General features: G+C 71.9%; 51 protein-coding genes (1 of these 51 only partly in view). 23 read left to right on the forward strand and 28 right to left on the reverse strand.

Going from position 1 to position 56,350, the window contains the following annotated elements:
* Window positions 1–105: 105 nt before the first annotated feature.
* Complete coding sequence (locus ACZ61E_RS00465; RefSeq protein ID WP_469696277.1) at window positions 106–309, reverse strand: hypothetical protein; 204 nt, start codon at window positions 307–309, stop codon at window positions 106–108.
* A gap of 20 nt (window positions 310–329) precedes the next feature.
* The gene (locus tag ACZ61E_RS00470) at window positions 330–2,741 is read right to left on the reverse strand and encodes an AbfB domain-containing protein (RefSeq protein ID WP_469696279.1); all 2,412 of its coding nucleotides are present in this window, start codon (window positions 2,739–2,741) and stop codon (window positions 330–332) included.
* Window positions 2,742–3,003: 262 nt separating this feature from the next.
* Between ACZ61E_RS00470 and ACZ61E_RS00475 the strand changes: the two genes are divergently transcribed.
* The 5 genes from ACZ61E_RS00475 (at window position 3,004) to ACZ61E_RS00495 (ending at window position 6,223) form a co-directional block, all read left to right on the forward strand.
* Window positions 3,004–3,318, forward strand: coding sequence for a nuclear transport factor 2-like protein (locus ACZ61E_RS00475; RefSeq protein ID WP_469696281.1), 315 nt, complete (start codon window positions 3,004–3,006; stop codon window positions 3,316–3,318).
* 105 nt (window positions 3,319–3,423) lie between these two features.
* Window positions 3,424–3,840, forward strand: coding sequence for a PGPGW domain-containing protein (locus ACZ61E_RS00480; protein ID WP_469696282.1), 417 nt, complete (start codon window positions 3,424–3,426; stop codon window positions 3,838–3,840).
* Window positions 3,841–4,042: 202 nt separating this feature from the next.
* The gene (locus ACZ61E_RS00485; RefSeq protein ID WP_469696284.1) at window positions 4,043–4,747 is read left to right on the forward strand and encodes a thaumatin family protein; all 705 of its coding nucleotides are present in this window, start codon (window positions 4,043–4,045) and stop codon (window positions 4,745–4,747) included.
* Between the two features lie 53 nt (window positions 4,748–4,800).
* Entirely contained in the window at window positions 4,801–5,667 is an 867-nt protein-coding gene (locus tag ACZ61E_RS00490) for a glycoside hydrolase family protein (RefSeq protein ID WP_469696286.1), read from the forward strand.
* 82 nt (window positions 5,668–5,749) lie between these two features.
* Window positions 5,750–6,223: a hypothetical protein gene (locus ACZ61E_RS00495; RefSeq protein ID WP_469696288.1), complete on the forward strand. Its 474-nt coding sequence runs from the start codon at window positions 5,750–5,752 to the stop codon at window positions 6,221–6,223.
* 59 nt (window positions 6,224–6,282) lie between these two features.
* Here ACZ61E_RS00495 and ligA read toward each other — a convergent pair whose 3' ends face one another.
* The 3 genes from ligA to hemC all read right to left on the reverse strand — a co-directional run bounded on the left by ligA (window position 6,283) and on the right by hemC (window position 10,500).
* Entirely contained in the window at window positions 6,283–8,415 is a 2,133-nt protein-coding gene (gene ligA, locus ACZ61E_RS00500; protein WP_469696289.1) for an NAD-dependent DNA ligase LigA, read from the reverse strand.
* 92 nt (window positions 8,416–8,507) lie between these two features.
* Window positions 8,508–9,431 carry a TIGR03564 family F420-dependent LLM class oxidoreductase gene (locus ACZ61E_RS00505; RefSeq protein ID WP_469696291.1) on the reverse strand — a complete coding sequence of 308 codons (924 nt, stop codon included), beginning with the start codon at window positions 9,429–9,431 and terminating at the stop codon, window positions 8,508–8,510.
* 133 nt (window positions 9,432–9,564) lie between these two features.
* A complete protein-coding gene (gene hemC, locus ACZ61E_RS00510) occupies window positions 9,565–10,500 on the reverse strand; it encodes a hydroxymethylbilane synthase (protein WP_469696292.1) in 936 nt (311 codons plus the stop codon).
* A gap of 156 nt (window positions 10,501–10,656) precedes the next feature.
* Between hemC and ACZ61E_RS00515 the strand changes: the two genes are divergently transcribed.
* From ACZ61E_RS00515 to ACZ61E_RS00525, 3 genes are all read left to right on the forward strand, one after another.
* A complete protein-coding gene (locus tag ACZ61E_RS00515; protein ID WP_469696293.1) occupies window positions 10,657–11,439 on the forward strand; it encodes a calcium-binding protein in 783 nt (260 codons plus the stop codon).
* Window positions 11,440–11,886: 447 nt separating this feature from the next.
* Complete coding sequence (locus tag ACZ61E_RS00520) at window positions 11,887–13,095, forward strand: cytochrome P450 (RefSeq protein WP_469696294.1); 1,209 nt, start codon at window positions 11,887–11,889, stop codon at window positions 13,093–13,095.
* A 10-nt stretch (window positions 13,096–13,105) separates the two neighbouring features.
* Window positions 13,106–14,233 (forward strand): type III polyketide synthase, encoded by a 1,128-nt coding sequence (locus tag ACZ61E_RS00525; protein WP_469696295.1) that lies wholly within the window; start codon window positions 13,106–13,108, stop codon window positions 14,231–14,233.
* A 76-nt stretch (window positions 14,234–14,309) separates the two neighbouring features.
* Here ACZ61E_RS00525 and ACZ61E_RS00530 read toward each other — a convergent pair whose 3' ends face one another.
* Window positions 14,310–14,654 carry a trypco2 family protein gene (locus tag ACZ61E_RS00530; RefSeq protein ID WP_469696297.1) on the reverse strand — a complete coding sequence of 115 codons (345 nt, stop codon included), beginning with the start codon at window positions 14,652–14,654 and terminating at the stop codon, window positions 14,310–14,312.
* A gap of 62 nt (window positions 14,655–14,716) precedes the next feature.
* Between ACZ61E_RS00530 and ACZ61E_RS00535 the strand changes: the two genes are divergently transcribed.
* The 3 genes from ACZ61E_RS00535 to ACZ61E_RS00545 are packed head-to-tail and all read left to right on the forward strand — an operon-like array spanning window position 14,717 to window position 21,047.
* Window positions 14,717–18,625 (forward strand): tetratricopeptide repeat protein, encoded by a 3,909-nt coding sequence (locus ACZ61E_RS00535; RefSeq protein ID WP_469696299.1) that lies wholly within the window; start codon window positions 14,717–14,719, stop codon window positions 18,623–18,625.
* Window positions 18,625–19,758, forward strand: a complete 1,134-nt coding sequence (locus ACZ61E_RS00540; protein WP_469696302.1) for a hypothetical protein — start codon at window positions 18,625–18,627, stop codon at window positions 19,756–19,758. The genes ACZ61E_RS00535 and ACZ61E_RS00540 overlap by 1 nt, the downstream gene beginning before the upstream one ends.
* Entirely contained in the window at window positions 19,755–21,047 is a 1,293-nt protein-coding gene (locus tag ACZ61E_RS00545) for an extracellular solute-binding protein (RefSeq protein ID WP_469696304.1), read from the forward strand. The genes ACZ61E_RS00540 and ACZ61E_RS00545 overlap by 4 nt, the downstream gene beginning before the upstream one ends.
* A 117-nt stretch (window positions 21,048–21,164) precedes the next feature.
* Here the strand turns inward: ACZ61E_RS00545 and ACZ61E_RS00550 are convergent, their stop codons facing one another.
* Window positions 21,165–22,121 carry a right-handed parallel beta-helix repeat-containing protein gene (locus tag ACZ61E_RS00550; protein ID WP_469696306.1) on the reverse strand — a complete coding sequence of 319 codons (957 nt, stop codon included), beginning with the start codon at window positions 22,119–22,121 and terminating at the stop codon, window positions 21,165–21,167.
* Between the two features lie 229 nt (window positions 22,122–22,350).
* Here ACZ61E_RS00550 and ACZ61E_RS00555 point away from each other — a divergent pair, with 229 nt between their 5' ends.
* Window positions 22,351–23,046 (forward strand): SGNH/GDSL hydrolase family protein, encoded by a 696-nt coding sequence (locus tag ACZ61E_RS00555; RefSeq protein ID WP_469696308.1) that lies wholly within the window; start codon window positions 22,351–22,353, stop codon window positions 23,044–23,046.
* 109 nt (window positions 23,047–23,155) lie between these two features.
* Here the strand turns inward: ACZ61E_RS00555 and clpB are convergent, their stop codons facing one another.
* The 8 genes from clpB to ACZ61E_RS00595 all read right to left on the reverse strand — a co-directional run bounded on the left by clpB (window position 23,156) and on the right by ACZ61E_RS00595 (window position 34,476).
* Complete coding sequence (clpB, locus tag ACZ61E_RS00560) at window positions 23,156–25,795, reverse strand: ATP-dependent chaperone ClpB (RefSeq protein ID WP_469696309.1); 2,640 nt, start codon at window positions 25,793–25,795, stop codon at window positions 23,156–23,158.
* A complete protein-coding gene (locus ACZ61E_RS00565) occupies window positions 25,786–26,115 on the reverse strand; it encodes a chaperone modulator CbpM (RefSeq protein ID WP_469696310.1) in 330 nt (109 codons plus the stop codon). The genes clpB and ACZ61E_RS00565 overlap by 10 nt, the downstream gene beginning before the upstream one ends.
* A complete protein-coding gene (locus tag ACZ61E_RS00570; RefSeq protein WP_469696312.1) occupies window positions 26,112–27,074 on the reverse strand; it encodes a DnaJ C-terminal domain-containing protein in 963 nt (320 codons plus the stop codon). Before ACZ61E_RS00570 ends, ACZ61E_RS00565 begins: the two co-directional genes overlap by 4 nt.
* A gap of 7 nt (window positions 27,075–27,081) precedes the next feature.
* Window positions 27,082–27,672, reverse strand: a complete 591-nt coding sequence (locus tag ACZ61E_RS00575; protein WP_469696314.1) for a nucleotide exchange factor GrpE — start codon at window positions 27,670–27,672, stop codon at window positions 27,082–27,084.
* Between the two features lie 7 nt (window positions 27,673–27,679).
* Window positions 27,680–29,584: a molecular chaperone DnaK gene (dnaK, locus tag ACZ61E_RS00580; protein WP_469696315.1), complete on the reverse strand. Its 1,905-nt coding sequence runs from the start codon at window positions 29,582–29,584 to the stop codon at window positions 27,680–27,682.
* 244 nt (window positions 29,585–29,828) lie between these two features.
* Entirely contained in the window at window positions 29,829–32,183 is a 2,355-nt protein-coding gene (locus ACZ61E_RS00585; RefSeq protein ID WP_469696317.1) for a glycoside hydrolase family 65 protein, read from the reverse strand.
* A complete protein-coding gene (locus tag ACZ61E_RS00590; protein ID WP_469696318.1) occupies window positions 32,180–32,929 on the reverse strand; it encodes an HAD family hydrolase in 750 nt (249 codons plus the stop codon). The genes ACZ61E_RS00585 and ACZ61E_RS00590 overlap by 4 nt, the downstream gene beginning before the upstream one ends.
* Window positions 32,930–33,135: 206 nt before the next feature.
* Window positions 33,136–34,476 (reverse strand): PP2C family protein-serine/threonine phosphatase, encoded by a 1,341-nt coding sequence (locus ACZ61E_RS00595; protein ID WP_469696320.1) that lies wholly within the window; start codon window positions 34,474–34,476, stop codon window positions 33,136–33,138.
* 297 nt (window positions 34,477–34,773) lie between these two features.
* Here ACZ61E_RS00595 and ACZ61E_RS00600 point away from each other — a divergent pair, with 297 nt between their 5' ends.
* Both ACZ61E_RS00600 and pgm read left to right on the forward strand, forming a co-directional pair.
* Window positions 34,774–35,385: a TetR/AcrR family transcriptional regulator gene (locus ACZ61E_RS00600; RefSeq protein WP_469696322.1), complete on the forward strand. Its 612-nt coding sequence runs from the start codon at window positions 34,774–34,776 to the stop codon at window positions 35,383–35,385.
* Between the two features lie 34 nt (window positions 35,386–35,419).
* Window positions 35,420–37,066 (forward strand): phosphoglucomutase (alpha-D-glucose-1,6-bisphosphate-dependent), encoded by a 1,647-nt coding sequence (pgm, locus tag ACZ61E_RS00605; protein WP_469696323.1) that lies wholly within the window; start codon window positions 35,420–35,422, stop codon window positions 37,064–37,066.
* A gap of 58 nt (window positions 37,067–37,124) precedes the next feature.
* On the opposite strand, the gene ACZ61E_RS00610 is transcribed toward pgm, so the two are convergent.
* Window positions 37,125–38,012, reverse strand: coding sequence for a hypothetical protein (locus ACZ61E_RS00610; protein ID WP_469696325.1), 888 nt, complete (start codon window positions 38,010–38,012; stop codon window positions 37,125–37,127).
* Window positions 38,009–39,265 (reverse strand): glycosyltransferase family 4 protein, encoded by a 1,257-nt coding sequence (locus ACZ61E_RS00615; protein ID WP_469696326.1) that lies wholly within the window; start codon window positions 39,263–39,265, stop codon window positions 38,009–38,011. The genes ACZ61E_RS00610 and ACZ61E_RS00615 overlap by 4 nt, the downstream gene beginning before the upstream one ends.
* 263 nt (window positions 39,266–39,528) lie before the next feature.
* Here ACZ61E_RS00615 and ACZ61E_RS00620 point away from each other — a divergent pair, with 263 nt between their 5' ends.
* The 4 genes from ACZ61E_RS00620 (at window position 39,529) to ACZ61E_RS00635 (ending at window position 42,972) form a co-directional block, all read left to right on the forward strand.
* Complete coding sequence (locus ACZ61E_RS00620; protein ID WP_469696327.1) at window positions 39,529–40,356, forward strand: aldo/keto reductase; 828 nt, start codon at window positions 39,529–39,531, stop codon at window positions 40,354–40,356.
* A gap of 88 nt (window positions 40,357–40,444) precedes the next feature.
* Complete coding sequence (locus tag ACZ61E_RS00625) at window positions 40,445–41,515, forward strand: hypothetical protein (protein ID WP_469696328.1); 1,071 nt, start codon at window positions 40,445–40,447, stop codon at window positions 41,513–41,515.
* 150 nt (window positions 41,516–41,665) lie between these two features.
* Window positions 41,666–42,466 (forward strand): PrsW family intramembrane metalloprotease, encoded by an 801-nt coding sequence (locus ACZ61E_RS00630; RefSeq protein ID WP_469696330.1) that lies wholly within the window; start codon window positions 41,666–41,668, stop codon window positions 42,464–42,466.
* Between the two features lie 32 nt (window positions 42,467–42,498).
* Window positions 42,499–42,972 (forward strand): SRPBCC domain-containing protein, encoded by a 474-nt coding sequence (locus ACZ61E_RS00635; protein WP_469696332.1) that lies wholly within the window; start codon window positions 42,499–42,501, stop codon window positions 42,970–42,972.
* A gap of 54 nt (window positions 42,973–43,026) precedes the next feature.
* Here ACZ61E_RS00635 and ACZ61E_RS00640 read toward each other — a convergent pair whose 3' ends face one another.
* Window positions 43,027–43,836, reverse strand: coding sequence for a LysR family substrate-binding domain-containing protein (locus ACZ61E_RS00640; RefSeq protein ID WP_469696333.1), 810 nt, complete (start codon window positions 43,834–43,836; stop codon window positions 43,027–43,029).
* A 58-nt stretch (window positions 43,837–43,894) separates the two neighbouring features.
* Between ACZ61E_RS00640 and ACZ61E_RS00645 the strand changes: the two genes are divergently transcribed.
* Window positions 43,895–44,299: a DUF5997 family protein gene (locus ACZ61E_RS00645; RefSeq protein WP_469696335.1), complete on the forward strand. Its 405-nt coding sequence runs from the start codon at window positions 43,895–43,897 to the stop codon at window positions 44,297–44,299.
* 69 nt (window positions 44,300–44,368) lie between these two features.
* Here the strand turns inward: ACZ61E_RS00645 and ACZ61E_RS00650 are convergent, their stop codons facing one another.
* The 5 genes from ACZ61E_RS00650 to ACZ61E_RS00670 form a co-directional block, all read right to left on the reverse strand.
* Window positions 44,369–44,812, reverse strand: coding sequence for a DUF7144 family membrane protein (locus ACZ61E_RS00650; protein ID WP_469696336.1), 444 nt, complete (start codon window positions 44,810–44,812; stop codon window positions 44,369–44,371).
* Between the two features lie 182 nt (window positions 44,813–44,994).
* Entirely contained in the window at window positions 44,995–45,189 is a 195-nt protein-coding gene (locus tag ACZ61E_RS00655) for a ferredoxin (protein ID WP_469696337.1), read from the reverse strand.
* A 36-nt stretch (window positions 45,190–45,225) separates the two neighbouring features.
* On the reverse strand, window positions 45,226–46,455 hold the full coding sequence (locus ACZ61E_RS00660) for a cytochrome P450 (RefSeq protein WP_469696339.1): 1,230 nt from the start codon (window positions 46,453–46,455) through the stop codon (window positions 45,226–45,228).
* A 49-nt stretch (window positions 46,456–46,504) separates the two neighbouring features.
* On the reverse strand, window positions 46,505–47,746 hold the full coding sequence (locus tag ACZ61E_RS00665) for an NAD(P)/FAD-dependent oxidoreductase (protein ID WP_469696341.1): 1,242 nt from the start codon (window positions 47,744–47,746) through the stop codon (window positions 46,505–46,507).
* Between the two features lie 204 nt (window positions 47,747–47,950).
* Entirely contained in the window at window positions 47,951–48,598 is a 648-nt protein-coding gene (locus tag ACZ61E_RS00670; RefSeq protein WP_469696343.1) for a TetR/AcrR family transcriptional regulator, read from the reverse strand.
* Window positions 48,599–48,852: 254 nt separating this feature from the next.
* Here ACZ61E_RS00670 and ACZ61E_RS00675 point away from each other — a divergent pair, with 254 nt between their 5' ends.
* On the forward strand, window positions 48,853–49,041 hold the full coding sequence (locus ACZ61E_RS00675) for a hypothetical protein (RefSeq protein WP_469696345.1): 189 nt from the start codon (window positions 48,853–48,855) through the stop codon (window positions 49,039–49,041).
* A gap of 330 nt (window positions 49,042–49,371) precedes the next feature.
* Here the strand turns inward: ACZ61E_RS00675 and ACZ61E_RS00680 are convergent, their stop codons facing one another.
* Both ACZ61E_RS00680 and ACZ61E_RS00685 read right to left on the reverse strand, forming a co-directional pair.
* A complete protein-coding gene (locus ACZ61E_RS00680) occupies window positions 49,372–49,608 on the reverse strand; it encodes a hypothetical protein (RefSeq protein WP_469696347.1) in 237 nt (78 codons plus the stop codon).
* Window positions 49,609–49,699: 91 nt separating this feature from the next.
* Window positions 49,700–50,266 (reverse strand): TetR/AcrR family transcriptional regulator, encoded by a 567-nt coding sequence (locus ACZ61E_RS00685; RefSeq protein WP_469696349.1) that lies wholly within the window; start codon window positions 50,264–50,266, stop codon window positions 49,700–49,702.
* A 108-nt stretch (window positions 50,267–50,374) separates the two neighbouring features.
* Here ACZ61E_RS00685 and ACZ61E_RS00690 point away from each other — a divergent pair, with 108 nt between their 5' ends.
* A complete protein-coding gene (locus tag ACZ61E_RS00690; protein ID WP_469696351.1) occupies window positions 50,375–51,298 on the forward strand; it encodes an NmrA family NAD(P)-binding protein in 924 nt (307 codons plus the stop codon).
* A 25-nt stretch (window positions 51,299–51,323) separates the two neighbouring features.
* On the opposite strand, the gene ACZ61E_RS00695 is transcribed toward ACZ61E_RS00690, so the two are convergent.
* The 3 genes from ACZ61E_RS00695 to htpX form a co-directional block, all read right to left on the reverse strand.
* Window positions 51,324–53,342 (reverse strand): CASTOR/POLLUX-related putative ion channel, encoded by a 2,019-nt coding sequence (locus ACZ61E_RS00695; RefSeq protein WP_469696353.1) that lies wholly within the window; start codon window positions 53,340–53,342, stop codon window positions 51,324–51,326.
* A gap of 170 nt (window positions 53,343–53,512) precedes the next feature.
* Window positions 53,513–54,097, reverse strand: coding sequence for a PspA-associated protein PspAB (gene pspAB / locus ACZ61E_RS00700; RefSeq protein ID WP_469696355.1), 585 nt, complete (start codon window positions 54,095–54,097; stop codon window positions 53,513–53,515).
* Window positions 54,098–54,148: 51 nt separating this feature from the next.
* The gene (gene htpX, locus ACZ61E_RS00705) at window positions 54,149–55,054 is read right to left on the reverse strand and encodes a zinc metalloprotease HtpX (RefSeq protein ID WP_469696356.1); all 906 of its coding nucleotides are present in this window, start codon (window positions 55,052–55,054) and stop codon (window positions 54,149–54,151) included.
* Between the two features lie 297 nt (window positions 55,055–55,351).
* Between htpX and ACZ61E_RS00710 the strand changes: the two genes are divergently transcribed.
* Together ACZ61E_RS00710 and ACZ61E_RS00715 are read left to right on the forward strand one after the other, a co-directional pair.
* Entirely contained in the window at window positions 55,352–55,909 is a 558-nt protein-coding gene (locus ACZ61E_RS00710) for an EF-hand domain-containing protein (RefSeq protein ID WP_469696358.1), read from the forward strand.
* A 136-nt stretch (window positions 55,910–56,045) separates the two neighbouring features.
* Window positions 56,046–56,350, forward strand: partial view of a CE1758 family FMN-dependent luciferase-like monooxygenase gene (locus tag ACZ61E_RS00715; protein ID WP_469696636.1) — the 5' end (the start) only. Its footprint extends 793 nt past the window's final position; only the first 305 of its 1,098 coding nucleotides appear in the window; its start codon is at window positions 56,046–56,048; its stop codon lies off the right edge, out of view.

Consider the following 56,350-nt stretch of genomic DNA (forward strand, 5'->3'; position numbering starts at 1 on the left):
CTCCTCCTTTTTTTTTTCTCCCTCCCCCCCCCCCGCCCGGGGGGGGGGGGGGGGTGTCGTTCCCCCCCCCCCCCCCCCCCCCCCCCCCCCCCGGCGGTCAGGCGGTCAGGCCGGACTCGGGTCCGCCGTCTTCTCCAGTCTCATCAGGTCGTGCGGTGTGATTCCCGAGGTCGACGAGACGTCTTCGACTCTCTCGCCCCGGCGCACGGCGAGCACCGCCTCGATCTCCACGTCGGCGCGGGCGGCGTCCAGGGCCTCCTCGGCGTCACGCAGTCGCCGCACGGCCAGTTCGAGTTTGGGCAGATCCATACCGGAATGCTCGCACACGCTCACCCTGCCCACGGGTTGTCGACGGACCAGGTCGTGTCCTGCGTGAACGACGCCGCGTTGTCCCAGGCGCGCGGGCCGCCTCGGGTCGCCATCCACACCTCCGAGTTGATGTGCCGCAGATAGCCGCCGGGCATGTTGTAGGCGGCCAGCCGCACTCCCCCGTCGGCGGGAAGGGCGCAGAACGTGGCGTCGGCCCGGAAGAGCGCCGAGCCGTCACCCGCCTCCTTGTAGACCCGGAAGTCGCGGTGGCGCAGGTACTGGCCGGGGTAGTTGCGGGACTCGAAGGAGTAGCACCCGCTGCCCGCGAGGCCGGGGACGATCTTCCAGGTGGCGTCGTTCTTCAGCAGACTGTCACTGTTGGCGTCGACGGGCGCGGTGAACGCGAGCCCCTCCTGATGGCGCAGGTACTTGCCCGTGTGGCCGGGTGTGGTGACCCGAAGCGACTTGTTCTGGCCGGTGGGCAGCGTGACCGGCGGCGGTGGGTTGCGCGAGGCGTCGATGAGCGCGAGGTTCGCGGCCCTGACACGGGCCGCGTCGACCTTGACCACCTGCCGGTCGTACGTCAGCAGACCGTTGGCCTCGTTCTCGACGTCGGTGATCTCGGTGTAGACGGAGGCGGAGAGACCGCTGGGCATCTGGTTCTCGCGGATGGTGTCGATCAGCCCGACGAAGCGGTTGTTCAGCGCGGCGACGCTCGCCTGGTCCTCGTAGCTGAATCCGCCGCCCGGGTACCACTCGTGACCCGGCACCTTCCAGCCGAGCCCGCCGAACTCACCGAGGACGGCCGCGCGGGTGGCCGTCGGTGTCGTGGTGCCGGGACCGACGTAGATGTGGTTGTCGATGACGTCACCGTTGCCGCCGTCGACGGAACCGCAGCAGTTGACGCCGCTCATGTTGTTGACGAGGCGTGAGGGGTCGTACGCCTTGACCTCGTCGGCGATCCGGGCCTGGTCGTACTGGCCCCAGCCCTCGTTCTGGTTGACCCACATGACCAGGGACGGTGAGCTGCGGTGCTGGTCGATGATCCGGTCGTACTCCGCCTCCCACTGCACGCGCGCCGCGCCGTCCGGTGTCCGGGTGTCCATCGACGGCATGTCCTGCCACACCAGGAGCCCGAGCCGGTCGGCCCAGTAGAACCAGCGCTGCGGCTCCACCTTGATGTGTTTGCGGACCATGTTGAAGCCGAGGTCCTTGTGCTTCTGGAGGTCGTGGCGCAGCGCCGCGTCGCTGGGGGCCGTGTAGATGCCGTCCGGCCAGTAGCCCTGGTCGAGGGTGCCGGTCTGGAAGACGAACTTGCCGTTGAGGAGGGGGCGCTGGACACCTCCCACCTTGCCGACGGAGACGGAGCGCATCCCGGTGTAGCTGCCGACCGAGTCGACGGTCGTGCCGCCGGGGCCCGACAGCAGGTCGGTCCGGATGTCGTAGAGGAACGGGTCCTCGGGGGTCCAGAGGCGCGGGTTCGGTACCGCCACCGAGAACTGGCTGTTCACGGGGCCGGTGGCGGTGGCCACGGTCGTACCGCCGGAGGAGACCGTCACCCTGGCGGTGTGGCCGGCGACACCGGCGGCCCGGACGGTGACCTTCAGCGAGTTGTCGGAGAGGCTGGGCACCATGTCGAGCCGGGTGATGTGGGCGGCGGCGGTGGGCTCCAGCCAGACGGTCTGCCAGATTCCGGAGGCGGCCGTGTAGAAGATGCCTCCGCCGGGGTGCGGGGTGACGTCGTTGATCCGCTGTTTGCCGACGGCCTGGCCGCCGGTCTGCGACGGGTCGAAGACGGAGACGACGACGGTGTTGGTGCCCGTGGTGAGCAGGGGCGTGATGTCGTACGAGAAGGCGTCGAAGCCGCCGCTGTGGGCGGCGCCCGCCTGCCGGCCGTTGACCCAGACCGTGGTCTGCCAGTCGCTCGCGCCGAAGTTGAGCTGGACGCGGCGGCCGTCCCAGTTCGCCGGCACGGTGAAGTTCCGCTTGTACCAGAGCTTGTCGTTCTGGGTGATTCTTCGCTGGATGCCGGAGAGGGCCGACTCCGCGACGAACGGGACCCTGATCTGCTCGGGGAAGGCGGCGGGCTGTCCGGCGCCCGCCCCGGTGACCGCGAAGTCCCAGATGCCGTTGAGGTTGAGCCAGTCGGGGCGGGTGAGCTGGGGGCGCGGGTACTCCGGCAGCGGATTGTCGACCGGGACCTGATCGGTCCACGGGGTGGTCATGGGTGACGGTTTGGGCTGCCAGGCCGCGGCCTTCGCCTCGGCGGGGCCGCCGGCCACCACCAGGCTCGCGCAGAGCAGCAGGAGCGCGCCGAGCCAGGCGGTCGGGCGGCCCGGTGCGCGGCGGGGGCCCGCCGGGTCCCGCCGGGCGGCTGTGGGGGTGGGGGTGGGGCGCGGCGCCGGGGCGTCCGGGACGTACGAGGCGTGCATGGTCGATTGCCCTCCTCGGTCATACGGGCGAGGACGGTGTTGGTGCGGCCCGTAGGCATCTTTTACATCGTTGGAAGTTGGCTGTACACCCTCCCCGCACGGGCCGGTTCCGCCGGGCTGCGCGGTGGCGCGGCAGGCGTGATGATGGCACTGCCCGTGGCGCCGGCCCGTCGCACCCGTCCGTCGTGTCCGCGCACGGACCGCGACCCGCCCGGCCGTCCGCCAACTCACCGGGCACCGGCCGACCACAAGGAGGACCACCATGAGCGCCATCCCCGAGGACCCGGCGGTCGCCGCGTTCATCTCGGCGATCAACGGGGGCGACCGGGACGCCTTCTTCGCCCTCCTGGCGCCGGACGCCACGATGTCCGACGACGGCAGCGAACGCGACCTCGCGGCCTGGGTGGACAAGGAGATCTTCTCCGCCGGCGGCCGGATGGAGGTCCAGTCGGCCTCCGACGGGGGGCGCGAGCTGACGGCGGCGTTCACCAACGCGACGTACGGCACGATGCGGACGCGCTGGGCCTTCACGGTTACGGACGGCCGTATCAGCCGCTTCGAGACGGGCCAGGCGTAGGGCGGCGCACCGGGACCGCACGGGGACCGCACCGGGACCGCGGTCCCGCAGGAGCGGGTCCGGGCCGCTCCTGTCCCGTCCGGTGAGACCAGAGAGGTGAGTGAGGTGCGCGGACGGACCCATCTGCGCCGGGGGTTCGCGCTCGTGGCGGGAGTGGCGCTGCTGCTCATCGGTATCGCACTGCTCGTCCTGCCCGGACCCGGCCTGCTGCTCGTACTCGCCGGGCTGCTGGTCATCTCCGATCAGTTCCCCGCCGTGGCCCGCTATGTCGACCCGGTGAGGGAGCGTGCGATGCGGGCGGCCAGGGAGAGCGTCTCCTCCGCGCTCCGGATCACCGGAGCCGCCCTCACCGCGGCGGCCCTGCTGACGGCCGGGCTGTTCTGGGGCCTGATGCCCGAACTGCCCTTCGGTGGCTGGCCCACGGGTGCGGGGCTGATTCTGTCGAGTCTGCTCCTTGTGGCCCTGTTGGTGTACAGCTATCGCACGACGCGCGGCGGCGAGCCCCCGGACGCGGGGCGATGACACGCCGTCACTCCGTGTCGTAGGCTGACCACCCGCACAACATGGCATGTTCATGATTGCCGCTCTCCGTGTCACTCCCCCACGAGAGGCGATCCACATGGGTGTCCGTTCGTCATCTTCCGGTACTCGGTCCGGGTCAGGCGCTCGCCCGGCGTCAGTCGTCCGTTCCGCACTGTCCGCTCTCCTCCTCGCTCTCGCCTGTGTGCTGGCCGGAGCCGCCGGCCCCGGGGCCCAGGCGGCCGCCGCCGCGGAGCGCACCGTCACCTTCGTCAACCAGTCCGGTCAGCGCGTGTGGATCGGCAGTACGGTCAACGCCGACGGATCGGCGGTACTCACCGGCCTGCCCGTCCTCGACGACGGGCAGTCGGCCACCATCACCGTTCCGGAGAACTCCGCGCCCGGTCACTGGCGCGGCAAGTTCTTCGCACGCCAGGGCTGCTCCGGCGAGCCGGGCAGCACGTTCCACTGCCGGGTCGCCGACTGCGGGCCGTACGCCGACCGGTGCAGCACGGGCGAACAGCCCGCGAGCCTCGCCGAGTTCAACTTCGACCCCTCGGACGGGCTGGCGCCCTGGTACAACGTCAGTTACGTCAACGCGGTCTCGCTGCCGGTGACCATCACCCCACTCGGTGTCGCGCCACCGCCGAACGGCGGCGAATGCGAGGAGATGGGCTGCTCGAACGAGCTCCTCTCCCACTGCCCGCCCGAGAACCTGACGTCCGACCCCGTCACGGGCGCGCCGATGCTCTGCGTCAATCCCAACCGTGACGCGCAGACCGACTACAGCAGAGCCGTCAACGCCCACTGCCCCAAGGCCTACGCCTGGTCGAAGCAGGACACGGTCCCGGGCAACCAGGTGATGCGCCAGTGCCGGGCGTGCAGCGGCTTCACGGTCACCTTCCACTGATGTCCGGGGCCCGCCGAGTCCCCACTCCCCCACACACCGTTGGAGCAAGCCCCGTGAGCGGATCCTCTGCTTCCTCTGTCCCCTCTCCCGCGCCGTCTCCCCTCCGCCGGCCCCTGCTGGTCCTCGCGCCGCTGCTGGCCCTGCTGTGCGCTTTCTTCTCCGGACCGGCGGCGCACGGCGAGGACGCCGCGTCCTCGCGCCAGGGCGTGAGCGTGAACTCCGTCGCGGGCGCCTCGGAGGCACTCGCCGACCTGGGCGCCTCCTGGTACTACAGCTGGGCGACCGGTCCGGGCAGCGTCGCCGAACCGGCGGGCACCGAGTTCGTACCGATGATCTGGGGTGCCGGTTCGGTCACCGACGCCGAACTGGCCCGCGCCAAGGAGCAGGGCACCCAGCTCCTCGGCTTCAACGAACCCGACATGGCCGCACAGGCCGACATGACGGTCGAACAGGCCCTTGACCTGTGGCCGCGCCTCCAGTCGACCGGCCTGCGGCTCGGCGCGCCCTCCGTCGCCTACGGCGGCGACACCCCGGGCGGCTGGCTGGACCGCTTCATGTCGGGGGCCGCGGCGCGCGGCTACCGCGTCGACTTCATCCCGCTGCACTGGTACGGCGGCGACTTCGGCCCGGCCGCCGCCGAGCAGCTGCGCGGCTATCTCCAGGCCGTCCACGACCGCTACGGCAAGCCGATCTGGCTGACCGAGTACGCCCTGATCGACTTCTCCGGCGGCACACCCCGCTACCCCAGCGAGCAGCAGCAGATCGATTTCATCCGCTCGTCGACGGCGATGCTGGAGAGCCAGTCGTACGTGGAGCGCTACTCCTGGTTCACCCTGTCCACCGAGACCAGCCGGACCGGGCTCTACAACGGCGCGACCCCCAACGCCTCCGGGCTCGCCTACCGTGAGGCGGGCCGATGAGTTCGGGATGACTCCGGGGTCTCCACTCCGTCACTACCGACAGGGGGAGAGCACTCCCCCGCACGGTGAAGAGGAGAATCCCTTGCGTCGACCGACACCCCACGCCGCGCTGCGCCGACTGGACGGGCTCGTGGGCGAGTGGGACATGTGGGCCGCCGGGCACCGCGCGGGCCCGGTCCGCGCCGAGTTCGTCTGGCTGGAGGGCGGGACCCTGCTCGCCCAGCGCGCGGACACCGGGCCCGGGACGGTGCTCCCGCCGGAGTGGGAGGGGCACGCGCCCTTCCCCACGACGACCGTGACCGGTTACGACGACACGGCCGACGAGTTCACGACGCTGTACACCGACGGGCGGGGGGTCGCGCGTGTCTACCGCACGAGCCTGACCGACGGCGTGTGGAGGCAGTGGCGGGCGGCACCCGGCTTCCACCAGCGGTTCACGGGCACGTTCGACACGGATGGCGCGACGATCAGGGGCGGCTGGGAACGCTCGGACGACGGCGAGGTCTGGCTGACCGACTTCGACGTGACGTACGTCCGTCCCGGCGCCCGACCCTAGGCCGTGTCTGGACGGCCTGCCCCCCGGTGCCGGGGGGGCAGGCGACGGGGCGCGGCCCGTCAATCGCCCGACGGGAGTGACACGCCGGCCGCGTCGGCGTCGTCGGTGAGCAGCGGGGCGATCAGCTCGGCGAACTCGTCGGGCGTCATCACACGCGTGCCGAGCTTCTCCGCCTTCTCCCGCTTGGATCCCGCGTTCTCCCCCGCGACCAGGAGCGAGGTGCGCCCGGAGACGCTGGAGGACGACTTGCCTCCCGCGCGCTCGATCAGTTCGTTCATCTGGTTGCGGGAGAGCTTCTCCAGCGGTCCCGTCATGGCGCCCGTGACCACCACGGTCATCCCTCCCAACGGACCGGCGTCCGCGCCAGGTTCGCCGTCCTCGGAGGATGCCGGGTCGTCGGACGGCGGCGTGGCTCCGGGCTCGGTCATGTTGACCCCGGCGGCGCGCAGCTTCGCTATGAGGTCGGCCAGTCCGGCCAGTTCCGCCACGATCGTCGGGGCCTTCTCGACGCCGATCCCGTCGACGCGCTGGATCGCCTCCGCGTCGGCGGCGCACAGCAGCTCCATGGTCGCGAAGTGGCGTGCGATCCGGCGGGACATGGAGCGTCCGGTGCCGCGCACGCCGAGGGCGGCGAGCACACGGGACAGCGGCTGCCCCTTGGCCCGTTCGATCGCGGCCAGGAGGTTGTCCGTGCTGGTCTCCCCCATCCGGTCGAGGCCGAGGACCTGCTCGCGGGTGAGGGTGAACAGGTCGCCGATGTCCGCGACGAGCCCCGAGTCGACGAGCTGGACGACGCGGGTCGCGCCCAGGCCCTCGATGTCGAACTGGTCGCGTCCCGCGGCGTACGAGATGGACGCCACGACACGGCAGTCGCGGCCGCGCACACAGCGCCAGCGCTGCTCCGAGGTGTCGATACCGGAACCGCACTGCGGGCACACCTCGGGGAAGACGATCGCCTTCTCGTCCCCGGTGCGCAGATGCGCCACGGGCGCCTCGACGCGGGGGATGATGTCGCCCGCCTTGTACACCATCACGTGGTCGCCGATCCGCAGGTCACGGCGGGTGATGTCGTTCGGGTTGTGGAGGGTGGCGTACGTGACGGTCGACCCGTCTATCTCGACCGGGTCCAGGACGGCGCGGGGCGCGATGGTGCCCGTACGGCCGACGTTCCACTCCACGTCCAGGAGCCGCGTCACCTTCTCGACGGCCGGAAGCTTCCAGGCGATGGCCCAGCGGGGCGCGCGGGAGCCCGATCCGGCCGCCAGTTGGTCGGCCGCCGCGTCGGCCTTGACGACGATGCCGTCGATGCCGAACGGCAGCTCCGCGCGGAGCGCCCCGATCTCCTCGACCCGCACGCGCACGGCGTCGGTGTCGGTCACCGTCCGGGGCGGAACCGTCGTACCCGCCGTCGTGAGGACACCGAGGCCCGCCACGAGCGCGAGCACCTCGCTGTGCGGGAGTCCGGTGAGGGAGACGGTCAGTTCGTCAGCGGATTCCCCGAGGGGCAGCGCCGCGTACGCGAAGAACGTCATCTCCACCTGGTACGGACGGTCCTTGGCCCGGACGCTGCCGGCGGCGGCGCTGCGCGGGTTGGCGAACGGGGTCCCGCCGTGGCTCGTACGGAGCGTGTTGGCCCGCTCGAACTGCTCGGTGGTCATGAGGACTTCGCCCCGCACTTCGAGCGTGACCGGCTCGGCGAGCCGGTCCGGCAGGCCCGCGATCATCCCGATCGCGTGGGAGACATCCTCGCCCGCCAGTCCGTCCCCGCGCGTGATCAGCCGGGCCAGCCGGCCGGTCTCGTACCGGGCGGCGACCGCCAGGCCGTCCAGCTTCGGCTCGACGCTCCAGTGCTCGACCGGCCGCCCGATCCGCCGCTCGACGGACGCGGCCCAGGTGGTGAACTCGTCCGCGCCGAAGACGTTGTCCAGGGACAGCATCGGGACCGTGTGCGGCACGTCCCCGACCACCGTGCCGCCCGCGACCTTCCCGACGGGCGAGTCGGCCGCGATCTCGTCCGGATGGGCTTCCTCGTAGGCGGCTATGCCCCGCACCATGCGGTCGTAGGCGTCGTCGTCGAGGGCGCTCTCGCCCGTCGCGTAGTAGGCGGCGGCGGCCTTCGTCGCGGTCTCCACCGCGGTGGCGTAGGCGGCTGCGTCGACAAGAACGGCTGCGGGTGTCGTCATGCGTCTCATCTTGCCGCCCACCACTGACAACGCCCCTGCCCGAGCCGCGGGAAGGGGCCTGACCAGGGGCGTTGTCACTACTGGGGAGGGTGGGGCCGCGGTCAGCCGGCGAGCGCGCCGAGGAGATCCCAGGTGCGGCGCCGGTCGGCGTCCCCGGCGATCTCCGTGCCGGCGAACACGACTTCCGTCGCCCCGGCGTCCCGGTAGCGCCGCACCTCGGCGGAGAGCGTCCGCTCGTCGCCGATCACGGCGACGTCGACGGCGCGGGTGCCGCCGGAGAGTTCGATGACCCGGGCGTAGGACGGGATCTGCTCGTAGAACGCGAGCGCGTCGGTGGCCCGCGCCCGGACCGCGTCGACGTCGTCGGTGACCACGCCGTGCACGAGTGCCACGATCCGGGGCGCGGGGCGGCCCGCCGCCTCCGCCGCCCTGGTGACGGCCGGGACGATGTGCTCGGCCAGGGCGCGGGGTCCGGCGAGATAGGGCAGGATCCCGTCGGCCAGCTCACCGCTGGCAGCGAGCGCCCGCGGTCCCATCGCGGCGACGAGCAGCGGCACGCCGGCGTCGGCTCCCGGCACGCGGGCGGGGACGGGGGTGTGCGCGGTGAGCAGTTCGCCGTCGAAGTCGGCGGTGCCGGTCTCGGTCAACTGCCGCAGGGCGGTGAGGAATTCACGCAGCCGGGCGACGGGCCGTTCGAACGGGATGCCGTAGCCGCCCTCGGTGAGGAGTCTGGTGCCGAGTGCGAGACCGAGGTGGTAGCGGCCGTGGGTGGCCGCCTGCGCGGTCAGGGCCTGGCTCGCCACGGTGAGCGGGTGCCGTCCGAAGACGGGGACGGCGGACGTGCCGACCTGGAGGTCAGGTACCTCCCGGCCCACGACGGCCGCGAGCTGCGGCGAGTCGGCGCCGAAGGTCTGTCCGAACCAGGCCGACCGCAGTCCCGCCGCCGCGGCCTCCCCCGCGAGCCGCACGGTGGCGTCGATCTGGTTGTCGGATTCCGTCGCGTTGAGTGCTACTCCCACTGTCATGTCGGCGGAAACGAGCGCCCGCAGGTCCCGCATTCCGCCGGTGTGTGACGGCTGTGTCAACTGTGCCGGACGCGGCCCGGGGCGGGGCCGGGGGCCGGCGGGCCGGGGCAGGACCCTGGGCCCGTCGCGGGCCTCAGTGCGCGATGGAGTCGATCAGCTCGCGCGCTCCCTGGCGCAGCAGGGCCACGGCGACCGACGTGCCCAGGGTGGCGGGGTCGAGCGGGCCGGCCCATTCGTGCGCGTTGAGGACCGTCTTGCCGTCCGGGGTGAAGACCCTCGCGCGCAGGGAGAGCCCACCGCTGCGCTCGGCGTGCGCGAATCCGGCGATCGGGCTGTTGCAGTGGCCCTGGAGAACGTGCAGGAACATCCGCTCGGCGGAGGCTTCCCTGTAGGTGTCCCGGTCGCCGAGCGCGGAGACCGCGTCGATGGTGTCGGTGTCGTCCTCGCGGCACTGGAGCGCGAGGATCCCGGCTCCGATGGGCGGGCACATGAGGTCCACCGGCAGGATCTCGCTGATGACGTCGCCGCGTCCGATGCGTTCGAGGCCGGCCGCGGCCAGCAGCAGCGCGTCGGCCTCGCCCGCGGCGAGCTTCTCCAGCCGGCGGTTGGCGTTCCCCCGCATCGGTACGCAGATGAGCTGCGGATGGGAGGCGGCGAGCTGGGCGACGCGCCGGACCGACGACGTGCCGACCCGGGTGCCCGCGGGCAGCTCGTCGAGGGTGCGTCCGCCGGGGTGGATGAGGGCGTCGCGGATGTCGTCGCGCTTGAGGAAGGCGGCGAAGACCGTCCCGGCGGGCAGCGGCCGGTCCGCGGGCACGTCCTTGACGCAGTGCACCGCGAGGTCGGCCCGCCCGGCGATGAGCGCGGCGTCGACCTCCTTGGTGAAGGCACCCTTCCCTTCCACCAGGGAGAGGTCGCCCATCCACTTGTCGCCGGTCGTCTTGACCGGGACGACCTCGGTCACGATGCCGGGGTGGAGCGCGGTGAGTTCGGTGCGCACACGCTCCACCTGGGCGAGCGCCATCGGCGAGTCGCGGGAGACGATGCGGATCAGTTCAGGGGTGGACATGGCGGACACGATAGAGCGTCCGGCGGGTGACACCGTCATCCGCCCCGGGGGCCCATCTCCCCCGGGGGACGGATACGTTGGCCGTCTCGGGCAGGTGTGCGAGCGAAGCGGCCGGGGCGTCCGCAACCTTTGCCGGTTTCGGTGGTCGTACCTGATATGACCAGAAAAGCCGTTGTCGCCCTGACCCTCGCCGCGGCGGTGGGCGGGCTCACCGCACCGAACGCACTCGCCGACAACATCCCTTCCCCCTCCTCCGCCTCCACCGTCTCCGCGGACCCCGTGGTCACGGGCGTCACCGTCAACGGCGGGAAGGACGTGGTCGTCGGCACGACCGAGCGCAACTCCTTCACCGTCACCGTCCACGGGAGCCCCGCCCCCGGGCTCCACTTCGCGGACGTCGACCTGCTGGGGCCGAGCGTCGGCTTCTACACGACCGACACCTTCTGCGAGAGCCCCACCGCCTGCACCACCGGCTTCACCGTGGATCCGCGCCGTGACCCGTACCAGGAGGGTTTCGATCTCGGCAACGCCAACGCGGGTGTCTGGTACGTGGACACGCTGGTGGAGACCACCACGGGCGACTCCCTCTACACGAGGCACGCCGGTACCTTCCGGCTCCAGCGCGCCGCCAGGCTCACCGTGAACGCCGCGCCCGAACCGGTCGCCAAGGGGCGGACCATCACGGTCACCGGCAAACTGACCCGCGCGAACTGGGACTCCTACCGCTACGCCGGTTACACCGGGCAGCCGGTGGCGCTCCAGTTCCGTCCGAAGAACAGCGACACCTACGCCACCGTCAAGACCCTCAGGACCGACGGGACCGGCGACCTCCGTACGACCGTCAAGGCCGCTACCGACGGTTACTGGCGGTGGAACTTCGCCGGCACGAACACCACCGCTCCGCAGAAGGCGACGGGCGACTTCGTCGACGTCCGCTGACGGATGCCCGACCGCGGCGCCGACGGCACGGTGGGCGGTACGCGTCATGCCGCGATCCTCACCTCCAGGGCGTCCGGCACGCCCCGCCACCAGGGTTCTCGCGCCGGCGGGCCCTGCCGAACCGTGATCGCCCGCCGCGCCACCGGAACGAGCGAGCGCGTGGGCAGGCCGGCGCCGGGGCACCGCGCTCCGGCGCGTTCGGCGGCACTTCCGCCGCGCCCGGCGAGACTTCGCGCGCCATAAAGGCGCCGTAAGCATATGGCCGAACGTGGGGGCGCCTCCCCCGCGAGGCGGCCCCACGGCGACGGCGACATGTGCCCCGGGCCACCAGTTACCCGTACAGGTGAGCTTGGCATTTTCCGCGCATGGCGGCTCCCGGGGTGCGGAATGAACTCAAGGTTGCCCAACGTCACCGTTAGTGACCATCTTCGCTGTGGGAGTGCTGTGATGACCGGCGTTGACTCAGTACAGACCTGCCCCTTCCGTCACGACGACGCCCTGGAACCCGACCCCTTCATGACCCGGATGCGGACCGAGGCACCCGTCACCCGCGTACGCATGCCGTACGGGGAGGGCGAGTGCTGGCTGGTCACCCGGTACGAGGACGTGAAGACCGTCACCTCGGACCGCCGCTTCAGCCGAGCCGCCCTGGTCGGGCGGGACTTCCCCCGGATCACCCCGGCGCCCATCGCCCAGTCCGAGTCGATCAACCTCATGGACCCGCCCGCGCTCAACCGGGTGCGCAGACTGATCAACAAGGCGTTCACCACCCCACAGGTGGAGGCCCTGCGCCCATGGACACAGCGGGCCGTGGACGAACTGCTGGACGCCATGGCCGAGAGCGGCCCGCCGGCCGACATCGCGGACCACCTCGCGGACCGGCTGCCGCTGCTGACCATCTGCGAGCTGCTGGACGTCCCGAAGGCGGACCGACCCCAACTGCGGCAGCGCGCCATGGAGATGATGTCCATGAACGCCGCGGACCGGAACTCGGCCGTCGAGGCGAAGGCGTGGCTGCGGGCCTACTTCTCCGAGCTGACCGCGGAGCGGCGGCGCGCCCCCGGCGAGGACCTGATCAGCGCCCTCGCGACGGCGCGCATCGGTGACGAGATGCTCGAGAAGGACGAGTTGACGGTGCTGGCCATGCTCCTGGTGATCACCGGCCACGACACCACGACGTACAACATCAGCAACATCGTCTACACGCTGCTCACCCGGCCCGAGTTGGCGTCCGAGCTGCGCGCCCGCCCCGAACTGCTGCCGCAGGCCCTTGAGGAACTGCTGCGCCACATCCCCTTCCGCCAGGGCGTCGGCATCCCCCGCGTGGCCCTGGAGGACGTCGAGTTCGACGGTGTCGTGATCAAGGCGGGCGACACGGTCCACGTGTCCTACCTGACCGCCAACCGCGACGAACTCGCCTACGCGCGGCCGGACGAGCTCGACTTCCACCGCGAGGATCCCGCCCCGCACATGACGTTCGGGTGGGGCAGCCACCACTGTCTGGGCGCCCATCTGGCACGCATGGTGCTCCAGGTCTCCATCGGCACACTGCTCACCCGCTTCCCCGACCTTCGTCTGGCCGTACCGGCGGAGGAGGTGCGGTGGAACACCGTCTCGATCTGGCGATACCCGCTCGCCCTGCCGGTCACCTGGTAAGGAGCTGATCATGGCAACTCTGTGCAGGCCCGCCATCGCCGTCCCCGACCACGTCATCACCATGGAACAGACCGTGGAGCTGGCGCGGACGCTCCATCCCGATCACCCTCAACTCGACCTCGCCGTGCGGCTGATCAGCAACACGGGCGTCCGCACCAGACGGCTGGTGCGGCCCATCGAGGAGACCCTCCGCCATCCCGGCTTCACCGCCCGGAACGACGCCTACGAGGCGGAGGCGAAGGCCAGGGTGCCCGAGGTCGCGGAGCGGGCACTGGCCCACGCCGAACTGACGCCGCGGGACATCGACATGATCGTCTACGTGTCGTGCACGGGCTTCATGATGCCCTCGATGACCGCGTGGCTCATCAACACCATGGGCTTCGGAACGAACACCCGCCAGCTGCCGATCGCCCAGCTGGGGTGCGCCGCGGGCGGCGCGGCCATCAATCGCGCGCACGACTTCTGCTCCGCGTACCCGGAGTCGAACGTGCTGATCGTCGCCTGTGAGTTCTGCTCACTGTGCTACCAGCCGACGGACCTCGCGGTGGGCAATCTGCTCTCCAACGGCCTCTTCGGGGACGCGGTGGCCGCCGCGGTGGTCCGGGGCCGGGGCGGCACCGGCGTACAGCTGGAGCGCAACGGGTCCCATCTGGTGCCCGACACGGAGGACTGGATCTCCTACGCGGTCCGTGACACCGGCTTCCACTTCATGCTCGACAAGCGCGTGCCGGGCACCATGTCCGTACTCGCGCCCGCCATGCGGGAGATGGCCGAGCCGCACGACTGGGACGTCTCCGGACTCGACTTCTACATCGTGCACGCCGGAGGGCCGAGGATCCTGGACGACCTCTGCCACTACCTCGACGTCCCGGCGGAGATGTTCCGCTACAGCAGGGCGACCCTCACCGAGCGCGGCAACATCGCCAGCGGCGTCATCTTCGACGCGCTGGACCGCTTCTTCGAGGACGGCGGCGCCGAGCACGGCGCCCGGGGGGTGATCGCGGGCTTCGGCCCCGGCATCACCGCCGAGATCAGCCTCGGGACCTGGACGGTGGGCGGTCAGGACGGCGAGCACATCGAACGGGAAGTGATCCTGCCGACGCCGGCCCTGATGTCGCAGCCGGACACGGTCGGCTGACCTCCCGGCCGGTGCCACCGGCGGGTGTCGTACGCGCTCCCGGCCCGTACGACACCCATCGGCGGGACACCGGGCGCTACCTCTGGCCGCCGATGCTGATCCCCGGGCCCTCCGGTCGCTCGTCCCGGTCGTGGGGCATCAGCTCGATCTCGATGCGGTGCAGGTTCTCACTCGCCGCCGTCCCGCCCGCCTCGGCCGTGACGACCCCGATGTTCAGCCCCGCCTTGCCGGTTCCCTCGCGCCGCACCTGCACGGCGAATTCGACGTGCACGCGCTCCACCCGGAACTGGAGCCTGCTCTCCCGGCCGTCGCGCTGCGCCTCTTCCAGCTCCTCGCGGATCCGGCCGATCACCTCGGCGAGACCGGCGGTCTCCGCACCGCCGTGCCCGCCCCGTCCGCGACGTCCGTCACCCGCGCCCATGCCGCCCCTCCCGTTACACAGCGGGGGCCCGTTGTCACCCCCCGTGGTTATTGTTGTGCAGTATGAGGGAGCCCGAAGCCACTTCCAACTCCGGCTCGCAGGAGGGCGCTTGGCGCGTCCGCCTGACCGAGGACGAGACCGGCGCGGCGCCGCCGCTCGGCGCGGGCGTGCTGCTGCCGGGCGGACTGGTGCTCACCTGCGCCCATGTGGTGCTGGCCAAACCGCGCCGCAGGACGGACGGCGCGTGGGAGTCCGGCGGCCGGAGCCGCGATCCGCTCCGGCCGGTCGAGACGCTGTACGCGGAGTTCCCCGGCGCGCCCTCCGACCCGCCCCTGCGCCTGCGCGCCGAGGTGCTGTCCGAGCGGCTCGCGCCGCCCACCTCACGGTTCAGCGGTGACATCGCGCTGCTGCGGCTGGCCGCCGAACCACCGGTGGCCACCGCCGTACTGCACCGCCGTATCCCCGCCCGCGGTACACCGGTGCACTCGGTCGGATACACGGACCGGCTGCCCGGCGGCGAGCACATCGACGCCCGCCTCATGGGGCTCGGCGGTCCGGCGCGCTATCCCGAGTGGGTCCAGCTCGACCCGGACGGCGGGTCGTACGCGGTGCGCCACGGGTACAGCGGCAGTGGTGTGGTCGCCGAATCGGGCGAGGTTCTGGGCATCCTGGTCCATCAGTTCGGGACCGAGCGCTATCCGGTCGCGGTCAGCCACGCGTACATGATCCCGACCGACACGATCCTGCGCCATCTGACGGAGTTGCGGGTGACGGGGCCTCCCGCCGTGTCGCCCACCATCCCGCGCGATCCGCCCGGAAGCGGTTCGACTCGGGCTCTCGGGCTGCGCCGCAAGGTGACCCACTGGCTCATCGACTCGGTCCCGGCGACGGGGGCGGGGGCGTCCAAGTCCGCCGCGGCCCCGGTCTCGGATCCGGTGTCCGGGGCCGACCCGGCGGCCGGCAGGCGCGCGGCCACGGAGCCCGTGGAGGTGATCTTCGCCCGCGACGACCGTCACGACGACATGTCGGCGATCCACGCCACCCTCAACCTCGCCGACCGTGAGCGCAATCCGCGGCCGGCGGGCACGAGGAGCGCCGCCGGACCGCCCGCGGGGTCGATCGACATCGCCGTGGACACGACGGGGCTGACGGCGGGGCAGCTCATCGCGCTCACCGCCGAACGCATGGGACTCGCGGGCCCCGTCGATCCGCCCGGTCCGGCCGGACCCGCCGGGTCGGAGAGCCCAGGCCCGCACCACGGACCCGAGGACCAGGACCTCGCGCTGGCCCGGATCGCCGGGGACGGCCCGCCGGTCGCCGCCGCGTTCCTCTCGGTCGACCGGACGGCCCCGACGGGCGAGGCGGCGATACCCCTCCTCAGGGCGTTACGGGCGAGCGGCCACACCCGGTTGCTGCTCGTCTTCCGTGACGCGTCGTCCCCGTCGCTCGGACAGGTCGTGGACACGCTGCTCGACGACGGCTGGGCCGAGCGCCGTACGACGGCCGTCACCGGGCGGCTCGACGTGCTCGCCGAGCTGGAGCGAAGATTCCGCAGGCTCAACGCACATCCCGGTGTCCGGCGCATCACCGGCGCGCCCCGGCCGGTCCATGCCCGGCTGGTCGCCCGGCTCGCCGGTCTGCGCACGGACGGCGGGGTCCCGCGCAAGACCGCCGCCCTCACCCACGCGCTGTTCCTGCTCGACATCGACGTCGAGGACGCCATCCAGCGGACCGGATCCGCCGTACGGCTCCTCGACCGCCCCTACGCGCCGGGCGAGTACGTGGTGAGTCCGCCCGGTGACGGCCTCACCGATCTGCCGCACATCACCGTCGAGGACCCCGACACGTTCGTCGAGCCCGAGGCGGAGCCGCCGAAGGAGTGGGAGTCCGGCCTCGTGAGCGGCCAGGAACTGCACCAGCAGTACAAGGTCGTCGGGCTGCTCGGCGAGGGCAGCTTCGGGCAGGTCTACCTCGCCCGCGACCTGATGCTGGAGAACCGCCCGGTGGCCCTGAAGGGCGCGCGGGACCCCGGCGACGCGACCGACCGGCAGACCTCCCGACTCGAACTGCTGCGGCTGGTCAGTCTCAACCACCCCTCCATCATCAAGGTGTTCAACCACGCCCGGCATCCCGGCCGGCCCGACCAGCCGGAACACCCCGCCAACAACGCCCGGTTCATCGTGATGGAGTTCGCCGACGGGGCGCCGCTCCAGTGGGTCGCCGAGCAGATCGCGCGGGACGAGGCACCCTTCGACGGCTACCGTGTGCACGAGTTCATCGCCGCCTACGGCCTGCGGATCCTGGACGCGCTCAGCTATCTGCACGACGAGGAGGGCTTCGTCTACGGCGACCTCTCCCTCACCAACGTGATGCACTGCGGCAACGGCATCAAGCTCATCGACGTCGCGGGCGTACGGAAGATCGGGCACCCGGGGCCGGTCACCTACCGGGCGCCGGAACTCGGTGCCTCCACCGAAGTGACGGTCGCGGCCGATCTGTTCGCGGTCGGAGCCGTCCTCCAGGAGCTTCTGGACCGGGTCCCGGCCCACCCCGTCGACCTCGGCACGACCTCACTCCAGCGCGTCCTCAACCGGGCGCAGGCCCCGCGCCCCGAGGACCGGTTCGCCGACGCGCGGGAGATGGCCGTGCAGCTCCACGGGGTGCTGCGGGAGCTGCGGTCGCTGCGCCTCGGTGAGGAGACGTTCGAGCCGTCGCCGCTGTTCTCGGCCGCGCCCACCGCTCTCGACGGCGAACTCGGCAAGGCCCCGCCGCTCGAACAGTGGCGGCGCGGAGGCAACCACAAGCGCCCGCTGACGATACGGCCACCGCTGCCCGCCGAGGTGGCCGTGGGGCTGCCCGTTCCGCGGCCGAGCCGCCAGGATCCCAACTGGAAGGAGTTGCAGCGCACGTCGTACGACGATCCGGCCGGTCTGCTCCAGCTCAGCGCGGACTGGCAGCTCTCCCCCGAGCTGGCCCTCCTGCGCTGCCGTCTCCATCTGGAGGCCGCCCGCTACCAGCCGGCCGGCGCGGACGCGGGATTGGCGTCCGCCGCCGCCGAGCTGAGACGGGCCGAGGCCGCCGTCGGCTCACTGGCGGAGTACGACTGGCGGCTGCGCTGGCACCGGGGACTGCTCCAGCTCACCGCGGGCGACGTGGAGTCGGCGCTCGTGTCCTTCGACGGGGTCTACGCGTCGATTCCCGGCGAGTACGCGCCCAAGCTCGCCCTCGGGTACTGCTACGAGATCCTCGACCGGCCTGAGGAGGCGATGGTCTTCTACGGAGCGGTGTGGAAACGCAACCACGCGCTCGGCAGCGCCGCGTTCGGACTGGCCCGTATCCATCTGGCCGACGGTGACAGCGGACCGGCGCTCGCCCGGCTCGAAGCCGTACCGCCCGACTCACGGCACCGCACCGCCGCCCGCACCGGCATGGTGCGTATTCACGCGGATCTGTCGGCCGAGGGGGGCCCGCCGAGTGTGGCCGCCGCGAAGCAGGCGTGCGTGGCGCTCCACCGGCTGGCCCGGTACGAGGGACTGACGGACCGTCACGCCCAGGAGCGTCTGCGCACCGACCTGTTGGAGCTGCTGCTCAGGCTGGTCACGACGGCCCCGGAGTCCGACCCGCTGCGGGCGCTGCGGGAGTCCCTGGACAAGGAGATCCCGATCCCCCTGACGGAACACGATCTGCGCGAACAGCTCGGCGTCGGTTACGAACGGCTCTCCGAGCAGGTGCCGCGCACCGCGCTGCGTGAACACACCGCCCTGGAGAGGGCCCTGCTGGACAACGCCTACCGGACCCGGCCGTTCGCGTTCAGCCACAGCAGGGGTGAGCGGCGCCAGGGCAGGCTGCGCGGCTGGCGGCCCGGCCGGCTGCGGGCCCTGCTGGGCGGCCGGACGACGGACGCGTCGCGGACTCCGGACGACGGGGGCCGCACGGACGACCGCTGGAACGCCTTCACCGGGGAGCGCTGATGGCCGGCCGCCCCTCCGCGGGTTCGCGGCTCCGGTCCACGCAGGCGGCGGCCGGATCGGCCGGGGCCGCCCTGTGGCGGTCGGTGTGGCTGCCGATGTGGCGCCGGTCATCGGGCCGTACGCCCACCGGCCGGCGGCGGCACACGGCTCCGTTCCTGTTCAGTCGCATGCTGCTGCTCCCGGCGCTCGCCCTGGCCGTCCTGGCACTCGCCGGGACGGCGTATCTGGATCTCGACGGCCGTACGGAGCGGCTGCGCGAGCGTTACGCCCCCGCCATGGTCGAACTGGCCCACGCGAGAACGTCGTTGGAACTGGCGCACCAGGAGGCGACGCTGCGGCTCGGCGGGGACGAGGGCGAACCCCTGCTCCAGACCGATCTCGTCGGGCTCGGGGAGACGTACCCGTCCCTGCTGACCGAGGGGTCGCAGAGCCTCAACAACACGGCCCAGACGAAGGCGCTGCGCGCCGAACAGGAGCAGGAGGTCCGTGTCGTGTCGGGGCTGGTGGTGGCCTACGACGACTGGATCGGCTGGGCCGACAGCCACCACGACAGCAAGGTGCTGCGCACGGCGGGACTGGACTACGCCGCGAGTCTGCTCGGCGCACCGTCCGAGTCGTCCGACCCCACGGCCGTCCTCAACCGTATCAGGGCCCTTGAAGGGGAGTTGAGAGCGGACGCCTCCGAGCTGTCGGGCTGGACCGCGCTCTCCGCCGTGACGGCGTGGGGCGCCCTGCTCGCCGTGCTGGTCTTCGTCTTCGCCGTCGTCGGCACCATCGACTTCGTCCTGGGGCAACTACGGGTGCGCAGCCCGCTGTTGACGCTGTACGCGCTGCCGGTGGTGCTGGCACTCGGCGTACTGGTGCTCGGGGCCGCCGGCCAGCAGCACGCGCAGCGGAAGGTGGCGTCGGCGGGCGTCGAGCTGGCCGCGGTGAGCGTGACGCCACGGGCCGCGACCCGGATCGAGGTACTGGACGAGGAGTTGGCCACCGGTCTGCGCGGTACACACCCCGGTGCGTGGACGCTGGCCGCCGAACTCGCCCTGGCCGTCGGGGCGGCGGGCGCGGTGGCGACGGGGTTCACCCTGTTCCACTACGGCCGCAGGCATCTGCGGATCCTTTGGAGGACGCCGTGAGGGCTCCGTACCGATTCGTGCGCCAGGTGCTGGCGGTCGCCCTGCTCGCCGGGGCCGCTGTCGTGCCGGCGGGCTGCGCGGCCGACGAGAGACCGACGCTGGTGGTCCTCGGTCCCTGGACGGGCCGCGAGGCGACGCCGTTCAAGAAGATGCTGGAGGAGATGGGCGACCGGAAGGGCCGGCGCTATGTGTACGAGGGCACCCGCTCGCTGAGGGAGACTCTCGTCGCGCAGCTGCGGACGGAGTCCCCGCCCGACGTGGCGATCCTCAACGGCCCCGGTGAGCTGGCCCAGTACGCGCGCGACGGGGACGCCCAGCCGCTGCCGCCGAAGGTGACGAGCCGGGCCATCGAGCCCTGGGCACCACGCATCAGCGTCCCGGACAGGCACGGGAACACCGAGGAGCAGGCTTACTGGGCGCCGGTGCGGGTGGATCTCAAGTCCGTCGTCTGGAGCAGACCGGGCGAGGAGAGGGCGGGGGCCGAGGACGCCAGATGGTGTCTGGGCATGGCGTCGGGCGCGACGTCGGGCTGGCCGGGCACGGACTGGATCGAGGACCTGCTGCTCCAGAGGCAGGGCCGCTACGTCTACGAACAGTGGGCCACCGGCGCCCTGGCATGGACCGACAAGCGGGTGAAGCGGGCGTGGCTGGACTGGGCCGCGGTGCTCTCCACCGATGTGGCGAGCGCCGAGAAAGCGATCACCAGGCCGTTCGAGAGCCTGGCCGACGGCGGGTTCGGGCTGCTGAACGCGGGCGACTGCACGCGCGAGCACCAGGGTGCCTTCGTCCGCCGCCACTACGGCCCCGATGTGATGCCGGCCCCGACCTCGGACTTCGTCGAGGGACTGCCCGCGGACCGGAACGTGTTCGAGGTCGCGGGGGACATGGCCGCGGTGTTCAAACCGAGTGACGCCGCGTGGGACCTGGTGCTCGAACTCACCTCGTCGGAGGCCCGCACCGAATGGGTCGAGGCGGCGAAGCCGCAGGAGCGGCCGTTCTTCCCGACCGGTGCGGCGGGGGCGCCGGGTGCGGCGGGGGCGACCCCGGCCTCGAAGGAGGTGCTGCGGATACTCGACGGCGCGGAGGCGATCTGCCTCGACGCCTCCGATGCCATGCCGTCGACGCTGCGGGGTGCTTTCCAGCGGGCGGTACTGGAGTTCCTGGAGAAGCCGCAGGACGAGGCGGTGCTCGACGGTCTGCTCACCCAGCTGGAGGCGGAGCGGCTGCTCCAGAAGAAGGCCAGGGCGTTCGTTCTGGAGGACCTGTGCGATCTGCCGCCCGGCAGGTAGGCGGGCGGGGCAGGGGCCGGTTCGTCCCCGGTCGCCGCACGCGACCGCCGAGTCCGTGCGACGGCCGTGCGACGGCCGGGGACGGAGCCGGTCGTCAGGGTGTGACGGCGGTGTCCGTCAGGGTGTGACGGCGATGTTCGTGAGGCCGCGCCCGCCGGTGACCGTGTTGTTCGAGTGGACGGTGGTCCGGCAACCGGCCGTGTCGGCGGTGACGTTGATGGCGAGCTGCCGGTCACCGGTGGCGCCGGTGAGGTCCGACCTGTTGCCCCGGAAGACGGTGCCGCAGCCCCAGCCCGGCTGCTGGGTGTGGGTCTCGAAGCCGTTGTTGGTGGTGTTCTTCCCGGTGTTGTTCTCGACGAGCGTGTTGTTGCCCTTCACGTCGACCCAGGAGTCGTCGAAGTTCGCGCCGGTCAGCCCACGACCGTCGAAGGTGTTCCCGATGATCTTCGCTCCGGTGGTGCCCTCCTTGATGTCGATGGCCTCGCCGCCGACGTCGGGGCCGATCGTGTTGCCGATGATCTGCGTGTTGTCGCTCTTGTCGGAGGTGGAGCCGGCCGAGCCGACGTAGACGCCTTCGCCCATGCCCCGGCCGTCGTTGCCGGTGTCGTATATCCGGGAGTTCCTGATGATTCCGTCGCGGCTGGTGTCGCGGAAGTGGACGCCTTCCATGTCCAGGTCGTGCACGACGACCGAGTCGATGACGACGCCGTCGGCGGCGTCCGTCATGATCCCCTTCTGGGCGCCGGTGAGGGTGATGCCCTTGACGGTCCAGTACGAGGCGCCGTTGAGGTGCAGCACGTATCCGCCGCCCGCGTTGAGCACGGCCTTCTCCGAACCGGCGAGCGTGATGCGGGAGTCGGCGGTACCGGCGACCAGCGCCTTGAAGTTTCCGGTGTAGTTGCCGTCCGCGAGCTGGATCGTGTCGCCGGGGCGCGCGGCGGTGAGCGCCGCCTTCAGTTCGGCGGCGGTCTTCACGTTGATGACCGCCGCGTGCGCCGGGGCGGCGGCCACGGAGAGCAGGCCGGCCGTCGTGACGACCGCGAGGAGAGTGGGGAGCAGCCTTCGGGTACGCATCGCAAGCGCCTTCCTGCGAAGAGTCTGTGGGGTTCTCATATACGAACAGGGAGCGAGCTTGTGAATTCAGGAGCCGACTCGTCACCGTAGGGACACGAGCGAACCCCGTCAAGGTCCGTACCAATAGCGGGATTCCCCTGCCCCGACGACCGTCCCGGCCGGCGACACGCCGACATTCCGGGAATCGCGACTCCTTGAATGTGCGCACGATCGATCGTACTTTTACGTCATGACGACAACGGCCCCTATCCTCACCGAAGAGACCGATCCCCTCTGCCTCTCCCCCGCGCGCGCCGCGGGGCTTCTCACCGGGGCCCCCTGGCGGCGGTTCGCGGTGGCCGGCGACAGCCTGGCCGCCGGGACCGGGGACCCGAGCCCCGGCTACGCGAGCCTGCCGTGGGGCAGTCGGGTCGCCGACGCGTTGCGCCGCGTCCGCCCGGACCTGGTGTATCTGAACACCGGCACCGCCGGGGCCACCACGGCCGACACGCTGGCCGGGCAGATGGACGAGATCGTCGCGTTCGCCCCGGACCTGCTGCATATCGCCTGCGGGGCCAACGACCTGTTCCGGCGGCGGCCGGACTTCCGGCTCATCGAGCACACCGCGCGGCGTGTCTTCGAGCGGGCGGCGGGGACCGGGGCGCGGCTGACGACGTTCACCCTCGGCAGGGCCTTCGACGTGCCGGCGTTCGCGGATTTCGCCGAGCGGGTGCGCACGCTCAACGCCCTCACCGAGGCACTGGCCGTCGAGCACGGCGTGGTCGTCGTCGACATGTGGGACCACCCGCTCAACGCGCGGCCGGATCTGCTGAGCGCCGACCGTATCCACTTCTCGACATCGGGTCAGGCGGTGATGGCGTCCGAGGTGGTCAAAGCGCTGGCACGGACGATGGACGCAGCACCTGCGCCCGCCCCGGCCGGGTGACGACCGCCGTCTGAGCGGCGGGCCCGCGAGGGCGCCGCCGGGCGTCCGGCGGCCCGGGCCGGTACGGACCCGCCCGGCCGGGGCGGGCGCAGGCCCTCAGAGGCCGGCCTCAGACGCCCGCCGTCTCACGCGGCCGGCTCTCCGCGAACGTCACGACCAGTTCGCCGTTCTGCGCGTCGACCAGGATCGTCTCGCCGTCCTCCACGTCCCCGCGCAGCAGGGCCCGGCCGATGAGGGTCTCGACCTCGTGGGAGATGTAGCGGCGCAGCGGCCTGGCGCCGTAGACCGGGTCGAAGCCCTGGTGGGCGATGAGTTCGCGGGCCCGCGGGGTGAGGTCGACACCGATCCGGCGCATCCCCAGCCGCTCGCGCAGTTCGTTGAACTGGAGGTCCACGATGCGCTCGATCTGGCCGGGGCCCAGCGGCTTGAAGAGCACGATGTCGTCGACCCGGTTGAGGAACTCGGGGCGGAAGTGGCCGCGCAGCTCCGCCGTGACCAGTTCCCGTGCCTCGGGCCTGATCTCGCCGCCGGAGGTGGCTCCGTCGAGCAGATGGGACGACCCGATGTTGGACGTCATGATGATCACCGTGTTGCGGAAGTCGACCGTCCGGCCCTGCGCGTCGGTGATGCGGCCGTCGTCCAGTATCTGGAGCAGGGTGTTGAAGACGTCGGCGTGCGCCTTCTCGATCTCGTCGAACAGGACGACGGAGTACGGCTTGCGGCGCACGGCCTCGGTGAGCTGGCCACCCTCCTCGTACCCGACGTAGCCGGGAGGCGCGCCGACGAGCCGGCTCACCGTGTGCCGTTCCTGGTACTCGCTCATGTCGAGGCGGACCATGTTCTCCTCGGAGTCGAAGAGGGCCGCCGCGAGGGTCTTGGCGAGTTCGGTCTTTCCCACTCCGGTCGGTCCCAGGAAGATGAACGACCCGATGGGCCTGCGCGGATCGCGGATGCCGGAACGGGCCCGGATGATGGCGTCGGCGACCAGCCGGACCGCCTCGTCCTGGCCGATGACGCGCTCCTGGAGTATCTCGTCCAGGCGCAGCAGCTTCTCGCGCTCGCCCTCCTGGAGCCGGGCCACGGGGACACCGGTCCAGGCGGCCACGATCTCGGCGATCTCGTCCTCCGTGACCACTTCCCGGAGCAGGCTGGACTCGCCCTGCTTGGCGGCGAGTTGTTCTTCCTCGGCCGCGAGCCGGCGTTCCAGGTCGACGGTCCTGCCGTAGCGCAGTTCGGCGGCCCGGTCGAGGTCGTAGTTCCGCTCCGCCTCCGCCGCCTCGCGCCGTACCTGTTCCAGCTCCTGGCGCAGGTCCTGGACCCGGCGGATGGCCTGGCGTTCGGCCTCCCACTGCGCCTGGGCCGCGTCGGCCTCGCCGCGCCGGTCGGCGAGTTCGCGGCGGAGCTCGTCGAGGCGGGCCCGGCTGGCGGGGTCCGGCTCCTTGGCGAGGGCGGCCTCCTCGATCTCCAGACGGGTGACCCGGCGGGTGATCTCGTCGAGTTCGGCGGGCATGGAGTCGATCTCGGTACGCAGCCGGGCACATGCCTCGTCCACGAGGTCGATGGCCTTGTCGGGGAGGAAGCGGTCGGAGATGTAGCGGTGGCTGAGGGTGGCCGCCGCGACCAGCGCGGTGTCCTGGATCCGCACGCCGTGGAAGACCTCCAGGCGTTCGCGCAGCCCGCGGAGGATGGAGACGGTGTCCTCCACGCTCGGCTCGTCCACCAGTACCTGCTGGAAGCGGCGTTCGAGCGCTCCGTCGGTCTCGATGTGGCGGCGGTACTCGTCCAGGGTGGTGGCGCCGATCATATGGAGTTCGCCGCGGGCGAGCATGGGCTTGAGCATGTTGCCCGCGTCCATCGCGCCCTCGGGGCCGCCTCCGGCGCCGACCACGGTGTGCAGTTCGTCCACGAAGAGCAGGATGCGCCCGGCGGCGGCCTTGACCTCGCTCAGTACGGCCTTGAGGCGCTCCTCGAACTCACCGCGGTACTTGGCGCCCGCCACCAGGGACCCCATGTCGAGGGAGAAGACGGTCTTGTCGCGCAGCCCTTCGGGGACGTCGCCGCGCACGATGCGCTGGGCGAGTCCTTCCACGACGGCCGTCTTGCCGACACCGGGGTCCCCGATGAGGACCGGGTTGTTCTTCCGTTTGCGGCTGAGGATCTGGGTGACGCGGCGGATCTCGGCGTCGCGGCCGATCACCGGGTCGAGTGTGCCCTCGCGTGCCTCGCCCACCAGGTCTCGGCCGTACTTCTCCAGGGCCTCGTACGCCCCTTCGGGGGTCGCGGAGGTCACGCGCTGGTTGCCGCGGACCCGGGTGAGCGCGGCCAGGAAGTTGTCCGTCGTGACGCCGTGCCGCTTGAGGAGCCGGCCGGCGGGGGTCGCGGAGCCCTCGTCGGCGAGGGCGAGCACGAGGTGTTCGACGGAGACGTACTCGTCCTTGAGCCGGTGCGCCTCCTGTTCGGCGGTGTCCAGCAGCCGGCTGAGGCGCTGGGTGACGAAGACCTGGCCGGGGGCGGTGCCCGGACCCGTGCTGCGGGGCCTGCGGGCGAGTTCGGTCTCCACGTCGGTGCGCAGCGCGTCGGTGTCGGCGCCCGCCTGGTCCAGCAGCCGGGGGACGAGTCCGTCGCGCTGGTCCAGGAGGGCGAGCAGCAGGTGGTCGCCGTCGGTCTCGTGCTGCCCGAGCCGCAGGGCCACGGTCTGGGCGTCCTGGAGGGCTTCCTGGGACTTCTGGGTGAGCCGGTTCATGTCCATGGCTGCTGATCACTCCCGGTACCGCTGCGGCGCAGCGCTGTTTCGAGGCGGCTGATGCGGTCGAGCAGGTCGACCACCACGCCGAGCGAGGCGTAGTTGAGGCAGAGGCCGACCCTGAGCCGTTCCAGACGGGCGAGGTCGAACGGGGCGCTCTCGGCGAAGCGGAGCCGGCCGGACGCCTCCCGGCGGGCGTCGAGCAGTCCGAGGGCGACGAACTTGCGGACGGTGTCGGGGTGCAGGCCGGACCGTCGGGCGACGGTCTCCAGGGAGAGGCCGGGGAGCGGTACCAGCGCGTGGACGGTGCGCCGTGGGGTGGTCACGGTGTCCTCCTCGGGTCGAAGTCGGAGGCTCCGGCGAGCTGTTCGAAGAGGTCGCGCTCACGGTCGGTGGGGTACGGCGGCACCGTGATCCGCAGTTCGGCGTAGAGGTCGCCGTCCGTTCCGCGCGGGTTGGGCAGGCCCTGGCCGCGCAGCCGGAGCCGTCGTCCGCTGGAGGACCCGGCCGGGACGGTGACCTTGGCGGTGCCCTGCGGTGTGGGGACGGGCAGCGTGGCTCCGAGCGCGGCCTCCCAGGGGGTGAGGGGCAGCCGGACGGAGAGGTCGCGGCCCTGCACACGGAACGTGTCGTGCGGTGCGAGGCGCACCCTCAGATAGAGGTCGCCCGCGGGTGCGTCGCCGCTGCCCCGGCCGCCCTGACCGGCGAGGCGGATCCGCTGTCCGTCGGTGACACCGCGCGGGATGTCGACGTCGTACGTCCGCTGTCCGCCGGGCCCGCCGAGGGTGACGCCGCGGTGACCGCCCCGGTACGCCTCCTCTACCGTGAGGGAGAGTTCGGCCTCCTGGTCGGCGCCGGGCACCCGGCTCCGTGCGCCGCGCGCCCCGAACATCCCGCCGAAGAGGTCCTCGAAGTCGATGCCACCGGGGCCGCCGGGGCCGCCGAAGGGGTCACCGCCGTCCCCGTACCCCCGTCCGCGGCGTGCCCGTCCCCCTCTGCCCGCACCGGCCGCCGCGCGGTCACCGTACGCGCCGTACCGCTGATACTCGTCGTCATCCTCCGGTATCCGCCGGAAGTCGGCGCCGAACCGGTCGTAGCGTGCGCGGGTCCCGGGGTCGGACAGGACGCTGTACGCCTCGTTGAGCTCCTTGAAGCGTTCCTCGGCGCCGGGGTCCTTGTTGATGTCCGGGTGGTACCTGCGGGCACGGGCGCGGTACGCCTGCTGGATCTCCTCGGTGCTCGCGGTGCGCGGCACGCCGAGGGCCTCGTAGAGGTCGGCTGCCATGGGCTCGTCACTCCTGCCGCTTGCTGACGACGGCGGCCATCGGGCGCAGTTGGTGGCCGGGGGTGCCGTAGCCGGGGCGCAGGCACCGGACGACCGTGCCCGGCTCGGAGCCGGGATCGTCGACCACGCTGACGGCTTCGTGTCTGGCCGGGTCGAAGGGGACGCCGGTCTCGTCGTCCCTCGGGTAGCCGAGGCGGTGGAGGATGTCGACGGCCTGGCCGCGTACGGCCTCGACCCCCTGGACGACGGAGCCGGAGTCCGGCTCGGCGTGGGCCAGGGCGAGTTCGAGGTTGTCCAGCACGGGCAGCCAGTCGGCGCAGACACGGGCGCGCTCCGCCTCACGTTCGCGCGTCAGCTCCTTCGTACGGCGTTTGCGGACGTTGTCGAGGTCGGCGAGGGCGCGTCGCCAGCGGTCCCGCAGTTCCGACGACTCGGCGGACTCGGCGGAGGCGGCCGGTTCCGACGGTCCCGACGGCTCGGTGACTTCGGTGACTTCGGTCGCTTCGGTCGCTTCGGTGGCTTCGGCGGACGGGGCGGGGCCGTCCGGCGTCCCGCGTTCGGGCCGCGGTTCGTCCGCCGGTTCCGGGGAGTGGGTCATGGCGGCTTCAGCTCTTGTCGAACTCGGCGTCGATGACATCGTCGTCGGCGCCACGGCCACGCGCGTCCTCGTCCGTCCCGGAGCCCTGCTCTCCCTCGTCCCCGCCCGGCGCCGGTCCGGCCCGACGGGCGGCCAACGCCGCGTGGACCTGCTGGAGTTCGGAGGTCAGTGACCTCGCCCTGGCCGGGTCCGCCCCGTCCGCGACGGCCTGACGGGCGTCGGTGACCAGCATCCGCGCGCGGGCCGTCTCGTGTTCGGGCGCGGAGTCACCGAGTTCGGTGAGGCTCCGCTCCACCTGGTAGGCGGCGGAGTCGAGTTCGTTGCGCGCGTCGACGGCCTCGCGCAGCGCCCGGTCCTCTCCCCGGTTGCTCTCGGCCTCGGCGACCATCCGTTCGACCTCGGAGGGATCGAGGTTGGAGCCCTCGCTGATGGTGATGGACTGCTCCTTGCCGGTGGCCTTGTCCTTCGCGGTGACATCGAGGATGCCGTTGGCGTCGATGTCGAAGGTCACGTCGATCTGTGGTTCACCGCGCGGCGCGGGGCGGATGTCGGCGAGCTGGAAGCGGCCCAGCACCCGGTTGTCGGCGGCCAGTTCACGTTCGCCCTGCACCACCACCACGTCCACGGCCGGCTGGTTGTCCTCGGCGGTGGAGAACGTCTCGGAACGGCGGACGGGGATCGTGGTGTTCCGCTCGATGATCTTCGTCATGACGCCGCCGCGCGTCTCCACACCGAGGGAGAGCGGTGTGACGTCGAGCAGCAGGACGTCCTTGACCTCGCCCTTGAGGACACCCGCCTGGATCGCGGCGCCGAGCGCCACGACCTCGTCGGGGTTGACGCTCATATTGGGGTCCTTGCCACCGGTGAGCCGGCGCACCAGGGCCTGTACGGCGGGCATCCGGGTGGAGCCGCCGACGAGGATGACCTCGTCGATGTCCTGGTCGCTGACCTTGGCGTCGGCCAGCGCCTGCTGGACGGGGTCCAGACAGCGTTCGACGAGATCGGCGGTGATCTGCTCGAACGTGGACCGCATGACCGTCTCGGTCAGATGCTTGGGGCCGGAGGCGTCGGCGGTGACGAAGGGCAGGCTGACCTGTGTCCGGCTGACCGAGCTGAGTTCGGTCTTGGCCTTCTCGGCGGCTTCGAAGAGGCGTTGCAGGGCCTGCGGGTCCTGTCGCAGGTCGATGCCGTTCTCCCGCTGGAAGGTGTCCGCGAGGTGATCCACGAGTCGGCGGTCGAAGTCGTCGCCGCCGAGGTGGCTGTCACCGGCGGTGGAACGCACCTCGACCACTCCGTCCCCGACGTCCAGGATGCTCACGTCGAAGGTGCCGCCGCCCAGGTCGAAGACGAGCACGGTCTCGTGCTCCTTCTTGTCCAGCCCGTACGCGAGCGCGGCGGCGGTCGGCTCGTTGATGATGCGCAGCACGTCGAGGCCGGCGATCCGGCCGGCGTCCTTGGTGGCGGTGCGCTGGGCGTCGTTGAAGTAGGCGGGCACGGTGATGACGGCCTCGGTGACCCGTTCCCCCATGGACTTCCCGGCGTCGTCGGCGAGTTTGCGCAGCACGAGCGCGCTGATCTCCTCGGGGGCGTAGAGCTTGCCCCGTACGTCGATACGGGCGACGCCGCCGTCGCCCTCGACCACGTCGTACGCGACGGCCTTGGCCTCGTCGGATATCTCGTCGTAGTGGCGGCCGATGAAGCGCTTGGCCGAGTAGATGGTGCCTTTCGGATTGAGGATCGCCTGACGCCGGGCGAGCTGCCCGATCAGGCGCTCCCCCGAGTCGGTGTATCCGACCACGGAGGGTGTGGTGCGGGTGCCCTCCGCGTTGGGGAGCACGGTCGCCTCGCCGCCCTCCCACGCGGCGATCACCGAGTTGGTGGTGCCGAGATCGATTCCTACTGCCTTGGCCATGGAAGTACTCCTCAGAACTGCCGCTCCCAGGCGCTCGGCCGCGGGCGTTCGGCCCGCCGCGACGGCGGGGCCGGGCCCGGTGAACCGTGTCGCGTCGGCGGGGCCGTGACGTGTCAGGGCCTCGCCGTCCTCGCCCCGCGGGTCGTACGCCCGGTGGCCGGCGCATGCCACTCACTGCCGTCCAGTTTCACATTATTTGTCAGGGCATGCGAAAGGTGTCCGTGATGGCGGGCGTCGTGTGAGGTCAGCGACGGGGCCGGGCCTGGTTGGGCCTGCGGCCCGGCGGGTGGGCCGGTGCGGGCGGGGCCACGACGGCGGGGATGGCGCGGGCCTCGGCGACTCCGCCGTGGACGGTGAGGGCGTCGCCGTAGTGGTGGATCCGCAGCGGGTCACCGGTCGGGAGGGTGTACGTCGCGGTGGTCGGCGTGATCTCCACCCGGAGGTGGCGGCCCTGGAACTGCATCGTGAACGCGAGCCGGCTGATCTCCTCGGGCAGTCTCGGCGCGAAGTCCAGTCTGTTCCAGCCGTGCCGCATTCCGCCGAAGCCGACCACCAGCACCATCCAGGCGCCGGCGAGGGAGGCGATGTGGAGACCGTCGCGGGTGTTGTGCTCCAGATCCTCCAGGTCCATCAGCGCGGCCTCGGTCAGATAGTCGTAGGCCAGCCGCAGGTGCCCCGTCTCCACGGCCATGACCGCCTGACAGCAGGCCGACAGGGAGGAGTCGCGGACGGTGAGGGCTTCGTAGTAGGCGAAGTTGCGGGCCTTGTGATCGGCGTCGAAGTACGAGCTGCACTTGACCATCGCCAGGACCAGGTCGGCCTGTTTGACGACCTGTTTGCGGTAGATGTCGAAGTACGGGAAGTGGAGCAGCAGGGGGTACTGGTCGGGCCGGGTGTTCTCGAAGTCCCACACCTGGTGCCGGGTGAATCCGGCGTCCTGCTCGTGGACCCGCAGCTCACTGTTGTAGGGGATGCTCATGGCGTCGGCCGCGTCGCGCCAGGCGGCGCTCTCCTCGTCGTCCACGCCGAGCCGGGCCGCGACGTCGGCGTTGCGCTCCACGATGTCCGCCGCGGCCGTCAGATTAGTCCGGGCCATCAGATTGGTGTACGTGTTGTCGTCGACGACGGCGCTGTACTCGTCGGGACCGGTGACCCCGTCGATGTGGAAGGCGCCGTGGTGGTCGTGGTGTCCGAGCGATCTCCACAACCGCGCCGTCTCCACGAGCAGTTCGACGGCGCAGTCGCGCTCGAAGTCCTCGTCGTGCGTGGCGGAGAGATAGCCCAGGGCCGCGTCGGCGATCCCGGCGTTCACGTGGAAGGCGGCGGCGCCGGCCGGCCAGTAGGCCGAGCACTCCGAGCCGTCGATGGTCCGCCAGGGGAACGCGGCCCCCCTCAGGCCGAGTTGCTCGGCGCGGTCCCGCGCGGCGGGCAGCGTGCTCTGGCGCCAGCGCAGCGCCTGGGACACCGCGTCCGGTGAGGTGTAGGTGAGCAGCGGCAGGACGAACGCCTCGGTGTCCCAGAAGGCGTGCCCGTCGTAGCCGGAGCCGGTCAACCCCTTGGCGGGGATGCCCCGTTGCTCGGCGCGGGCACCTGCCTGGAGTACGTGGAAGAGGGCGAAGCGCACGGCCTGCTGGATCTTCTCGTCACCGTCCACCTGCACGTCGCCGCACTGCCAGAAGTCGTCGAGATAGGCGCGCTGTTCGCCGGCGAGGCCGTCCCAGCCGATGCTCGCGGCGCTGGCCAGGGCGGCGTCCACCTGATCGGCGACGGCGGGCAGCGACCGGGTGCTGGACCAGCCGTACGCGACGAGTTTGTCCAGGCGCAGGCTCTTGCCGGGGGCCAGGACGGAGGTGACAGTCAGCCTGGCGATGTCGTCGTCGGACTCGCACTCGGTGGTGGTCGGCTCGGGTCCGCCGACGACGTGGTCGGCCGCGGCGCCGACGCGCAGACCACTGCGGCGGGTGCGGTGCACCAGCCGCAGCCGGTTTCCGGAGGCGAAGGTCTCCTCCGCCTCCAGGGGCGACTCCAGCGCGACGGCGGCGCGGGGATCGGCCGCGGCGCCGGGCAGTTGCTCGTTGGCCACCAGCTCGGACTGGATGACGACGCGGACCTCGGTGTCGACCGCCTCGACCCGGTAGGAGACGGCGGCGACCGCGCGCTGGGTGAAGGAGACGAGCCGGGTGGAGCGCACCCGTACGGTGCTGCCGGCCGGTGAGGTCCACTCGCAGGTGCGGTGCAGCAGACCCGAACGCAGGTCGAGCACCCGCTCGTGGGAGCGGAGCTGCCCGTAGCGCAGGTCGAAGGGCTCGTCGTCGACCAGCAGGCGGATGATCTTGCCGTTGGTGACGTTGATGACGGTCTGGCCGGACTCCGGGTAGCCGTATCCGGCCTCGGCGTACGGCAGGGGGTGCAGCTCGTGGACGCCGTTGAGATAGGAGCCGGGCAGACCGTGCGGCTCGCCCTCGTCCAGGTTGCCGCGCCAGCCGATGTGACCGTTGGAGAGGGCGAAGACCGACTCGCTCTGCGGGAGCACGTCGAGGTTGAGCTCCGTCTCGCGGAGGGACCAGGGCTCCACCGCGTACATCGAGTCGGTGATCATGCCCGCGGCTCCCGGTCGGCGAGGTCGGCCAGATCGGTGACGACCGTGTCCGCGCCGTGCGAGCGCAGGGCGTCGGCCTGGCCCACCCGGTCGACGCCCACGACGTACCCGAAGTGGCCGGACCTGCCCGCCTCCATGCCCGCCAGCGCGTCCTCGAAGACGGCTGCGGCCGACGCCTCGACGCCCAGGTCACCTGCCGCGGCGAGGAAGGGCGCGGGGTCGGGCTTGCCGGGCAGTCCGCGCTCCGCGGCGACGATCCCGTCGACACGGGTGTCGAAGAGGTCCTCGGCGCCGATCGCCCGGAGGATGTCGCGGCAGTTGGTGCTGGAGGAGACCACGGCGGTGCGCAGTCCTTCCGCCCGGACGGCCCGGATGTAGCTCAGGGAGCCGTCGTACGCATCGACACCGCCCGCCTTGATCCTCTTCAGCAGCCGGTCGTTCTTGCGGTTGCCCAGTCCCTGGACGGTGGCCCGGTCGGGCGGGTCGTCCGGTGAGCCCTCGGGCAGTTCGACATCGCGCGAGGCGAGGAAGGTGCGTACGCCCGCGGCGCGGGGGAGGCCGTCGACGTACCTGTTGTAGTCGGTGACGGCGTCGAACGGGCGGAATTCCCCGCCACCGCGTTCCCGGAGGAATTCGTCGAATGTCTCCTTCCAGGCGGCCGCGTGGACGACGGCCGTCTTCGTGATGACACCGTCGAGGTCGAAGAGACAGGCCCGGATTCCGTCCGGGAGGCCGAGTTTCGTCATGCGGTGCACCTTCTGGCGTGGAAGGGAGCTGCTTTCCCGGTAATCGTAGGGCGGCGGGCCGGACGGGTCCTCGGGAACATTCGCGGCGGGGTCCCGTTCGCGGATGGGCAGAACGGGGGAGAAACCCATGGGATTACCGCGGAAATCCGTCGGGGATCGCCGGGGGAATGCCGGGGAAATCCCCCGGCGGGCCGAAGGCCCCTCGCTCATTCGGCGGTGGCGGTGTACGGCTCGATGCCGGGCGGAACGCGTACCGCGATCATCGCGATGTCGTCCGTCCCGGCATCACCGAGGGCCACGACGAGTTCGTCGCAGAACTCCTCCAGCGGGGCGCGGGCCAGTGCCGCGGCGTGCAGGCGCAGCCGCGTCATGCCGTCGTCGAACGTCTCGCGGCGGCGCTCGATCAGCCCGTCCGTGTACAGCAGGACCGTCGAGCCCGGCGGCAGGGGTTCGGCGGCGTCGGGGCGGATCGTCTCGGACGCGACGCCCAGCAGGATGCTCCGGCCGCCCTCCAGAAAACGGGTGTCGCCCTCGCGGGTGATCAGCAGCGGGGCGGGGTGCCCGGCCACGGCGTACTGGAAGAGCCAGGGGCCGTCCGGTTCGGGCTTGGTGAGCAGGCCGTACAGGCAGGTGAGGGTCTGTCCCGGATAGAGGATCTCGTTCGCGGCGTCCAGCCGGGCGAGGATCTTGCCCGGCGGCTCCTTGCGGTCGCAGGCGATGCCCCGGAGCATGTTGCGCATCTGGCTCATGGCCACCGCGGCCTTCAGGTCGTGCCCGGTGACGTCGCCGATGATCAGGGTGAGGGCTCCGTCGGGCAGCGTGAACGCGTCGTACCAGTCACCGCCGACCTCGGCGCTCGCCCGCGCGGGGTCGTACCGTGCCGCGATCTCCAGCGGTCCGCCGTCGGGCAGGTCCGGCAGCAGGGAACGCTGGAGCCGTTCGGCCGTGTGGGCGATCTGGCCGTGCAGTCGCGCGCTGTCCACGGCCATGGCGATGCGGTGGGAGAGGTCCTCGATCAGCGGCAGCCGGTCCTCGTCGTCGAGCACCTCCGGGCCGGTGCGCACCAGGGTCAGCGCGCCGAGCACCTGGTGGCGGGCGCGGAGCGGGGCCAGTACGGCGCGGTGCGCGCCCAGTTGCTCGAAGGTCCGCAGCTCGGCGCGGTGCAGGGCGTCGGCGCCCTCGGCCGGGTCGGGGAAGTCCGCGAGGCGCAGGGGCCCGGCGCCCCGCAGGGCCCGCGCCAGCGGGGCCGGGGAGGACTCGTCGGCCGGCGGCAGCAGCGCCTCCAGGAATCCCGGGGGCAGCAGGTCGGGCTCCCGGTGCTCCACCACCACGCGGCGCAGCCGCCCCTCGCTCTCGACCAGGTCGATGGCGCACCAGTCGGCGAGGGCGGGGACGAGCACCCTGCACAGGCGGCGCAGCCCCTGTTCGAGGTCGAGCGTGCTGGACAGCGCCTCGGAGGCGTTGGCCACGATGGTCAGCCGGTCCAGGGCGTCCTGGAGGGCGTGGTCCACGTCGAGGGAGTCGTCCCCGGGCGTCGCAGTGGTCACGTCGGCTTCTTCCTCCGGGTGAGGGGTTGCGTTCCGGCGTCCCTACGGGCCCGAGCATATTCCCGGCGGTGGCCGGTCCGCTCCCGCCGGGAACCGGGCGGGCCGGGAAAGGCGTCACGGAAGGCACGCCGCTTCTCCCCCGGAGCAATTGACGAACGACGTACGGATCTCCTCCCCCGGTCAGGGCTTTCATGACGTCGGAGCCATGCGCCGCCTAATAGCATTAGGCAAATAATTATTTCCCCTAGGTATGCTGGCACCCATGTCGAACCGGGCCGGGCACAGGAGGTGGGGCCCGTGGCGCGCGCGGGACTGACGATCGAGCGGCTGACCGAGGCAGGGGCCGAACTGGCGGACGAGGTGGGCTTCGAGAACGTCACGGTGGCCGCGCTCGCCCGCCGCTTCGGCGTGAGGGACGCGAGCCTCTACGCCCACCTCAGGAACGCCGCTGACCTGCGGGTCAGAATCGCGCTGGTGGCCGTGGAGGAGTTCGCCGAGCGGGTCGGCACCGCGGTGGCGGGCCGGGCCGGCCGGGACTCGCTCACCGCGTTCGCCGACGCCTACCGGGCGTTCGCGCTGGAACGCCCCGGCCTCTACACGGCCACCCAGCTGCGGATCGAACCGGTGCCGACGCCCCCTCCCCCGGCGTATCTGCGGACCATCGAGCTGACCTACGGGATGCTCCGGGCGTACGGCCTGGCGGAGCCGGACCTGACCGATGCCGTACGGCTGCTGCGCAGCACCTTCCACGGGTTCAGCGCCCTGGAGGCCAACGGCGGCTTCGCGGCCGACCGTGACGTCCAGGCGTCCTGGGAACGGACCGTCGAAGCGCTCCATGTGCTGCTGGAGCACTGGCCGCGGGCGGCCACGGTGCCCACTGGCGCAGCCTCACCTCATAGGGTTACGTAGGGCCCGGTCGACCGACACGATTTGGAGTTCGCGGATGGTGCACGAGAGGGCCGGGCAGCCGGCGCAGCCGGGAGATCTGGTGGACGTGGCGCGGCTGGTGACGGCCTATTACGCGCTGCACCCGGATCCGGCGGAGCCCGCGCAGCGGGTCGCCTTCGGTACGTCGGGGCACCGCGGCTCCGCCCTCGTGGCGGCGTTCAACGAGGACCACATCGCCGCCACCACCCAGGCGATCTGCGACTACCGGACCCGGCAGGGCACCGACGGGCCGCTGTTCCTCGGGGCCGACACGCACGCCCTGTCCGAACCGGCCCGCGTCACGGCGCTGGAGGTGCTGGCCGCCAACGGCGCCACCGTCCTGGTCGACTCCGAGGACGGCTACACGCCCACACCCGCCGTGTCGCTCGCGATCCTGACGTACAACCGGGGCCGTACCGGGGGCCTCGCCGACGGCATCGTCGTCACGCCCTCGCACAACCCGCCTGCCGACGGCGGCTTCAAGTACAACCCGCCCAACGGCGGCCCGGCCGGCTCCGACGCCACCTCCTGGATCCAGGACCGCGCCAACGCCCTGATCGAGGCGGGGCTCAAGGAGGTCCGCCGGATCCCGTACGCGCGGGCGCTGGCCGCCGACACCACGGGGCGGCACGACTTCCTGGGCCGGTACGTCGACGACCTGCCGTCGGTGCTGGACCTGGACGCGGTGCGGGCGGCCGGGATCAGGATCGGCGCCGACCCGCTCGGCGGCGCGTCCGTCGGGTACTGGGGCCGTATCGCCGAGCGGCACCGGCTCGACCTGACGGTGGTGAACCCGCTGGCCGACCCCACGTGGCGGTTCATGACGCTGGACTGGGACGGCAGAATCCGGATGGACTGCTCGTCGCCGCACGCCATGGCCTCGCTGATCGCGCGGCGCGACGAATACACCATCGCCACCGGCAACGACGCCGACGCCGACCGGCACGGCATCGTCACGCCCGACGGTGGTCTGATGAATCCCAACCACTATCTGGCCGTCGCCATCCAGTACCTCTGCGCGCACCGCGACGGGTGGCCGGCCGGTACCGGGATCGGCAAGACGCTGGTCTCCTCCTCGATGATCGACCGGGTCGCCGCCGACCTCGGCCGGACGCTGGTCGAAGTGCCGGTGGGATTCAAGTGGTTCGTGGACGGTCTCTACGACGGGAGCCTGGGTTTCGGCGGCGAGGAGAGCGCCGGCGCGTCCTTCCTGCGCCGGGACGGGAGCGTGTGGACGACCGACAAGGACGGCATCCTGCTCGCCCTGCTGGCCTCGGAGATCACCGCTGTCACGGGCGCCACCCCGTCGCAGCACTACGCGGCGCTCACGGACCGCTTCGGTGCCCCGGCCTACGCCCGCGTCGACGCCCCCGCGACCCGGCGGGAGAAGGCGGTCCTCGCGAAGCTGTCGGCCGGCCAGGTCACCGCCGGCACGCTGGCCGGCGAGCCCATCACCGCCGTCCTCACCGAGGCTCCGGGCAACGGCGCGGCGATCGGCGGTCTGAAGGTCTGCACGGACAGCGCCTGGTTCGCGGCGCGCCCATCGGGCACGGAGGACGTGTACAAGGTGTACGCGGAGAGCTTCCGCGGCCCGGAGCACCTCGGCGAGGTGCAGGAGGAGGCGAAGGCCCTGGTGTCCGGGGCGCTGGGCGCCGCGGGCTGACGGCGCCGCCGGGAGCGGCTGCTGACGGTGCGTCAGCGGTGTTGCGGGGCGGCTGTGTTCAGTTGCCGCCCGGCGAGACCACCTCCACCGAGAGGTCGTTGTCGACCGTGTAGTACGGACGTGCCGTCAGCGCGCCGAGTGCGGCGGCCGGGTAGACGAAGACCGTCTTGCGGTCCGCGATGTCGTCCAGCAGCCGGGCCACCCGGATCAGCGGCGCGCCGGCGGCCGGGCGGACGTACACGTCCCAGACCGCCGGTGCCGTCCCCGCCCCGGCCCCGCCGCCCTCCGCCGGCAGGTCCAGGTGGTCGACGGTGAACGTGAAGTCCCGCTCCCCACGCGGCCGGAGGGGGCTCTCCCGTACGGCGGTCTCCCGGCCCCGCCGGTGCAGCGACACCGCGGCGCCGTCCCCCAGCCGGGCGCCGAACAGCCGCGCCGTCACGGTCATCGAGCCGTCCGGGAAGTCGATGCGGCCGGCCTCCGCGTGCGCGGCCCGCAGCCAGGCCCGTACGGCGAGCCGGCCGTCCTTGGTGGCGTACGGGATCCGGACCGCGAGCGGCGTCCCGCGGCCGTCGCCGAAGCCGGAGACCAGCGCGCGCAGATCGCGCGGACCGGGCAGCAGCGGTACGCGCTCCTCCCCCGGCGCGGCCAGCACGTACGCGTCCCAGCGGCCCTCCCCGAGCGCGGGCGCCGTCTCCAGGACGGCCCGCCACCGGTCCTGCCCCACGGGCTCCAGCGCGACGGCACGGCCGGTCTCCTCCAGCCACCGGTCGGCCCGCTCCTTCGGCCACCCCTTCGGCGGGCGCGGCCGGAGCAGCAGCCGGGGCCGCGCGGTGGCGGGCAGCGGCAGCGTCATCTCCACGGCCAGCCGCCCCTCGCCGTCCACGGTCGTGTCCGCGCGGGGCCCGGCCACCGGTCCGTCCGTCACGCCGCCGTCACCGCCGCTCATCGCCGTGCCTTCCGTACGGTCCGCACGACACTGCTGGCCGCGACGAGCGCGGTGTCCTTGGCCGCGTACCCGCCGCTCACCAGGGCGTGGTCCGTTCCGCGCGCCGGTGGCCGGCCTTCGGTCCGGGCCGCGAGCAACTCCTCGAAGAGCCGCTCGGCCCGGGCGACGACGGGGGCGGGGGCGAATCGGCGGGAGTTCTCCAGCGCGGCGCGCCCCATCCGGCGGCGCAGCTCGTCGTCGCGCACGAGGTCCAGCAGGGCGCCGGCCAGCGCGTCACGGTCTCCGACGGGCACCAGCCTGCCGTCCTCGCCGGGGGTGATGATCTCGCCGGGGCCGTACGCGCAGTCGGTGCTCACGACGGGCAGCCCGCAGCGCATCGCCTCGACGATGGTCATGCCGAACGGCTCGAAGTTGGAGGTCGCCGCCCCGATGGAGCCCTTCACCCACTCGGCCTCCATCGGTGTCACGGCCCCCATCAGGAACACGTTGTTGTGCAGGCCGAGCGCGTCGATGAGCCCGCGCAGCCGGTCCCGTTCCTCGCCCTTGCCGTAGACGCGCAGCTGCCAGTCGGGGTGCTCGGCGGCGACCGCGGCGAATGCCTCGATCAGCAGGTCGAACCGCTTGACCGGCACCAGCCGTCCGGCGGCCATCACGACGCGCTCGCGGCCGTCGGCCGGCGGGAGGGCGGGGGCCGGGACGCTGTTGGGCAGCGCCTGCACGCGCACGCCCGGCAGCCGCATCTTGCGCCGGTAGGAGGCGGCGTCGGCCTCGGTGACGGGGGTGATCGCGTCCAGCCGCGGGTAGACCCGGCGCAGCGCGTTGCGCAGGCGCGGCGGGTGGTTGTCGAGCGTGAGGTGTTCCTGCCCGACGCGCACCGTCCGCTCGGGGGCCTGGAGGGCCAGGTGCACGTTGAGGCCGGGGCGGGTACCCACGACGACGTCCGCGTCGAGCGACGCCAGCGCCTCGCCGATGCGCTCGTCGGTGAGCGCGCTGTACTGCCGGTAGCGGTACTCGGACGAGGGGAAGACCTTCGCCGGTGTCAGATGCCGCGGGTCGTTCTTCTCGTGCCGCAGGTCCACCAGGGGGCGCAGCCGTACACGCGGGTCGGGTGTGAGGTTCGGCCGCTCCCGGTGCCGGAGAGCCGAGATGATCTCCACTTCGTGCCGATCGGCCAGCGCGCGGGCGAGGTTGAACGTGGTGGTGATCGTCCCTCCTATCCCATACGCGTTGTGTATTAGAAATGAGATCTTCATGCCGTGGATGACGGGTCGCGCTCCACGAAGGTTGCTTGCGTAACCCCTTGGTGAGGAGAAAGGCGCCCGGTCGTGACGTGGCAGGCTGACGCGCCGCCGGAACCGCGCCCGGACACCCGGACCGGACACCGGGCTCGGACGGGGCCGCGCGCCGGCTCCCGGTCATTTGCCGCATTACGCCGTTTTACCGGCAATACGATCGGGAAGGCGCCCCTGTGGACCGAACCCTCACTGCCGCCGAGGCGGCACACAAAGGAGCGACCATGACCGCGGTACCCGACATCACGCTGAACAACGGCGTGGACATCCCCCAGCTCGGCTTCGGCACCTTCCAGATCCCGCCGGCCGAGACCCGGGAGGCGACGCTGACGGCCCTGGAGATCGGCTACCGGCACATCGACACCGCGCAGATGTACGGCAACGAGAAGGAAGTCGGTCAGGCGGTCCGCGACTCCGGGCTCGACCGGGACGACATCTTCGTCACCAGCAAGCTGAACAACCCCTACCACGCGCCGGACGACGCGCTCGCCGCGTTCGACCGGAGCATGGAGGACCTCGGGCTGGAGCGTCTCGATCTCTTCCTGATCCACTGGCCGCTGCCCGGTGTCGGGGACTTCGTGGAGACCTGGAAGGCGCTGGAGGAGATCTACCGCTCCGGCCGGGCGAGCGCCATCGGCGTCTCCAACTTCCAGCCGAACCACCTCCGCCGTCTCCTCGACGGCTCCGTGGTCGTCCCCGCCGTCAACCAGGTGGAGGTGCATCCGTACCTCACCCAGGACGAGGTCAGGGCGTTCAACACCGAACAGGGCATCGCCACCGAGTCCTGGTCCCCCATCGCCAAGGGCAGGGTGCTCGACGACCCGGTCATCACCCGCATCGCCGACGCGGCCGGGCGCACCCCGGCACAGGTCACGCTCCGCTGGCACATCCAGCGCGGGGACGTCGTCTTCCCGAAGTCCGTGACCCGCGAGCGGGTCGAGGAGAACTTCGCCCTGTTCGACTTCGAACTGAGCGAGGCCGACATCTCCGACATCTCCGCCCTGAACCGGAACGAGCGCACCGGCCCCGACCCCGACCTCATGAACGGCTGACGCCCGGTCCCCGCCCGGTCCGTGACCGATGTTCCAACTCCGCAAACTTGGGCGGAGATCGCTCCGCGCGTACGGCAAGATTTGTCGTATGACCGAACAACCGGGCAGCGCACCGTCACACAGCGCCACGGACGAAACCCTCGCGGCCCTGGCGGTCCGCCTCCGCGCGTCGGAGACCGGCGGCTGGACGCGCGACGCCACGCGCGCACTGGTCGTCCGGCTCGGCTGGGGCTGGAGCGACAGTCCCGCCGTGGCCACCGGACGCTCCACCGGTGACGCACGGCTGCGCCCCGTCGGCAAGTACGAGGAACGCCATGTGAGCAGCGAGGCGTACGTCGAACTGGCCGTCCCCGTACGGCATGCCGCGCCGGACGCGGCCTCCCAGGCGGAGGCCTTCCGGCTGGCCAAGGACGAGCTGACCGGAGCGCTCGGCCAGCCGTCGATCATGGGGGTGCACGGCAGGCTCACGCCGTTCCTGCGCCCGGTGGAGAACTGGGGCTCCCCGTATCTGCGCTGGCGTGGCGAGTCGGACACGCTCGAACTGCGCGCGGGCCGGACGGGACCCGAGCTGGTCCTCCAGCCGACCGATCCGGCGGAGAGCTGGTTCGTCCGCCAGGGGAACGGCGAGGAGCACGGCATCACCGGCTTCTTCGGCTTCCGGGCCGACGCCTCCAACGGGGGCCTGACCTTCCCCGGCGGCTGGCGGGCACACAGCTGGGAGACGGTGACCCGGGCGCTCGCCGCGTTCCTGACCACGCTGCCGGCGGAGACGACCGCGCTCCGGACCCCGATGTGGATGCCGATCTACGGCCGGATCGAGGGCAAGGGAGCGCCGATCCTCTTCGACATCGACTGCGGGGACCGGCTGATGATCGCCGCCTTCGCGGACGAGGTGGTCGACCCGGCGTCGCTGGGATGGGGCACGGCGGCCGAGCACCCGTCGACCGGCAGGCCCTGGCCCGACGCCCGACACCCGCGGTTGCGGATCGACGCGGGCGGTCCCGGTGAACCCGCCGGCCAGGCCCTGGCCGAGACGATCGTGGCGACCGCCCGCGCGATGGGCGTGCGGTCCCCCGAGGACCTGCTGATCGGCACCGAGGCCGGGGACGTGGGCGAGTACCGCGTGACGTACTACGGGCTGGGGCTGTCGATGGCATGAGCGACGCCGGGCCGTCGTCACCGCCGGCGGAACGCCGACGGTCGTGCGGCGCCGTCGCGACGCGGCCGGGTCGCTGCGCCCTCCGGCACCCCGGCGCGGCTTACGCTGCGGTGGCTTCACTGCCGTCGAGCGAGAACGAGGTGCTGTGGAATGCCGACGACCATGCGCAAGTGGGCATGGCTGCCCGTACTGGCCGTCGGGCTCGGGCTCTACTTCCTCGTACAGAGCACCCTCATCGACACCGGCAACATCAACTACGTGCCGTCCATGATCCTGTTGGGGGCGGTCGTCGTCCCCCTCGCCTTCCTGACCTTCGTCGCCGGTCGTACCGGTGAGTGGCGCATCGGGCCCTTCGTGCTCGCGATCGCGGCCCTGTTCGGCGGCGTGGTCGGCATCGTGACCGCCGGACGGCTGGAGTTCGAGACGCTCCGCGGCCTGGGTACGACGTCCCTGATCGGCATCGGTCTGATCGAGGAGTCCTGCAAGCTCATCGTCCCGGTGCTGATCCTTGTGTGGCAGTGGCGGCGCGGCACCGTGCACGTCGGGGACGGACTGCTCATCGGGGTCGCGGCCGGTATGGGGTTCGCCGCGCTGGAGACGATGGGGTACGCCTTCACGGCGCTGCTGGCGTCCCAGGGGAACATCGGCGATGTGGAGGAGACCCTGTTCCTGCGTGGACTGACCTCGCCCGCGGCCCACATGGCGTGGACCGGACTGATCTGCGGAGCGCTGTGGACGGCCGTGGCGGCGCGATGGTCGGCGGCGGCCACCGTTCGGCTCGTCGTCACCTTCGTGCTCGCGGTCACCCTGCACGCGCTGTGGGACGGCGCCACCAGCCGCGTCATGTACTTCCTCCTGGCGGCGGTCTCGCTCGGCTGGCTCCTCGTGGAACTCCACCGGAGCGACACCCTGACCTGGGACAGCCCGTCCGGGAGCGTACGACGCCCGTGAGGTGAGGTACGGCAGGAGCTACGTTGGTCCCCATGTACTCCACTCAGGTCTCCCGGCGCGTACGGGCCCCGCGGGCGGTCGTCTACCGCGCCCTGCTGGACGGGGACGCGGTCGCCCGGTGGCGGGTGCCCGCCGGTATGAGCAGTCAGGTGCACGAGTTCGACGGCCGAGAGGGCGGGCGGTTCCGTGTCTCGCTCATCTACGACGCGCCGACGGACACCGGCAAGTCGGCGGCGAACACCGACACGTACCACGGGCACTTCGAACGGCTGGTCCCGGACGAACGGGTGGTGGAGGTCCTTGAGTTCGAGACTCCCGACCCGGCGCTGCGCGGCACCATGACCATCACGACCACACTCACCGACGTGGACGGCGGTACGGAGGTGGTCCTGCTGCACGAGGGCGTCCCGGACACGGTGCCGGCGGCGGACAACGAGACGGGTCAGCGCATGGCCCTGGACAATCTCGCCCGGCTCGTCGAGGGGGACGAGCGGCCGGCCGGCTGACACCGCCTCCGTACGGAACCGCGCACCGCGACCGCTCACGGAGGCCGCGGTGCGCTACGAGCGGCGGCCGGGTCTGCCGCGCCTGCCGCTCCTCGCCCCGCCCGAACCGCCGCCGCCTCGGGGGTTCTTCCCGGTCGACCTGCCGCCCGCCGGCTTGCGCCGCGCGGCGCCCGCGTCGGAACCGCCCTGCTTCGCTCCCGGCTTGGCCTTCGACGCCTGCTGCCCCTGCGCCGGGGCCGGTCGGCGGCCCCGTGAGCTGTTGACGGTGCGGCCCCGGACGATCCCGATGAACTCCTCGACCAGGTCGGTGGTCCGCTCCTCCGGCCACGACAGGGCGACACGCGACTCGGGAGCGCCGGTAACCGGCCGGTAGGTGAGGTCCTTGCGGTGGTGCAGCCGGGCCAGGGACTGCGGGACGACGAGGAGGCCGATGCCCGCCGCGACCAGTTCGACGGCGTCCGCCGTCGTGACGGGACGCTCGTTCGCCGGCCGTCCTGGCAGGGGTCCCGCCCAGTCGAGCGCGTCGTCGAGCGGGTGCAGCACGATGTCGTCGGCGAGATCCGCGACGGACACCTCGTCGACGGCCGCCACGAGGTGGTCCTTCGGGACGAGGACGACGGTCGTCTCGGTGTAGAGCGGGATGGCGCTGAGACCGGTCCGGTCGACGGGCAGGCGGACGAACCCCGCGTCCGCGCCGCCCGCGCGCAGGGTGTCCGCCGCCTCGGCCGCGGACACCGTGGTGAGGGTCAGCGGGATCTCGGGCAGCCGCTCGTGCCAGATCCGCACCCACTTGCCGGGGATCACTCCCGGCACGTACGCGAGGCGGAACGCGGGGGAAGCGAGGGGTACCTCCGAGCCAGTCACGCCGCCAGGCTACCGGCCGTGGTCGGGAGCCCCGCACCGGCTCGATACCCTTGGCACCATGACGTCGCACCAGACCACCCAGACCATGAAACCCGCCACGGCGGCGAAGAAACTGGGTGTGTACCTCGAAGCCACCCCCGCCGACTTCCGGGAAGGCGTCGTCTCGCGCGGTGAGTTGAACGCGCTCCAGGCCGATCCGCCGCAGTGGCTGCTGGAGCTGCGGCGCGAGGGCCCGCATCCGCGTCCGGTGGTCGCCGCCAAGCTCGGTGTCTCGATCGCCGGGCTCGCCCGCGGCGGTGTCACCGAGGCCCTCACGACGGCGCAGATCGACGCGCTGAAGGAGGAGCTTCCCGCGTGGCTGCGGCGCGAGCGCGCCACCCAGGCCGAGGTGCGCAAGGAGGCGGTCCGGATCAAGGAGAAGAACGCGGAGCGCGCCGAGCGGGCCCGCCGCCCGCGTACCTGACCGGCGGCGGGGCGGCGGGCCGGTAGCGGGGCGGCGGGCCGGTGGGCGGCCCACCGCCCGGCGCGGGGCCTACCGGGCGGGCGCCCTGCCGCGGTCGGTCAGCAGGGACCAGATCACGAAGACGCCGATCGCGATGGCGATCACCGCCCAGACGGGCTGGTAGGGCAGCCACATGAAGTTCGCGACGATGCTCACGGCAGCCATGCCCACCCCGATCACCCTGGCCCAGGGCGCGCCGGTCATGATGCCCAGGCCGGTGAGGACCAGGAGCACGCCCACCACGAGATGGATCCAGCCCCACGAGGTCAGGGTGAACTGGTACGTGTAGCTGCCGTTGAGCGTGTACACGTTGTCCCGCGCGATGCTGACGACACCGTTCAGGACGGCCAGGACGCCGTCCACGAACAGCAGCACACCGGCGAACATCGCCCCACCGGTCGCCCACGCGTGGCTGCCGTGCCCACCGCGGGACGGTGTGTGATGTGCCCCCGAAGGGGACGCGGTCTGAGCCATGAGAGCCTCCTCGGCCGAGTGCGTGGCCCGCTCTCCGGACCACTCCGGCATGGGGCCGACAATCCGCCGCTCCCGCCCCCACGACCACCCGGACTGGTCCGTTCGGGTGAACGGTCACGGACCGGTACGGCGCTGCCGCCCGGGGCCTCCTTCACGGCCCGCGGACCGGCTCTCACGGAGAGTCACTCCTCGATGTGGATGGCGAGCGCCGGGCAGACGGACGCGGCGTGACGGGTGTCGCCGGCCCGGCCGTCCGGGGGCTCGGCCGTCAGGAGTACGGCGATGCCGTCCTCGTCGCGCTGGTCGAACACGTCCGAGGCGGCGACCACGCACTGTCCCGACGCGACGCACTTGTCCTGGTCGAGGCTGATCTTCATGAAGGCTCCTTCGTCGGTGCTGTGAGGGGGGAACCGTCACCAGGTGACGGGCAGTTCGTACACCCCGTAGACGTTGCCGTCGTGCTTGAACGGGAGGCTCTCGATGTCGCCCGCGAGCCGCAGGGTGGGGACGCGGCGGTACAGGGTGCTGTAGACGACCTGGAGTTCCAGCCGGGCCAGTGGCTGGCCCAGGCACTGGTGGACGCCGAACCCGAACGCCACGTGGTGCCGGGCGTCGCGCCCGATGTCGAGGCGGTCGGGATCCGGGAAGGCGTCGGGGTCGCGGTTGCCGATGTCGTTGGCCATGATCAGACCCTCGCCCGCGCGGACGCGTTCTCCGGCGATGTCGATGTCCTCGAGCGCGACCCGGCGCCGGCCGTTGTGGACGATGCTGAGATAGCGCAGCAGCTCCTCGACGGCCGACACGACCACTTCCGGGTCGTCGGAGTCCCGCAGAAGCGCCAGTTGGGCGGGGTGTTCGAGCAGCGCGAGCGTACCGAGCGCGATCATGTTCGCGGTGGTCTCGTGTCCGGCGATCAGCAGCAGCACGCCCGTCTGGGCCGCTTCGTCACGGGTCAGCTCACCCGCCCTCACCCGCTCGGCGAGGCCGGAGAGCAGGTCGTCGGCGGGCTCGGCGAGCTTCCGGCCCATGAGGTCGTCCAGATAGCCCAGGAGCGCGCCCTGTGCGCCCGTCCGCTGCCCGGGGTCGGCCTCGCGCCTGATGACGATCTTGCTGTTCTGCTGGAAGAAGTCGTGGTCGGCGTAAGGGACTCCGAGCAGTTCGCAGATGACCAGCGAGGGCACCGGCAGGGCGAACGCGTCGACCAGGTCGACCGGTTGGGGACCGGCCAGCATGTCGTCGATCAGCTCGTCGACGATCCGCTGGACGGCGGGGCGCAGCGCGGCGACCCGTTTGACGGCGAACGGCGCCGTCACCATGCGCCGCAGCCGGGCGTGTTCGGGGTCGTCCTTCAGGATGAAGCCGACGGACCGGTGGCCGGGCGGAAGCGCCACCTGGAGCGGGTAGCCGGGCCGGTTGATGTCGGCGCTGACCCGTGGGTCGGCGAGCAGGGCGCGCTGTTCGGCGTACCGGGTCACCAGCCAGGGGGTGCTGTCGTCCCAGAGCCGGACCCTGGTGAGCGGGGCCCGCTTCTGCTGGGCCACCGCGGTCGGCGGCGGGTCGAACGGGCAGCCGGCCGCCCGGGTCATCGGGAAGTGCGGTACCGCGGCCGGGCTCTCGCCGGCCGGTTCGGCGGTGCTGGTCATGTGTCCGCTCCAAGGGGGTGTGGTGGGGGGGCTCCGAGGTGTGTGGCGGTCAGCGCGGGGCGGGGGTCCGGGCCGGCCGGGCGGCGAGCGCGTCGGCCACTTCCTGGCGGCGCTGCCGGGTCTGCTTGGGCATGTTCCAGCCGAGAACTCCGGTGACGGCGCCCGCGCTTCGGTACCGGACGACGAACCGACCCGTCGCCGGGTCCCCGTCCACCACCGTCATGTCGGCGTCGGCGCCTGCGGGTACGGCACCGTGCAGCTGGATCTTCGTGTCGTACTGGTCCGTCCAGAAGTACGGCACCGGGGTGTACGCGCGGTCGGCGCCGAGGATGTTGGCGGCGACCGTGACGGCCTGTTCGGAGGCGTTGGTGCGGTTCTCCAGCCGGATCGGCCCGCCGAGGTGTTCGTGATGCCACCGCGCCACGTCCCCCACGGCGTACACGCCGTCGGCCGCCCGGCAACGGGAGTCGCAGACCAGCCCGTTGTCCACCGGCAGGCCGCTGCCGTGGAGCCAGCCGGTCACCGGTTCGGTGCCGATCGCGACCACGACGAGGTCGGCGGGCAGCAGATCCCCGTCGTCCAGGCGTACTCCGGTGACGGTCCCGGAGTCGGCGGCCAACTCGCGGACTGCGGCCCCGAGTCGTGGCCGGACCCCGCGCCCGGTGTGCAGTTCGGTGAGCAACTCAGCCGTGCTGTGGCCGAGTTGTCCGGCCATCAGTGCGTGCTGAGGTCCGACGACGGTGACGTCGGGGCCCAGGGTGCCGGCGGTGGCGGCGATCTCGGCGCCGAGCACGCCGTCGCCGACGACCACGAGCCGCGCGGCACCGGGCAGTGCGGCGCGGAGCGCGAGCGCGTCGTCGAGGGTGCGCAGCAGGTGGACGCCGGAGAGCCCGGCCTGGCCCGGCAGGGTTCTGGGACGTGTTCCGGTGGCCACGACCACCGCGTCGGCGCGCAGTGTCCGGCCCGACGCGGTGCGCACCTCACGGGTCGCCACGTCCAGGCCGACCGCCGGGTCGCATAGTACGAATTCCGCGTCGAGCGCCGACAGGGCTTCCTCCGGGCGCAGTTGGGTCCGTTCGGGTGGCCAGGTCCCGGCGAGTACCTGCTTCGACAGGGGAGGCCGGTCGTACGGCTGGTGCGGCTCGGCGCCGACGACGGTCACCCTGCCCGTGCAGCCCAGGCGTCGCAGTGCTTCGACGGTGCTCAGTCCGGCGGCCGAGGCGCCGACCACCACCACGTCGGTGGCCCCGCCGACCCCGGTGTGCCCTGAACGGCCCACTGTTGCTCTCATCGTCGGAAGTCCTCCGTCTGCGGTTCGGGAAGGAATGTGGGGGTGCGCGGGGGTGGCGGGACGTGCGGGGGCCCGGAACGGAACGCCTGGGGGCGGACGAGCCCATGGGGGTGAGGGGATGATCGAGCGGGAGTGCCGATCGGACGCCGGGTGCGTTCGGGGGAAGTCGCGGTCAAAGTGGAACGCGGTCAGGGTGGAGCGCGGTCAGGGGCGGGTGACGGGGGCCAGCCACAGCCCGACGATCGCGTCGATCAGACCGGTGCCGGCGTCGCGCCAGCTGGAGCGCGGAGTGGCCGTCGCGAGCGCGAGCGCCCGTTCCCGTTCGGCGCACATGTGCACCATCAGCTGACGGGCCATGTCACCGCGCTCCGCCCGTACTTCGGCGGGCAGATCCGGCAGGCACTCGTCGAGTCCCCGGATGATCCGGTGGAGTGAGGACGCGTCGAGCGAGTCGGTGACCACGATCCGGCGCAGCCCCGGGTCGGTCATGATCTGTGCGGTGAACCGGGCGTACCAGGTGGGGCTGCCGAGCTCGGCGAGGTGGTCGGTGACCGGGCGCACCAGACAGGCCACCCAGTCCCGTACGTCGGAGGAGTCGCCGGCGTCGTCCACCATGCGGCTCCGGAGCTGTTCGACCGGCGGCGCGTGCTTGCGGACGATGGCCCGGACGAGGTCGGTCTTCGTACCGAAGTGGTAGCCGACGGCGGCGTTGTTGCCCTGACCGGCGGCTTCGCTGACCTGGCGGTTGGAGACCGCGAACACCCCGTGTTCGGCGAACAGCCGCTCCGCGGTGGCGAGGATCAATTCCCGCGTCGCGTCGGCCCGTTCCCCTCGGCCGGTCTTCCGTGTCACGCGCACGAGCGTACCGGCACTCCGCTCGGGGGGATCCATCACGCCTCCTCGTGGTCGGCTGTGGCCGTGTGATCAGTGAAGCGCGCGCAGCGCGCTAAAGCAAGCGACTGACTTAATATCGACGCGGTGGGGCTGGTTCATTCGGCCGCTCGCTGCCCGGCAACGGAGTGGTCTCCCCGGCGGGCCGGTTATCGGGAAGCGCCCGGCGTCAATAGACGCAGAGTCCGCAACACCCCTAACAGAAAGGGAAACCAATGCGTCTCCGTACGACTGTCGCCGCCACCGCCCTCGCCGCCCTCACGCTGCTCGGCAGCGCGAGCGCCGCCACCGCCGGTGAGCGGGGCGGGGAGCACGAGAGCACCAACATCGTGAACAGCGAGATCGCCAACACCTGGATCGAGGACAGCTTCAACACGATCATCGTCTTCGGCAACCAGTTCTAAGTCTTCTCGCAGTCGCCGGCCCCTCGCGGTGTTCCGCGAGGGGCCGGCCGGCGTCCGAGGACCCGTCGGCCGACGCGATCCGCGGTGTTCGCGCGGCACGACCGACGCCGTCGCCACCCGGACGGCCTTGCGCGGCCGGGGACTTGAGGCCCCGTCCCGCGCTCCCCCGGTTCATGCCCCAGCGGGTGGACGCCGGCAACGAGCCCGCCAAGGGGCCACGGTTGTCGATCGTGGCCGGGTCAGCCGCCCCGGCCCTCGCGTCCGGTCACCGCCCGCCGCGCTCAGGCCTCTCGCCATCGAAGGCGGACCGAGGTGGGGCGCCGTCCGCGGTCAGCGCCGGCCGCGCCGCGCCTCCCGGACGGCGCTCAGGTACTGGGCATCTCGCCGCTCGGCGCGCTGCCGGGACCGCGCCGTCAGGGGGCCCGCCAACGCCCATACCGCCGAGATCAGCAGGCACCTGGCCGCGAAGTCCCATCCCCACGCCATGTCGCCGACCCACGTCATCACAGCGCTCATGGCGACTCCCGTCACCGTCGCGGCGCCGATCCGCTTCCACCACCGGCTCATGTCCAGCGACTACCCGCTCAGGGACCACAGAGCACCTGTCCCTCGACGAGCGTGCCGCCACTTCGGCTCGCGCCCACGCCCCGAGCCCGGCTCACCTCCGCGGACTCAGCCCCGCCACCGTCAGGCGGAAGAGGCGGTCCGCCCGGGCCGCCGGGTCGGGGTGGTGCTCGGTGGCCAGCGCGATGCCCACGGCGAGTGTGATCAGGTCGGGGACGGTGACGTCCGCCGCCACCGCGCCGTCCCGCGCGGCGCGTTCGAGCAGTGGGACGCCCGCGTCCTCCAGCGCCGCCGAGCACGCGTTGTCGTGTACGGGCTCGGGCGGGGTCCCGTCGTAGGCGAGCGTGGCCGCCAGTCCGCGGGCGGACGCGCAGTAGGCGACGACATCGCCCAGCCATTCCAGCAGCGCCGCCCTGCTGTCGTCCGCGCCGGTCAGCTCCCGGGCGCGCTCGGTCAGCGCCTCGATCCGTTTCCGTGAGACCGCCTCCAGCAGGGCTCTGCGGGTCGGGAAGTGCCGGCGCACGGTGGCCGAGCCGACCCCCGCGGTGCGGGCGATCTGCTCAAGCGAGGCGTCGGCCCCGTGGGTGGCGACCTCCTCCTCGGCCACGGCGAGGATGCGCGTGTGGTTGCGTCTGGCGTCGGCGCGCCGGCGGTCGGGCATGGCTGTGTCACCTCGGGCTTTGTTAAATGGCGGGCCCCGCCGTATCGTACCGGAGCAGAAACGGCGGGCCCCGCCGTTTAGCCTTCCCGGCGTCCCCGGAGGATCAGCATGTCCACAGATACCGCACCCGTCCTGGTCACAGGCGCCACCGGCAGGCAGGGCGGTGCCACCGCACGGGCCCTGCTCGCCAGGGGCGTACCGGTCCGCGCGCTGGTCCGCGACCGGGCCACCGAACGGGCCGCGGCCGTCGAGACGCTCGGCGCCGAACTGGTCACGGGCGATCTGCGCGACCGCGACTCGGTGGTGCGGGCGGCCGAGGGTGCGCGCGCCGTCTTCTCCGTACAGATGCCGGCCATGACCGGGGACGGCTTCGACTTCGAGGGAGAGGTGACGCAGGGGGTCAATCTCGTCGAGGGCGCGAAGGCCGCCGGAGTACGGCAGTTCGTGCACACGTCGGTCACCGGCGCCGGTCAGCACACGCGGGCCCCCGGCTGGGCCGAAGGGCGCTGGGCCTCGATGGCGCCCACCCTGGGCGCCAAGAGCGCGATCCAGGACCGGGTCCGCGAGGCGGGCTTCCACCAATGGACGCTGCTCAAGCCGGGCACCTTCATGGAGAACTTCCTCCCGTCCATGGGGTTCCTGCTCCCCCGCGGCGTCGAGGGCGGTCTGGTGAGCGTCCTGAAGCCGGAGACCCGGCTGTCCCTGGTGGCGGTGGAGGACATCGGCAGGGCGGCGGCCGCGGCCTTCGACGCGCCGGAGCGGTTCGACCGTGTCGAGCTGGAGCTGGCGAGCGACCATCTGTCGATGACGGAGATCGCGGAGATCATGTCGCGCGTCCTGGGCACGCCCCTGTCGGCGCCGGACATGACGGAGGAGGAAGCACTCGCCGCCGGAATGCCGCCGATGGGCGCCACGCACGAGTGGATGAACGCGGTCCCCCAGCCCGGGCGCCCGGAGTTCGCACGAGACCTCGGCATCCCCCTCACCGGCTTCGAGGAGTGGGCTCGGGCCCATCTGCGCGCCACGGCCTGACCGGCCGCGGGCCGGGGTCGGGCCGTCAGGCCCGGTCGGGTCGACGTTCCGGGCGGTGCCTCCCACCGGGGCCGGGCGGTCCGGCGGGTTCGGCCGGGCGGGCCGCGTCCGTCGCGATCACGACCACCTGGTCCTCCGTGCTCCACACACGCCGCTCGCCCTTGTGGGGGTTGAGCCGGACGCCGTGGTCGGGCGGCACCGTCCGCCGGTCGTGACAGCGGTAGCCGATGGCGCATTCGCCGCGGGCACGCGCCGCGGCCACGACCGTGGCGAAGGTGGCCTCGCTGTCCGGGCGGACGTAGGTCCCGGACGGACGGAGACAGATCGTGCTGCCGTCGGCGGAGAACAACTCGTCGAAAACGGGGGCCAGATGACGGTTCTGTGCGATCTGCGCCATGAGCAGTCCGGTCAGCTCTCCGCTGACGACGACGTCCGATCCCGGGTTGACGGCGGCCAGGGTCCGGTTGCGGTCGTCGGTGAGTTCGCTGACGACGCGCAACTCCCGTCCGGTCCGTTCTTCCAGCAGCCGCAGGGCCAGCAGGGCGACCAGGGTCCAGTCGTCGGGGTGGTCCGGCCCGTCGGCCGGATCGGGGCCGAGGACGACCAGACCGTCGTACGGGGCGAGGTCGAGCCCGAGCAGCGTCTCGGGCCGCGCCAGGGCGGCGGTCCTGAACCGTACGACCGGCGGGGCGGCACCGGCCCCCGGCACGTGACCGGCCCCCGACGCGCCACCAGGCTCCGGCGCGTGGCCGGCCTCCGGCTCCCTCGGTGCGGGCACGGTCAGGTCGGTGACGACGTCCAGTACGGAACCCGGCCGTGCCCTGCGCCGCAACTGCTCCAGGACCAGGGGCCCCCGCCGGTTCCAGCCGAGCACCAGCAGGCGTGTGGCGGCCTCCGCCGTGGGCGGTCCCGCGGCGATCACCGACCGGTCGACGAGGTGCCGGCAGTCGGCGGGCCGTGTCGTGCGGTCGTCCCGGGCCAGGACGATCAGCCGGCTCCCGGGGGCGACGACGGTGTCGGCGGGGGGATTGAGCGATGTCTGCCCCAGGGGGCCGAGCAGTCCCACCACACACGAGTCGGGGTGTGCGAGGAGTGTCGCCCCGAAGGGACCACCGGTGAAGGCGGTCGCGTCGGCGAGGTGGAACTCGTCGCCCGCGAAGTCGAGCAGATCGCGCAGTACGAGGGAGAGGCCGGGGCGGCCGACGCACTGCGCGATCAGCCGGGCCGTGACCGTGTCGGTCTCCAGGACCGTGCCGCGCGGCCCCGCGGCCAGCCGGGCCGGTGCGCGGTACCGGTCGTCGCGCACCGCCGCCAGCACCGGCGGTCCGCCCGTCCCCCCGCCGATGACCGCCCGCAGCGCCAGCAGGATCCGCAGGATCTGGGCGTCGCCCGCCGGTTCGCCGGACGGCAGCACCAGCACGGTACTCGCCGAGCCGGGGCTGACCAGCGCGAGTACGGCGGGGTCGGTCGCGGGCCCGCTGCGGCAGATGATCCGGGTGCGTCCGGCCGGACCGGTCCGGGCGGCGAGCGCCCGCTCCATCCCGGTCTTGTCCCGGTCGGCGAGCAGGACGATCGCCCGTGGCCGGTGCGCGGCCTGGGCGGCGACCAACTCGCTCACCACCGTGACCACTTGATCGGACCAGCCGAGCACCACGACATGGCCGCGCTCCAGGACCGTGGACCGTCCACGGCTCAACTCGGCCATCCGCTCGGCCAGACTCGTCGTGATCACCCCGACGAGTGTCGAGACGCAGAGCAGGGCGACCAGCCCGAGCAGGGCCGAGAGCACCATCCGCAGTGGCGTACCGGTCATCGCGCCCAGGCGGAGCGTCTCCGCGCTGGTCCGCCAGGCCGCGGTCAGCCGGCCCGAGAGCGACGGCGGCGAGCCGGGGTCCGTCCAGACGAGCACCGCGCTCACCGGGACGACGACGGCCAGGCAGGTGATCACCAGCCAGCCCATCAGGGTGCCGGTGCTCCGGGCCAGTGTGCGGTCGAACCGGTAACGCGCCCGGACCGCCAGCGAATTGGACGGGCGTCCCGTCATCCGTGCCACTCCCACCCGCTCTCTCCCGCGTAGGCGCTGGTCGGCCCGGTTCGGCACAGTGCTGCCTCGGGTGGCGGAACACGCCGGTTTCGCGGACCGATTCACCCTTTCGGGCGGGCACCCGAAACCGGGCGTGGCGGGCGGGGGCGGGGGCGGTGGGCGTGGGCCGGTCACAGTCCGGGCGCGCCCCAGACGGGGAACCAGCGGGCGAGGTCCTTCTCGATCCGCAGATCGTCCTCCAGAACGGCTCGGACCTGGAGCTCCCGCTGGTTGTCCCGTTTCTCCGCGCCGCCGGTGAGGGGCGCGAAGGGGTAGAAGGTGCCGCGTTTGTAGAGATAGACCAGGGCGAGTGACCGCTGCTCGGCGTCGCGGAAGCTCATCAGCGAGCAGAGGAGCTGCGGGCCGAAGCCACCGTCCTGGAGCAGGGTGTTGACCGCGTGCAGATCGTTGACGAGCGTGGCGGTGTCCTCGGGTTCGCGCCGCGCGAGCAGCCAGGTGTACCCGTACGAGTCCTGGCTGAACTCCACCGGGTGCCCGTTCTGCCCGGCGTCCGCGTCGAGCAGGTCCCGCACGTCCTGTCTGATCCGGGCGAAGCCGCCGCCCTCGACGCCCGCGAAACAGACCGAGCCGAGGCCGGTGGGTGTGTAACCGGCCCCGGCCTGGAGGGTGAGCGCGGCGGACGGGAGGGCGAAGAGCTGGTCGAGGTCGGGCCGGACCGGTTTGCTCCGGCCGAGGATGGTGTCGAGAAGGCCCACGGGACCAGCTCCTCACGTTGACGGGCGGACGGGGGTCGGTGACCGGGGGTGTCACGGGCGGGAGAGGTCGGCCGAGATCCGGGCCAGCTGCTCCAGGCGCTGTTCGAGGGTCGGGTGGGAGGAGAGCAGTCGTCCGAGGCTCTCCTTGGAGGCGAACGCCGGCACGAAGAAGAACGCGTTGTACGGCTCCGCCTTGCGCAGGTCCTCCGTAGGGATCCGCGCCATCTGGCCGTCCACCTTGGTCAGCGCCGACGCGAGCGCGGAAGGCCGTCCGGTGAGCAGCGCCGCAGTCCGGTCGGCGGAGAGTTCGCGGTAGCGGGAGAGCAGCCTGGTCAGCAGGAAGCCGATCGCGTAGACGACCGCGCTGACCAGCGGTATCAGCAGGAGCACGAGACCTGCGGGGCCCGAGTCCCGGGCGCTCCTCGACAGCCCGCTGTAGAGGGCGATGCGGGTCAGGATTCCCGCGAGCACGCCGAGGAAGGACGCGATGGTCATCACGGCGACGTCGCGGTGCGCGACGTGGGACATCTCGTGGGCGAGTACGCCCTCCAGCTCCTCCGGTTCCAGTCTGCGGAGCAGTCCGGTGGTGGCACAGACCAGTGCGCTGCGTTCGCTGCGGCCGGTGGCGAAGGCGTTCGGGATGTCACTGTTCGAGATGGCCACCTTGGGTTTGGGCATGTCGGCCAGGGCGCAGATGCGGTCGACGGCGCCGTGCAGTTCCGGTGCCTGCTCGGGGGTGACCTCGCGCGCGCCCATGCCGAAGGCCGCGATCTTGTCGCTGAACCAGAACTGGGCGACGAACATGCCGACCGCGAGGATCAGGATGATCGGCCAGAACTTCCCCAGTACGGCCAGCAGCACACCGACCAGGACCACGTAGAGCAGACCGATCAGGAACATGGTGGTCACCATGCGCGTGGTCAGGCCGCGGTCCTGCGTGTAGCGGGTTCGTGTCATCACTCGCCTCCATCAGCTCTTCTCTTCTGTCATTTTCCTCCTTATCTCGGCAAAACGTCGTAAAAGGAGCGTAGGCAAGCCGGCCCTGGGCGGGAGGTGCCTCCGGGGAGGCCCGCGGGGACGATCACCTTCGATTTCCGGATCGCGGGGGTTCATGCGCCGGCCTTTCCGAATGCCCTCCTTCGTGTGCACTCGACCGGCTGTCGCCACCGCCGCGCCCCCGCCGGCCGGATAGTGGTCCCATCAGGTCCCCGTCGAGGGCGACCGCCGGATGACCGCGGAGATGGAGTGACCACCATGCGTACCACCGAGGCGACCGACCGTGTCCAGCTCGTGTTCTCACTGCTCGACACGGACGGGAACGGCTTTCTGGAGGCCGAGGACTTCGAGCTGCTGGGGAGCCGGGTGGTGGCGGTGGCGCCATGGGCGGACGACGCGGCGAGAAGGGCGATGATCGGGGCCTCGCGCCGGTACTGGCGGACGCTGGTCACCGAGCTGGACGCGAACGGTGACGGGCGGATCAGCGTGCAGGAGTTCACCGCCTGCGTACTGACCCCGGAGCGGTTCGAGGCGACGATCGACGACTTCGCGGAGGCGCTCGCCGCGCTCGGCGCACCAGCCGGCGACGGCCTCGTCACCCGGCCCGCCTTTGTCGCGCTGATGATCGCCATCGGATTCGAACGGGCGCGCATCGAGGCGCTGTTCGACGCTTTCGGCCCCGTGGACGGCGATCGGATCCCGGTGGCCACCTGGGCCGAGGGGATCAGGGACTACTACCGGCCCGAGAAGGCGGGGATCCCCGGGGACCACCTGACGTCGGGGCCTTCCGGGTTCAAGGCCAACCCGGAAGGGTAGAAATGTCATGGTTCGCACCGTAGCTCCGTAACCCGTCATGGGAGCGGGCGGCGGCGGCCCCGAGAACGCCCGGAAACCCTCGGAAATCCAGGGCGGCGCCCCGCGCGAGCAGGGAGGTGTCAGCGACATGACCGGGATGCAGTTCGGAATCTTCACCGTGGGTGACGTGACCCCGGACCCGACCACCGGTGGTGCTCCTACGGAGGCGGAACGCATCCGGGCCACGGTCACCATCGCGCGTAAGGCGGAGGAGGTCGGCCTCGACGTCTTCGCGACGGGCGAGCACCACAATCCGCCCTTCGTGCCGTCCTCGCCCACGACCCTGCTCGGTTACATCGCCGCCCGGACCGAGCGGATCATACTGTCGACGTCGACCACGCTCATCACCACGAACGATCCAGTCAAGATCGCCGAGGACTTCAGCGTCCTGCAACACCTGTC

Source organism: Streptomyces sp. NPDC104581 (assembly GCF_055583685.1).

Bases quoted from the DNA above. Each gene is read 5' to 3' on its own strand.
- ACZ61E_RS00655 (WP_469696337.1), bottom strand. From the start codon at position 45,189: ATGAAGATCAGCCTCGACCAGGACAAGTGCGTCGCGTCGGGACAGTGC.
- ACZ61E_RS00570 (WP_469696312.1), bottom strand. From the start codon at position 27,074: ATGGCAGCCGACCTCTACGAGGCCCTCGGCGTGCCGCGCACCGCGAGC.
- ACZ61E_RS00590 (WP_469696318.1), bottom strand. From the start codon at position 32,929: ATGACGAAACTCGGCCTCCCGGACGGAATCCGGGCCTGTCTCTTCGAC.
- ACZ61E_RS00505 (WP_469696291.1), bottom strand. From the start codon at position 9,431: ATGACAGTGGGAGTAGCACTCAACGCGACGGAATCCGACAACCAGATC.
- ACZ61E_RS00585 (WP_469696317.1), bottom strand. From the start codon at position 32,183: ATGATCACCGACTCGATGTACGCGGTGGAGCCCTGGTCCCTCCGCGAG.
- pgm (WP_469696323.1), top strand. From the start codon at position 35,420: ATGGTGCACGAGAGGGCCGGGCAGCCGGCGCAGCCGGGAGATCTGGTG.
- ACZ61E_RS00615 (WP_469696326.1), bottom strand. From the start codon at position 39,265: ATGAAGATCTCATTTCTAATACACAACGCGTATGGGATAGGAGGGACG.
- ACZ61E_RS00680 (WP_469696347.1), bottom strand. From the start codon at position 49,608: ATGAGCCGGTGGTGGAAGCGGATCGGCGCCGCGACGGTGACGGGAGTC.
- htpX (WP_469696356.1), bottom strand. From the start codon at position 55,054: ATGACACGAACCCGCTACACGCAGGACCGCGGCCTGACCACGCGCATG.
- ACZ61E_RS00625 (WP_469696328.1), top strand. From the start codon at position 40,445: ATGACCGAACAACCGGGCAGCGCACCGTCACACAGCGCCACGGACGAA.
- ACZ61E_RS00525 (WP_469696295.1), top strand. From the start codon at position 13,106: ATGGCAACTCTGTGCAGGCCCGCCATCGCCGTCCCCGACCACGTCATC.
- ACZ61E_RS00530 (WP_469696297.1), bottom strand. From the start codon at position 14,654: ATGGGCGCGGGTGACGGACGTCGCGGACGGGGCGGGCACGGCGGTGCG.
- ACZ61E_RS00665 (WP_469696341.1), bottom strand. From the start codon at position 47,746: ATGAGAGCAACAGTGGGCCGTTCAGGGCACACCGGGGTCGGCGGGGCC.
- ACZ61E_RS00535 (WP_469696299.1), top strand. From the start codon at position 14,717: ATGAGGGAGCCCGAAGCCACTTCCAACTCCGGCTCGCAGGAGGGCGCT.
- ACZ61E_RS00540 (WP_469696302.1), top strand. From the start codon at position 18,625: ATGGCCGGCCGCCCCTCCGCGGGTTCGCGGCTCCGGTCCACGCAGGCG.
- ACZ61E_RS00690 (WP_469696351.1), top strand. From the start codon at position 50,375: ATGTCCACAGATACCGCACCCGTCCTGGTCACAGGCGCCACCGGCAGG.
- clpB (WP_469696309.1), bottom strand. From the start codon at position 25,795: ATGGACATGAACCGGCTCACCCAGAAGTCCCAGGAAGCCCTCCAGGAC.
- ACZ61E_RS00660 (WP_469696339.1), bottom strand. From the start codon at position 46,455: ATGACCAGCACCGCCGAACCGGCCGGCGAGAGCCCGGCCGCGGTACCG.
- ACZ61E_RS00710 (WP_469696358.1), top strand. From the start codon at position 55,352: ATGCGTACCACCGAGGCGACCGACCGTGTCCAGCTCGTGTTCTCACTG.
- ACZ61E_RS00470 (WP_469696279.1), bottom strand. From the start codon at position 2,741: ATGCACGCCTCGTACGTCCCGGACGCCCCGGCGCCGCGCCCCACCCCC.
- ACZ61E_RS00555 (WP_469696308.1), top strand. From the start codon at position 22,351: ATGACGACAACGGCCCCTATCCTCACCGAAGAGACCGATCCCCTCTGC.
- ligA (WP_469696289.1), bottom strand. From the start codon at position 8,415: ATGAGACGCATGACGACACCCGCAGCCGTTCTTGTCGACGCAGCCGCC.
- ACZ61E_RS00630 (WP_469696330.1), top strand. From the start codon at position 41,666: ATGCCGACGACCATGCGCAAGTGGGCATGGCTGCCCGTACTGGCCGTC.
- ACZ61E_RS00685 (WP_469696349.1), bottom strand. From the start codon at position 50,266: ATGCCCGACCGCCGGCGCGCCGACGCCAGACGCAACCACACGCGCATC.
- ACZ61E_RS00475 (WP_469696281.1), top strand. From the start codon at position 3,004: ATGAGCGCCATCCCCGAGGACCCGGCGGTCGCCGCGTTCATCTCGGCG.
- ACZ61E_RS00610 (WP_469696325.1), bottom strand. From the start codon at position 38,012: ATGAGCGGCGGTGACGGCGGCGTGACGGACGGACCGGTGGCCGGGCCC.
- ACZ61E_RS00620 (WP_469696327.1), top strand. From the start codon at position 39,529: ATGACCGCGGTACCCGACATCACGCTGAACAACGGCGTGGACATCCCC.
- ACZ61E_RS00645 (WP_469696335.1), top strand. From the start codon at position 43,895: ATGACGTCGCACCAGACCACCCAGACCATGAAACCCGCCACGGCGGCG.
- ACZ61E_RS00520 (WP_469696294.1), top strand. From the start codon at position 11,887: ATGACCGGCGTTGACTCAGTACAGACCTGCCCCTTCCGTCACGACGAC.
- ACZ61E_RS00550 (WP_469696306.1), bottom strand. From the start codon at position 22,121: ATGCGTACCCGAAGGCTGCTCCCCACTCTCCTCGCGGTCGTCACGACG.
- ACZ61E_RS00695 (WP_469696353.1), bottom strand. From the start codon at position 53,342: ATGACGGGACGCCCGTCCAATTCGCTGGCGGTCCGGGCGCGTTACCGG.
- ACZ61E_RS00635 (WP_469696332.1), top strand. From the start codon at position 42,499: ATGTACTCCACTCAGGTCTCCCGGCGCGTACGGGCCCCGCGGGCGGTC.
- dnaK (WP_469696315.1), bottom strand. From the start codon at position 29,584: ATGGCCAAGGCAGTAGGAATCGATCTCGGCACCACCAACTCGGTGATC.
- ACZ61E_RS00675 (WP_469696345.1), top strand. From the start codon at position 48,853: ATGCGTCTCCGTACGACTGTCGCCGCCACCGCCCTCGCCGCCCTCACG.
- ACZ61E_RS00650 (WP_469696336.1), bottom strand. From the start codon at position 44,812: ATGGCTCAGACCGCGTCCCCTTCGGGGGCACATCACACACCGTCCCGC.
- hemC (WP_469696292.1), bottom strand. From the start codon at position 10,500: ATGTCCACCCCTGAACTGATCCGCATCGTCTCCCGCGACTCGCCGATG.
- ACZ61E_RS00515 (WP_469696293.1), top strand. From the start codon at position 10,657: ATGACCAGAAAAGCCGTTGTCGCCCTGACCCTCGCCGCGGCGGTGGGC.
- ACZ61E_RS00465 (WP_469696277.1), bottom strand. From the start codon at position 309: ATGGATCTGCCCAAACTCGAACTGGCCGTGCGGCGACTGCGTGACGCC.
- ACZ61E_RS00575 (WP_469696314.1), bottom strand. From the start codon at position 27,672: ATGACCCACTCCCCGGAACCGGCGGACGAACCGCGGCCCGAACGCGGG.